The sequence below is a fragment of the Nocardioides zeicaulis genome, assembly GCF_042432345.1.
GTDB lineage: Bacteria > Actinomycetota > Actinomycetes > Propionibacteriales > Nocardioidaceae > Nocardioides > Nocardioides zeicaulis.
Genome location: NZ_JBHLXH010000002.1, coordinates 544,663 through 599,399 on the forward strand (window position 1 = coordinate 544,663; position 54,737 = coordinate 599,399).

At 73.9% G+C, this 54,737-nt stretch carries 58 protein-coding genes; 18 read left to right on the forward strand and 40 right to left on the reverse strand.

The window, feature by feature from the left end:
- Window positions 1-67: 67 nt before the first annotated feature.
- Complete coding sequence (locus tag ACFFJG_RS17220) at window positions 68-583, forward strand: hypothetical protein (RefSeq protein WP_378520006.1); 516 nt, start codon at window positions 68-70, stop codon at window positions 581-583.
- Between the two features lie 4 nt (window positions 584-587).
- Here ACFFJG_RS17220 and ACFFJG_RS17225 read toward each other — a convergent pair whose 3' ends face one another.
- The 5 genes from ACFFJG_RS17225 to ACFFJG_RS17245 all read right to left on the reverse strand — a co-directional run bounded on the left by ACFFJG_RS17225 (window position 588) and on the right by ACFFJG_RS17245 (window position 3,995).
- A complete protein-coding gene (locus ACFFJG_RS17225; RefSeq protein WP_378520007.1) occupies window positions 588-755 on the reverse strand; it encodes a hypothetical protein in 168 nt (55 codons plus the stop codon).
- Between the two features lie 113 nt (window positions 756-868).
- Window positions 869-1,063, reverse strand: coding sequence for a putative WhiB-interacting protein (locus tag ACFFJG_RS17230; RefSeq protein ID WP_121140510.1), 195 nt, complete (start codon window positions 1,061-1,063; stop codon window positions 869-871).
- A gap of 45 nt (window positions 1,064-1,108) precedes the next feature.
- Entirely contained in the window at window positions 1,109-1,450 is a 342-nt protein-coding gene (locus tag ACFFJG_RS17235) for a WhiB family transcriptional regulator (protein WP_378520008.1), read from the reverse strand.
- 119 nt (window positions 1,451-1,569) lie between these two features.
- Complete coding sequence (locus tag ACFFJG_RS17240; RefSeq protein WP_378520009.1) at window positions 1,570-1,752, reverse strand: hypothetical protein; 183 nt, start codon at window positions 1,750-1,752, stop codon at window positions 1,570-1,572.
- Between the two features lie 119 nt (window positions 1,753-1,871).
- Entirely contained in the window at window positions 1,872-3,995 is a 2,124-nt protein-coding gene (locus ACFFJG_RS17245; protein ID WP_378520010.1) for an ATP-dependent DNA helicase UvrD2, read from the reverse strand.
- Window positions 3,996-4,063: 68 nt separating this feature from the next.
- Here ACFFJG_RS17245 and ACFFJG_RS17250 point away from each other — a divergent pair, with 68 nt between their 5' ends.
- Window positions 4,064-4,315, forward strand: coding sequence for a mycoredoxin (locus ACFFJG_RS17250; protein ID WP_378520011.1), 252 nt, complete (start codon window positions 4,064-4,066; stop codon window positions 4,313-4,315).
- A 33-nt stretch (window positions 4,316-4,348) separates the two neighbouring features.
- A complete protein-coding gene (locus tag ACFFJG_RS17255; RefSeq protein ID WP_378520012.1) occupies window positions 4,349-4,813 on the forward strand; it encodes a ScoMcrA-related endonuclease in 465 nt (154 codons plus the stop codon).
- A 14-nt stretch (window positions 4,814-4,827) separates the two neighbouring features.
- Here the strand turns inward: ACFFJG_RS17255 and nudC are convergent, their stop codons facing one another.
- Window positions 4,828-5,751, reverse strand: a complete 924-nt coding sequence (gene nudC / locus ACFFJG_RS17260; RefSeq protein WP_378520013.1) for an NAD(+) diphosphatase — start codon at window positions 5,749-5,751, stop codon at window positions 4,828-4,830.
- 55 nt (window positions 5,752-5,806) lie between these two features.
- On the opposite strand from nudC, the gene deoD reads away from it, so the two are divergent.
- Window positions 5,807-6,517, forward strand: a complete 711-nt coding sequence (gene deoD / locus ACFFJG_RS17265) for a purine-nucleoside phosphorylase (protein WP_378520014.1) — start codon at window positions 5,807-5,809, stop codon at window positions 6,515-6,517.
- A gap of 388 nt (window positions 6,518-6,905) precedes the next feature.
- Here deoD and ACFFJG_RS17270 read toward each other — a convergent pair whose 3' ends face one another.
- From ACFFJG_RS17270 to ACFFJG_RS17295, 6 genes are all read right to left on the reverse strand, one after another.
- Entirely contained in the window at window positions 6,906-10,112 is a 3,207-nt protein-coding gene (locus tag ACFFJG_RS17270) for an ATP-dependent helicase (protein WP_378520015.1), read from the reverse strand.
- Entirely contained in the window at window positions 10,109-13,381 is a 3,273-nt protein-coding gene (locus ACFFJG_RS17275) for an ATP-dependent helicase (RefSeq protein ID WP_378520016.1), read from the reverse strand. Before ACFFJG_RS17275 ends, ACFFJG_RS17270 begins: the two co-directional genes overlap by 4 nt.
- Window positions 13,382-13,471: 90 nt before the next feature.
- Window positions 13,472-14,578 carry a barbiturase gene (bar, locus tag ACFFJG_RS17280; protein WP_378520017.1) on the reverse strand — a complete coding sequence of 369 codons (1,107 nt, stop codon included), beginning with the start codon at window positions 14,576-14,578 and terminating at the stop codon, window positions 13,472-13,474.
- Between the two features lie 21 nt (window positions 14,579-14,599).
- Entirely contained in the window at window positions 14,600-15,535 is a 936-nt protein-coding gene (locus tag ACFFJG_RS17285; protein WP_378520018.1) for a carbamate kinase, read from the reverse strand.
- A 91-nt stretch (window positions 15,536-15,626) separates the two neighbouring features.
- Window positions 15,627-15,896, reverse strand: coding sequence for a hypothetical protein (locus ACFFJG_RS17290; protein ID WP_378520019.1), 270 nt, complete (start codon window positions 15,894-15,896; stop codon window positions 15,627-15,629).
- Between the two features lie 230 nt (window positions 15,897-16,126).
- A complete protein-coding gene (locus tag ACFFJG_RS17295) occupies window positions 16,127-16,918 on the reverse strand; it encodes an SDR family NAD(P)-dependent oxidoreductase (RefSeq protein ID WP_378520020.1) in 792 nt (263 codons plus the stop codon).
- 98 nt (window positions 16,919-17,016) lie between these two features.
- On the opposite strand from ACFFJG_RS17295, the gene ACFFJG_RS17300 reads away from it, so the two are divergent.
- Entirely contained in the window at window positions 17,017-17,529 is a 513-nt protein-coding gene (locus ACFFJG_RS17300) for a MarR family winged helix-turn-helix transcriptional regulator (RefSeq protein WP_378520021.1), read from the forward strand.
- Here ACFFJG_RS17300 and ACFFJG_RS17305 read toward each other — a convergent pair whose 3' ends face one another.
- Window positions 17,530-17,952, reverse strand: coding sequence for a VOC family protein (locus ACFFJG_RS17305; protein ID WP_378520022.1), 423 nt, complete (start codon window positions 17,950-17,952; stop codon window positions 17,530-17,532).
- 100 nt (window positions 17,953-18,052) lie between these two features.
- On the opposite strand from ACFFJG_RS17305, the gene ACFFJG_RS17310 reads away from it, so the two are divergent.
- Complete coding sequence (locus tag ACFFJG_RS17310; protein WP_378520023.1) at window positions 18,053-19,036, forward strand: helix-turn-helix transcriptional regulator; 984 nt, start codon at window positions 18,053-18,055, stop codon at window positions 19,034-19,036.
- Here the strand turns inward: ACFFJG_RS17310 and ACFFJG_RS17315 are convergent.
- The 10 genes from ACFFJG_RS17315 to ACFFJG_RS17360 all read right to left on the reverse strand — a co-directional run bounded on the left by ACFFJG_RS17315 (window position 19,024) and on the right by ACFFJG_RS17360 (window position 32,126).
- On the reverse strand, window positions 19,024-19,503 hold the full coding sequence (locus ACFFJG_RS17315; protein ID WP_378520024.1) for a group II truncated hemoglobin: 480 nt from the start codon (window positions 19,501-19,503) through the stop codon (window positions 19,024-19,026). The two genes, ACFFJG_RS17310 and ACFFJG_RS17315, sit on opposite strands and share 13 nt — an antisense overlap.
- A gap of 9 nt (window positions 19,504-19,512) precedes the next feature.
- Entirely contained in the window at window positions 19,513-20,193 is a 681-nt protein-coding gene (locus ACFFJG_RS17320; RefSeq protein WP_378520025.1) for an SDR family oxidoreductase, read from the reverse strand.
- Window position 20,194: 1 nt separating this feature from the next.
- Entirely contained in the window at window positions 20,195-22,219 is a 2,025-nt protein-coding gene (locus ACFFJG_RS17325) for a hydantoinase B/oxoprolinase family protein (protein WP_378520026.1), read from the reverse strand.
- Entirely contained in the window at window positions 22,216-24,306 is a 2,091-nt protein-coding gene (locus ACFFJG_RS17330) for a hydantoinase/oxoprolinase family protein (RefSeq protein WP_378520027.1), read from the reverse strand. Before ACFFJG_RS17330 ends, ACFFJG_RS17325 begins: the two co-directional genes overlap by 4 nt.
- Window positions 24,307-24,770: 464 nt before the next feature.
- Window positions 24,771-26,162 (reverse strand): amidase, encoded by a 1,392-nt coding sequence (locus tag ACFFJG_RS17335; protein ID WP_378520028.1) that lies wholly within the window; start codon window positions 26,160-26,162, stop codon window positions 24,771-24,773.
- Window positions 26,159-26,800 carry an SRPBCC family protein gene (locus ACFFJG_RS17340; protein WP_378520029.1) on the reverse strand — a complete coding sequence of 214 codons (642 nt, stop codon included), beginning with the start codon at window positions 26,798-26,800 and terminating at the stop codon, window positions 26,159-26,161. The genes ACFFJG_RS17335 and ACFFJG_RS17340 overlap by 4 nt, the downstream gene beginning before the upstream one ends.
- 79 nt (window positions 26,801-26,879) lie before the next feature.
- Window positions 26,880-29,297: an aerobic carbon-monoxide dehydrogenase large subunit gene (cutA, locus tag ACFFJG_RS17345; RefSeq protein WP_378520030.1), complete on the reverse strand. Its 2,418-nt coding sequence runs from the start codon at window positions 29,295-29,297 to the stop codon at window positions 26,880-26,882.
- Window positions 29,294-29,842: a (2Fe-2S)-binding protein gene (locus ACFFJG_RS17350; RefSeq protein WP_378520031.1), complete on the reverse strand. Its 549-nt coding sequence runs from the start codon at window positions 29,840-29,842 to the stop codon at window positions 29,294-29,296. The genes cutA and ACFFJG_RS17350 overlap by 4 nt, the downstream gene beginning before the upstream one ends.
- On the reverse strand, window positions 29,839-30,705 hold the full coding sequence (locus ACFFJG_RS17355) for an FAD binding domain-containing protein (protein WP_378520032.1): 867 nt from the start codon (window positions 30,703-30,705) through the stop codon (window positions 29,839-29,841). The genes ACFFJG_RS17350 and ACFFJG_RS17355 overlap by 4 nt, the downstream gene beginning before the upstream one ends.
- Window positions 30,702-32,126, reverse strand: a complete 1,425-nt coding sequence (locus ACFFJG_RS17360) for a uracil-xanthine permease family protein (protein ID WP_378520033.1) — start codon at window positions 32,124-32,126, stop codon at window positions 30,702-30,704. Before ACFFJG_RS17360 ends, ACFFJG_RS17355 begins: the two co-directional genes overlap by 4 nt.
- Window positions 32,127-32,289: 163 nt before the next feature.
- Here ACFFJG_RS17360 and ACFFJG_RS17365 point away from each other — a divergent pair, with 163 nt between their 5' ends.
- Together ACFFJG_RS17365 and ACFFJG_RS17370 are read left to right on the forward strand one after the other, a co-directional pair.
- Complete coding sequence (locus ACFFJG_RS17365; protein WP_378520034.1) at window positions 32,290-32,832, forward strand: GNAT family N-acetyltransferase; 543 nt, start codon at window positions 32,290-32,292, stop codon at window positions 32,830-32,832.
- Window positions 32,829-33,278: a GNAT family N-acetyltransferase gene (locus ACFFJG_RS17370; protein ID WP_378520035.1), complete on the forward strand. Its 450-nt coding sequence runs from the start codon at window positions 32,829-32,831 to the stop codon at window positions 33,276-33,278. The genes ACFFJG_RS17365 and ACFFJG_RS17370 overlap by 4 nt, the downstream gene beginning before the upstream one ends.
- Window positions 33,279-33,288: 10 nt before the next feature.
- Here the strand turns inward: ACFFJG_RS17370 and ACFFJG_RS17375 are convergent, their stop codons facing one another.
- From ACFFJG_RS17375 to ACFFJG_RS17385, 3 genes are all read right to left on the reverse strand, one after another.
- Window positions 33,289-33,468, reverse strand: a complete 180-nt coding sequence (locus tag ACFFJG_RS17375; protein WP_378520036.1) for a hypothetical protein — start codon at window positions 33,466-33,468, stop codon at window positions 33,289-33,291.
- Window positions 33,469-33,540: 72 nt separating this feature from the next.
- Window positions 33,541-34,014, reverse strand: coding sequence for a hypothetical protein (locus ACFFJG_RS17380; RefSeq protein WP_378520037.1), 474 nt, complete (start codon window positions 34,012-34,014; stop codon window positions 33,541-33,543).
- 15 nt (window positions 34,015-34,029) lie between these two features.
- Complete coding sequence (locus ACFFJG_RS17385; protein ID WP_378520038.1) at window positions 34,030-35,286, reverse strand: PucR family transcriptional regulator; 1,257 nt, start codon at window positions 35,284-35,286, stop codon at window positions 34,030-34,032.
- Window positions 35,287-35,366: 80 nt separating this feature from the next.
- Here ACFFJG_RS17385 and ACFFJG_RS17390 point away from each other — a divergent pair, with 80 nt between their 5' ends.
- The 3 genes from ACFFJG_RS17390 to ACFFJG_RS17400 are packed head-to-tail and all read left to right on the forward strand — an operon-like array spanning window position 35,367 to window position 39,062.
- A complete protein-coding gene (locus tag ACFFJG_RS17390) occupies window positions 35,367-36,125 on the forward strand; it encodes an oxamate carbamoyltransferase subunit AllH family protein (protein ID WP_378520353.1) in 759 nt (252 codons plus the stop codon).
- Window positions 36,126-36,150: 25 nt separating this feature from the next.
- Entirely contained in the window at window positions 36,151-37,656 is a 1,506-nt protein-coding gene (locus ACFFJG_RS17395; protein WP_378520039.1) for an AllF/FdrA family protein, read from the forward strand.
- Window positions 37,656-39,062, forward strand: a complete 1,407-nt coding sequence (locus ACFFJG_RS17400; RefSeq protein WP_378520040.1) for a YlbE family protein — start codon at window positions 37,656-37,658, stop codon at window positions 39,060-39,062. Before ACFFJG_RS17395 ends, ACFFJG_RS17400 begins: the two co-directional genes overlap by 1 nt.
- On the opposite strand, the gene ACFFJG_RS17405 is transcribed toward ACFFJG_RS17400, so the two are convergent.
- From ACFFJG_RS17405 to moeZ, 8 genes are read right to left on the reverse strand one after another with little or no spacing between them, the layout of a single operon-like run.
- Complete coding sequence (locus ACFFJG_RS17405; protein WP_378520041.1) at window positions 39,059-39,733, reverse strand: lysophospholipid acyltransferase family protein; 675 nt, start codon at window positions 39,731-39,733, stop codon at window positions 39,059-39,061. The genes ACFFJG_RS17400 and ACFFJG_RS17405 overlap by 4 nt on opposite strands.
- A 32-nt stretch (window positions 39,734-39,765) precedes the next feature.
- On the reverse strand, window positions 39,766-40,107 hold the full coding sequence (locus ACFFJG_RS17410) for an MGMT family protein (RefSeq protein ID WP_378520042.1): 342 nt from the start codon (window positions 40,105-40,107) through the stop codon (window positions 39,766-39,768).
- Complete coding sequence (locus ACFFJG_RS17415; protein ID WP_378520043.1) at window positions 40,104-40,595, reverse strand: hypothetical protein; 492 nt, start codon at window positions 40,593-40,595, stop codon at window positions 40,104-40,106. The genes ACFFJG_RS17410 and ACFFJG_RS17415 overlap by 4 nt, the downstream gene beginning before the upstream one ends.
- Window positions 40,592-41,866: a DUF58 domain-containing protein gene (locus tag ACFFJG_RS17420; protein ID WP_378520044.1), complete on the reverse strand. Its 1,275-nt coding sequence runs from the start codon at window positions 41,864-41,866 to the stop codon at window positions 40,592-40,594. The genes ACFFJG_RS17415 and ACFFJG_RS17420 overlap by 4 nt, the downstream gene beginning before the upstream one ends.
- The gene (locus ACFFJG_RS17425; protein WP_378520045.1) at window positions 41,863-42,852 is read right to left on the reverse strand and encodes an AAA family ATPase; all 990 of its coding nucleotides are present in this window, start codon (window positions 42,850-42,852) and stop codon (window positions 41,863-41,865) included. The genes ACFFJG_RS17420 and ACFFJG_RS17425 overlap by 4 nt, the downstream gene beginning before the upstream one ends.
- On the reverse strand, window positions 42,845-43,294 hold the full coding sequence (locus ACFFJG_RS17430) for a GreA/GreB family elongation factor (RefSeq protein ID WP_378520046.1): 450 nt from the start codon (window positions 43,292-43,294) through the stop codon (window positions 42,845-42,847). The genes ACFFJG_RS17425 and ACFFJG_RS17430 overlap by 8 nt, the downstream gene beginning before the upstream one ends.
- Window positions 43,291-44,115, reverse strand: coding sequence for a DUF4129 domain-containing protein (locus tag ACFFJG_RS17435; protein ID WP_378520047.1), 825 nt, complete (start codon window positions 44,113-44,115; stop codon window positions 43,291-43,293). Before ACFFJG_RS17435 ends, ACFFJG_RS17430 begins: the two co-directional genes overlap by 4 nt.
- Window positions 44,116-44,175: 60 nt before the next feature.
- Window positions 44,176-45,381, reverse strand: coding sequence for an adenylyltransferase/sulfurtransferase MoeZ (gene moeZ / locus ACFFJG_RS17440; protein WP_378520048.1), 1,206 nt, complete (start codon window positions 45,379-45,381; stop codon window positions 44,176-44,178).
- A 215-nt stretch (window positions 45,382-45,596) separates the two neighbouring features.
- Between moeZ and ACFFJG_RS17445 the strand changes: the two genes are divergently transcribed.
- The 3 genes from ACFFJG_RS17445 to ACFFJG_RS17455 all read left to right on the forward strand — a co-directional run bounded on the left by ACFFJG_RS17445 (window position 45,597) and on the right by ACFFJG_RS17455 (window position 46,843).
- Window positions 45,597-46,184: a TetR/AcrR family transcriptional regulator gene (locus ACFFJG_RS17445; RefSeq protein ID WP_378520354.1), complete on the forward strand. Its 588-nt coding sequence runs from the start codon at window positions 45,597-45,599 to the stop codon at window positions 46,182-46,184.
- Window positions 46,185-46,263: 79 nt separating this feature from the next.
- Window positions 46,264-46,482, forward strand: coding sequence for a DUF3107 domain-containing protein (locus ACFFJG_RS17450; protein ID WP_378520049.1), 219 nt, complete (start codon window positions 46,264-46,266; stop codon window positions 46,480-46,482).
- 37 nt (window positions 46,483-46,519) lie between these two features.
- On the forward strand, window positions 46,520-46,843 hold the full coding sequence (locus ACFFJG_RS17455; RefSeq protein ID WP_378520050.1) for a GlsB/YeaQ/YmgE family stress response membrane protein: 324 nt from the start codon (window positions 46,520-46,522) through the stop codon (window positions 46,841-46,843).
- 36 nt (window positions 46,844-46,879) lie between these two features.
- On the opposite strand, the gene ACFFJG_RS17460 is transcribed toward ACFFJG_RS17455, so the two are convergent.
- A complete protein-coding gene (locus ACFFJG_RS17460; RefSeq protein ID WP_378520051.1) occupies window positions 46,880-47,569 on the reverse strand; it encodes a ferritin-like fold-containing protein in 690 nt (229 codons plus the stop codon).
- Window positions 47,570-47,674: 105 nt separating this feature from the next.
- Here ACFFJG_RS17460 and ACFFJG_RS17465 point away from each other — a divergent pair, with 105 nt between their 5' ends.
- A complete protein-coding gene (locus ACFFJG_RS17465; protein WP_378520052.1) occupies window positions 47,675-49,162 on the forward strand; it encodes a DEAD/DEAH box helicase in 1,488 nt (495 codons plus the stop codon).
- An 87-nt stretch (window positions 49,163-49,249) separates the two neighbouring features.
- On the opposite strand, the gene ACFFJG_RS17470 is transcribed toward ACFFJG_RS17465, so the two are convergent.
- Window positions 49,250-50,086, reverse strand: coding sequence for a ParA family protein (locus tag ACFFJG_RS17470; RefSeq protein WP_378520053.1), 837 nt, complete (start codon window positions 50,084-50,086; stop codon window positions 49,250-49,252).
- 60 nt (window positions 50,087-50,146) lie between these two features.
- On the opposite strand from ACFFJG_RS17470, the gene ACFFJG_RS17475 reads away from it, so the two are divergent.
- Together ACFFJG_RS17475 and ACFFJG_RS17480 are read left to right on the forward strand one after the other, a co-directional pair.
- On the forward strand, window positions 50,147-50,899 hold the full coding sequence (locus ACFFJG_RS17475; protein WP_378520054.1) for an SDR family NAD(P)-dependent oxidoreductase: 753 nt from the start codon (window positions 50,147-50,149) through the stop codon (window positions 50,897-50,899).
- Window positions 50,896-51,387: a GNAT family N-acetyltransferase gene (locus ACFFJG_RS17480; RefSeq protein ID WP_378520055.1), complete on the forward strand. Its 492-nt coding sequence runs from the start codon at window positions 50,896-50,898 to the stop codon at window positions 51,385-51,387. Before ACFFJG_RS17475 ends, ACFFJG_RS17480 begins: the two co-directional genes overlap by 4 nt.
- An 11-nt stretch (window positions 51,388-51,398) precedes the next feature.
- On the opposite strand, the gene ACFFJG_RS17485 is transcribed toward ACFFJG_RS17480, so the two are convergent.
- Window positions 51,399-52,109 carry a hypothetical protein gene (locus tag ACFFJG_RS17485; protein ID WP_378520056.1) on the reverse strand — a complete coding sequence of 237 codons (711 nt, stop codon included), beginning with the start codon at window positions 52,107-52,109 and terminating at the stop codon, window positions 51,399-51,401.
- 167 nt (window positions 52,110-52,276) lie between these two features.
- On the opposite strand from ACFFJG_RS17485, the gene ACFFJG_RS17490 reads away from it, so the two are divergent.
- Window positions 52,277-52,699, forward strand: a complete 423-nt coding sequence (locus ACFFJG_RS17490; RefSeq protein WP_378520057.1) for a hypothetical protein — start codon at window positions 52,277-52,279, stop codon at window positions 52,697-52,699.
- A gap of 55 nt (window positions 52,700-52,754) precedes the next feature.
- On the opposite strand, the gene ACFFJG_RS17495 is transcribed toward ACFFJG_RS17490, so the two are convergent.
- The 3 genes from ACFFJG_RS17495 to ACFFJG_RS17505 are packed head-to-tail and all read right to left on the reverse strand — an operon-like array spanning window position 52,755 to window position 54,692.
- The gene (locus ACFFJG_RS17495) at window positions 52,755-53,291 is read right to left on the reverse strand and encodes a P-loop NTPase family protein (protein WP_378520058.1); all 537 of its coding nucleotides are present in this window, start codon (window positions 53,289-53,291) and stop codon (window positions 52,755-52,757) included.
- A complete protein-coding gene (locus ACFFJG_RS17500; RefSeq protein ID WP_378520059.1) occupies window positions 53,288-54,121 on the reverse strand; it encodes a PHP domain-containing protein in 834 nt (277 codons plus the stop codon). The genes ACFFJG_RS17495 and ACFFJG_RS17500 overlap by 4 nt, the downstream gene beginning before the upstream one ends.
- 1 nt (window position 54,122) lies before the next feature.
- Window positions 54,123-54,692: a histidine phosphatase family protein gene (locus ACFFJG_RS17505; protein WP_378520060.1), complete on the reverse strand. Its 570-nt coding sequence runs from the start codon at window positions 54,690-54,692 to the stop codon at window positions 54,123-54,125.
- Window positions 54,693-54,737: the final 45 nt, after the last annotated feature.

The following is a 54,737-nucleotide window of genomic DNA, read 5'->3' on the forward strand; positions in this document are numbered from 1 at the left end:
CCTCGCGCCCGCACGGCAGCCTGTGGAGCACGGCCCACGCGCGTCGCACCGGTGGCAGCGTGTCGCCATGGTCGCGACACCAGCCCCGGCACACCTCTCCTCCCCCGCCCGGGTGCAGCTCGACTGCCCGCCCCCGTGGCGCGCCACGGTCGTCGAGGCCCTGCGGGTCGCGGGCCTGGTGGTCGCCGCCGGGGCGCCGGTCGGCGTGGCCGTGACCCCCGGCCGCCTGGTCTCCGCGGTCGTCGACGGCTGGACGGTCGACTCGTTGCCCCACCTGCTCGTCGCGGTGTGGCCGTGGGCGGTGGACGTCGGGCCCTGGGTGGCTCCCGGTGTCGGTCCGTGCGCGCGGTGCGTCGCGGCCGGCGTCCTGGACGACGGTCGTGCGCCGGTGGCCACGACACCACCCGCCGCGCAGCTGGCGATCGCCGCCGGCCTGACCGCCCGCGACGTCGCGGCGTGGCGCTCGGGCACGACGCCCGACACCTGGGTGACCTCGTGGCGCGTCAACGACCACCCGGTGCCGTCCGGGCGCCGCTGGCCCCGCCACCCCTACTGCGGGTGCGCGTGGTTCGACACCGCCTGAGGTCTCACCACCACTCGCTGTCGAGCTTGCTCTCCATCGCGCGCAGGTGGGTGCGCGAGCACGTGTCGCAGAAGGAGCGGCGGCGCCCGTTCTCGACCGCCGTCGTCCAGGTCAGGGTCTCGGCCTCGGACGCCTGGGTGCCGCAGAAGTCGCAGGTGATGACCTCGCTCATGACCCGAGGCTAGCCCCGGACGCGGCACGAGCCGGTACGACGCCACCGTGGCGTCGTACCGGCTCGTGCGTGTCTCACCCGCGATCAGGGCGAGGGCCGTGGGGCCGATCCGCTCAGATCGCGCGGGCCAGTGCGAGACGCGCCTGCTGCGCGGCCTGCTCGGCCTTGCGGCTCATGCGGCGGGCGAGGGCCAGGTGGTGCCCCCGTCGCAGCTCGTGCGCCTCTCCCAGGCGCGCGGACATTTGCGCGCGTGCGAGTTCTTCATGCATGAGATTCATGTCGTTGCTTCCATTTCGGTAGGTCTTCATGGGTGTTTCCTGTGGTTCCTCGGAGGGATGGGTGCTGGTGGTCGCCTACGCGGCGGCCTCGGACTTGCGGGGCCGGCCTCGCGGCCGCTTGCGCGGGATCACCACGCCCTGGAGGAAGAGCTCGCCTCCCCAGACCCCCCACGGCTCGCGCCGTTCGAGGGCGCCGTCGAGGCAGAGCGCCTGCACGGGGCAACCGATGCAGAGGGCCTTGGCCTGCTCGACGTCCGCGGGGGACTCGGCAAACCACAGCTCTGCGTCGTTGACGCGGCAGGGCAGCAGCTCCTCGAGGACTCCGGCGGCTGCGTCGTGCAGGGCACCGAGCGGGGCCTGGGGCTCCGTCGACGTCCTGGCGTCGGCAGCACGGCGGTCGAGAACGCTGATGGTCATGTGTTTTCACCTCCTCCTCGGTGACCTGATCGCGGGTGCGTGATGCTGGACAAACAGAAAGGCCGTGGATCCCGGGTTCGGGTTCCACGGCCTGGAGGCAGTCGGTGAAGGTGCGTGACCTATGTCGACGGACTCCAGGCGGAGGGACCCGGGAAGACGTCCTTGATGCGGACGATGGCGGCGTCGTCCTGGACAGCCACCACGCCGGCGCCGAAGGCGCGGTCGTGCGCGCAGGGGCGGCCGAGGGTGGACATGCCGAAGGACGGCGTCCAAGCCGTCATCGTCTTCGTGTAGTTCTCCATCAGGGCCACCTCCTTCGGGGCGTCGAGCGCAGATCGTTGTCAGCGATCCCAGTGCGCGTGGGTTGGTGTCGAGAACGCTAGACCCTGCACGACGTCAGGGGCAAACGATTTTGTGGGTATTACCGGAAAAGTTTTTCCGAGGTCTCGTCCGGGACCGCCGAGACCTCCTCGCCGGCCACCAGGGCGAGCACGTCGTCGCCGTACTTGGCGATCTTGCCGGGGCCCACGCCGCTGATGGCGCGCAGCCCCTTCTCGTCCTTCGGCACGTGCTCGGCGATGAGCTGGAGGGTGGCGTCGGTGAAGACGACGAAGGCCGGGACGCTGTCGGCCGAGGCGCGCTCGAGGCGCCAGGCGCGCAGCCGCTCGAAGAGCGCCTCGTCGTAGGAGGCCGGGCAGTCGGCGCAGCGGCCCGTCTTCTTCTCCGCCGGCGTCGACAGGGTGCCGCCGCACTCGCGGCAGTGCAGGGCGGCGCGGTTGCGGCGGGTGCGCTCGCGGCGCTGGGTGGACACCCCGGGCGTCCCGTCGAGCAGGCCGGACAGGAACGGCGAGGGGCCGCGGGTGGCGCGACCGCCCGGCTCGCGGGCCACGGCCCACGACACGGCCAGCTCGTCGCGGGCCCGGGTCATCGCGACGTAGAGCAGCCGGCGCTCCTCCTCGACCTCGGCAGGCGTCTGCGCCTGCGAGATCGGCATCATCTTCTCGTGCATGCCGGCCACGAAGACGGCGTCCCACTCGAGTCCCTTGGCCGAGTGGATGGTGGCGAGGGTGACGGCGTCGGCCACGGGGGCGTGCTGCTCCCCCGCCCGGCGGTCGAGGTCGTCGACGAAGGCACCGAGGTCGGCGTCGGGTCGCTCGCGCCCGAAGTCGGCGGCGAGGTCGACGAGCGCCTGCAGGGACTCCCAGCGGTTGCGCACCTCGCCCCGGCCCTCCGGCGGCTGGGTGGAGTGGCCCATCTGCGAGAGCACCGCGACCACGGCGTCGGCGACCGGCCCGGCGCCCTCGCCCGAGCGGGCCGCGCCCCGGACCAGGGTGATCGCCTGGCGCACCTCGGCGCGGTCGAAGAACCGGGCCGCGCCGCGGACGACGTAGGGCAGGCCGCGTGCGGCGAGCGCCTCCTCGAAGCGCTCGGACTGGGCGTTGATGCGCAGCAGGACCGCCATCCGGCTGGCCGGGACGCCCTGGGCGCGCAGCGCTGCCACGCGCTCGGCGACCGCGTCGGCCTCCGCCACCTCGTCACTGGCCTCGCGGTAGGTGATGCGGGCACCGGCCGGGCGCTGGGCGACGAGGTCGACGCCCTTGCTGGGCGTGCCGGCCAGGAGGGTGTTGGCGGCGGCCACGACCTCGGGGGTCGAGCGGTAGTTGCGCACCAGCTCGACGCTGGTGGCGCTGGGGAACGCCTGGGTGAACTCGCGCAGGTAGCGGGCGTCGGCACCCGCGAACGAGTAGATCGTCTGGGCCGGGTCGCCCACCACGCAGAGCTCGTCGCGTCCGCCCAGCCACAGGTCGAGCAGGGCGTGCTGCAGCGGGGAGACGTCCTGGAACTCGTCGACCACGAACCACTTGTACTGCCGGCGCACCTGCGCGGCGACGGCCTCGTTGTCGGCCAGCAGCCCGGCGCCGAACAGCAGGACGTCCTCCATGTCCATCCGGCCCTGGCCGCGCTTGACCTCCTCGTAGGCGTCGAAGGCCCGCGCCACGACCTCCGGGTCGAGGCCGGAGACCGTGCGTCCGCGAGCGCGCGCGACGGCGGCGTAGGAGTCGGGGCCGACGTTGGAGACCTTGGCCCACTCCACCTCACTGGCCAGGTCGCGCAGCGTCGCCTGGTCGACCCCGAGGCGCTGGCGCCGTGCGGCGAGCGCCAGCATCGACAGCTTGGACTCGGTGAGCTCGGGCAGCTCGCGCTGGTGCACCCGGGGCCAGAAGAACCGCAGCTGACGCAGCGCGGCAGCGTGGAAGGTGCGGGCCTGGACGCCGGGAGCGCCGAGGCGACGCAGCCGCTCGCGCATCTCGCCGGCCGCACGCGTGGTGAACGACAGGGCGAGCACCTCGGTCGGGGCGTAGACCCCCGTCGCGACACCGTGGGCGATGCGGTGGGTCACCGCGCGGGTCTTCCCGGTGCCGGCGCCGGCGAGGACGCGGACCGGTCCGCGCAGCGCCTCGGCGACCTGCCGCTGCTCGGGGTCGAGCGCGTCGAGCAACGTCTGCTCCTGCCGGGTGGGGGTGATCGGGCCTGGTGGAGCCACCCTAGACGCCGGCTCCGACAGCCCTCCCGGCCGGGAATGCCGCAGGGCCGGCCGTCGTTGTGCCGGACATGTCCGAGAGCCAGTTCACGATGTTCAGCACGCCCTGGTGTGGCTACTGCCACCGTCTCAAGAGCCAGCTCGACCGCGAGGGGATCGCGTTCGACATGGTCGACATCGAGCAGCAGCCGGAGGCCGCGCTCACCGTCGAGCAGGCCAACGGCGGCAACCAGACCGTCCCGACGCTGCTCTTCAGCGACGGCAGCACGCTGACCAACCCGTCCGTCGCGCAGGTCAAGGAGAAGCTGGCCGCCCTGGCGTGAGCCGGACCGCCGGCCGGGAGATAGCCTGAAGCCGTGTCACTGCTGAACTCGATCGACCGCGACCACGTCCTCACTGCGCTGGACACGTGGGACGCAGCCGGCGGTGCCAACTACATGCTGGTGCGCGGCGGCGTCTCGACCCACGTGCTGCTGCACCACGGCAAGGAGTACGACGCCGCCGCGATCGCGGGCATCGCCCACGGGCTGGCGACCGGTCGTACGCTCACGCCGGCCGACATCCCCGGTGGGTCGGCCGGCGCCAGCAAGGCGCTGACCCGGCTGGGCTTCCAGGTGCGCGACGACTCGCCCCCGAGCACCCGCGTGCCTGGCACCCGGACCCGCACGCCGCGCGCGACCACCGGCACCACCCGGGCCGCGTCGTCGACGCCGCGCGCCACGCGGCCCGCCCGGGTCGCGGCCTCGGACCGGCCCGACAAGCTGTGCCCGACCTGCTTCATCGCGCTGCCGGCAACCGGCATCTGCGACCAGTGCGACTGAGCTGACCTCGCGGCTCACTCCCAGCCGGGGCCGGTGAGCGGTCGACCGAACCAGGTCTCGATCAGCGACGACGAGATCGACACGTTGCGCGGGACCACGATCTCGCCGGACCGGGCGGCTGCCTCGAGCTGCGCGCGCGTCCACCAGCGCGCCTCCTCGATCTCCGCGCCGTCGACGTCGATGTCGGTGGTGGTCGACCGGCCGGTGAAGCCGAGCATGAGGCTCGCCGGCAGCGGCCAGGGCTGGCTGCCGAAGTAGCGCACCTCCCCCACGCGGACGCCGACCTCCTCGTGGACCTCGCGGCGGACCGTGTCCTCGAGGGTCTCCCCCGGCTCGCAGAAGCCGGCGAGCGTCGACCAGCGTCCCTGCGGCCATGCGGCGTTGCGGCCCAGCAGGATCGCCTCGTCGTCGCCGTCGCCGTGGGTGATCGCCATGATCACCGCGGGGTCGGTGCGGGGGAACTGCGCGCGGTCGCACGAGGTGCAGCGCATCTCGTGCCCGGCGGCGCGGCTGACCAGGTCGCCCCCGCAGCGCGGGCAGAAGCGGGTGGCGTGGTGCCACTCGGCGAGGCCGATGGCGTGCATGAGGAGCGGGGCCTGGGCGAGGTCGTCGTCGCTCAGCACGCCCAGCACCGACCGCAGCGGCACCCACTCCTCGGGCTCGCCCGGGGCGTCGTCGGGAGCCACGAGGACGGCGAGGTGGACCACGCCGTCCTGCTCGCCCAGCAGGATCGTGTCGCCGTCCGGGGCCTCCGCCGGCGGGACCCAGGCGATCGCGCCGTCGACCGGCCGCAGGCGGTTGCCCGCCACCACCAGGACGCGCGTCGCGGGGTCCGTCGTACGCGCCGAGAGCCACGCGTCGTCCGTACGGCGCAGGCCGAGCCGGTTGTGCGCGTGGGCGGACAGGGCGACGTGCGGGAGCGTGCGTTCGGCAGACACCCGGTCAGGCTAGCCAACGGCCCGTGGAGGCTCGGGAGTCCCTAGGCTGGGCGTCGTGAGCACGCACATCGGCGCCCAGCCCGGCGACATCGCCCCCACCGTCCTGCTGCCCGGCGACCCCCTGCGGGCCCGCTGGATCGCCGAGACCTTCCTCGACGACGCCCGCTGCTACAGCGAGGTCCGCGGGATGTACGGCTACACCGGCACCTGGCAGGGCCACCCCGTGTCCGTGCAGGGCTCCGGCATGGGCCAGCCGTCGATGTCGATCTACGTCAACGAGCTCTTCACCGACTACGACGTGCAGTCGATCGTGCGGGTCGGGTCGTGCGGCGCGGTGACCGAGGACGTGGCCGTGCGCGACGTCATCATCGCCTCCGGCGCCTGCACCGACTCCTCGATGAACCGGATCGCCTTCCACGGCCTCGACTACGCCCCGGTCGCCGACTTCGGCCTCCTGCGCGGAGCGGTCGAGGCGGCCGAGCGGCGCGAGGGCGGGTCGCCGTTCCACGTCGGCCTGATCTTCTCCAGCGACTCTTTCTACGCCGCCCGCCCCGAGCTGCTCGGCGAGATGGTGAAGTACGGCGTCCTCGCCGTCGAGATGGAGGCCAGCGCGCTCTACACCCTCGCCGCCAAGCACGGACGCCGGGCACTGGCGATCTGCACGGTCTCCGACCACATCGTCACCGGCGAGGAGACCACCTCCCAGGAGCGCGAGCAGACCTTCGGCGAGATGGTCGAGATCGCGCTCACCGCTGCGCTCGGCTGAGCCGCCGTGCGCCTCGGGCCCGGGCGGTGAGTCACGCACGTTCTGCGGGCCCAGGACCTTGCGCCACTCACCGCTCGGCCCGGCAGCGGTGCGTGAGGCGGCTTCCGACGTCCCGGAACCCCCCTCACCCACCGCCCGTGCTGCCGGAGGTGGCTGAGCCACGTTCCGACGGTCTGGAATCCCCCTCACCCACCGCCCGGGCGGCCGGCGGTGGCTGAGCCACGTTCCCGCCGTCCGAAACGTGGCTGGGGCACCGCTTCGCCCGGCAGCGGTGAGCCAGGCACGTTCTGCGGCCCCGGACCTTGCGTCACTCACCGCCCAGCGGGGCGTGAGGCGGCTTCGATAGGCTCGGTCCCCTCACTCACCGCTGAGGCCGGGGTGGTGAGCCTCAGACGTCGAGGAGGCGTTCGAGCTCGGCGCGGCCGGGGAGGTCGGGCGGCTCGACGGTGGTGCTGGAGCGGACGTAGTGGAAGACCGCGCGGACCTGCTCGAGCGGCGTGCCGGTGAGCTCGGACCAGGCGAGGCGGTAGAGGGCGAGCTGGAGCGGGTCGGACGACTCGTGGTGGCCGGTCTTCCAGTCGACGACGAGGTAGCCGCCGTCAGGCTCGGCATAGACCGCGTCGATGCGACCACGCACGACCTGGCCGGCGAGGACGAGCGCGAACGGCGCCTCGACGGCGTGCGGCATCCGGTCCGCGAACGGGCCGTCCTCGAAGCGCTTGACGACCTCGCCCAGGTCGGCCTCGTCGTCGATGCCGGCGTCGGCGCGCCCCGGGAGCTCGTCGGGCTCGATCAGGGCCTGCTGGCCGAAGCGGTGCTCGACCCAGGCGTGGAACGCCGTGCCGAACCGCGCGGCGGGCGCGGGCGGGCGGGGCATCGGCCGGGCGAGGTCGCGCGCGAACGCGTCGGGGTCGTCGCGGAGCCGGGCGACGGAGGTGGCCGAGAGGCTGTCGGGCAGCGGCAGGTCGACGACGGTGGCCCGCTCGGCGCGCGCCTCGGTGAGGAGCTGGACGAGGTCCTCGTCCCACTCCGCGACGCGGGCGGCCTCCACCATGTCGAGGTCGTGGTCGGGAGCGGTGCGGTCGATGCTGCGCACCAGGTCGGCCGCGGCCAGCCGGCGGCGGGCCTCCTCCCCCGGGCCGGGCACCGGCCAGGGGCGCGACGGGTCGACGTCGTCGTTGGGGTTGGGGGTGCCGCGCTCGGGCTTCTCCAGCCAGCGCGTGACCGGCTCGCCCCACTCCTCGAGCTGCTCGCGGACCACGCGCTGGTAGTCGGAGGGGCCGAAGGCCGACGAGCGCTGCCCCCAGACGTAGGACGTGACGGCGAGGTGGTGGGCGGCGCGGGTGTAGGCGACGTAGCCCAGGCGCAGCTCCTCCTCGGCGTCGTGCGCCTTGGTGGCGGCCCGGTAGGCGTCGAGGGCGGCCTTGTCGTGGCCCGCGAGCTGCGGCTGGTCGGCGCGGTCGCCCCGCAGCGGCGCGGGCAGCACCGCCGGCGAGGAGGTCCAGAGGGTGCGGGAGCGGTTGCTGGGGAAGCGGGTCTCGCCCACGCCGACGCAGAAGACCGACGACCACTCCAGGCCCTTGGCCCGGTGGACGGTGAGGAGCTTGACCGAGTCGGCGGCCGTCGGGGTCGCGACGTCGAGGCCGTTGCCCTGGTCGTCCTCGGCGGTGAGGTAGGCCAGCAGGGCCGGCAGCGTGACGTCGCCGTCGACGGACTGGAACTCCGCCACCGCCTTCACGAACAGGTCGAGGTTGTCGCGGCGGGCGGCGGCCGCGGGTGAGGTGGCCGAGGCGAGCTCGACGTCGACCCCGGTGGTGTCGATGATCCGGCGGACCACGTCGAGGAGCGGGTCGCCCACGTGGGCGCGGGTCCGGCGCAGCTCGGAGGCGAGCATCGCGAAGCGGTCGAGGGCCTCGGCGGAGAACGGCGCCTCGCCGGGCTGCTCGACCGCGTCGCTGAGCGCGGGCAGCTCGGAGGCGTCGACGCCGTCGGCGATCTGGAGCAGCTGGTCGGCGATCGTCTCCGCCTCGGCCCGTCCGCGCACGCCGGCGATCTCGGCCGCGCGCAGCGCCAGCAGGCGCAGGTCGCGCGGTCCGATCGCCCAGCGGGGACCGGTGAGGAGGGTGAGCATCGAGGCGTTGGCGGTGACGTCGTGGAGCAGCGTCAGGGTGGCCACCACCTCGGCCACCTCCGGCAGCCGGACCAGGCCGGACAGACCGACGATCTCAACGGGGATGCCGGCCGAGGTGAGGGCGTCGTAGACCTCCTCGCCCTGGGCGTTGTCGCGGCTCAGCACCCCGATGTCGGACCAGCCCTTGCCCGTGTCGTGGGCCGCCCGGACCGCTCCGACCAGCCAGCCCAGCTCGTCGGAGGCGCGCTCGAAGACGTGGGTCTCGACCCGGCCCTCCCCCGCGACCTCTGCCGGTCGCAGGCGGGCGACCTTGTCGCCGTAGGCCGCCAGCAGCGGCGCGGCGAGGCGGTTGGCCACCTCGAGGATCCGTCGGTCCGACCGCCGGTTGACCGTGAGCGGGAGACGCCCGGACTCGCCGTCGGCGGCCGGGAAGGTGTCGGCGAAGTTGAGGATGTTGGACACCGACGCGCCGCGCCAGCCGTAGATCGCCTGGTTGGGGTCGCCGACCGCCATCACGGGGTGGCCCAGGCCGTGGTCGACGTCGGGGCCGGAGAACAGCCGGGCCAGCATGGTGGCCTGCGCGACCGAGGTGTCCTGGTACTCGTCGAGCAGCACCACCTTGAAGCGGGTGCGCTCGATCTCGCCCACCTCGGGCTGGTCGTCGACGAGGCGGGCGGCGAGGGCGATCTGGTCGCCGAAGTCCATCAGCCCCAGGTCGGCCTTGAGGCGGCGGTAGCCCGCGACGAGCTGGAGCAGCTCGGCGCGGCGGTCGATCGCGTTGATCGCCTTGGCCGGCGGCTCCAGGTAGGTCTTGCGCGCCTTGCCGGCCTGCTCCTCGGCGAGCGCCCGCGCGAACCCGCGGCGCGCCTCGGCGTCGACGCGGCGGACGTCGTCCTCGTCGACGAGGTGCTCGCTCATCGCGCCGTCGAGCGCGAGGAGGTTCTGGATGGCGGTGGCGGGGTGGTCGGTGAGGAGCTCGATGTGACCGGTGAACCGCTCGATGACGCGCGCGCCGAGCTGGTAGCGGGAGGCGTCGGAGACGACGCGGGTGTCGGGCTCGTGGCCGATCCGCAGGCCGTGGTCGGTCAGCAACGAGGCGGCGTAGGCGTGGTAGGTGGCGACGGTGGGCTCGAGGACGTCCTCGCCCTCGACCACCACGGAGCGGTCGAGCAGGCCGGCGGCACCGAGGGCCGCCGAGACCCGCTGGCGCAGCTCGGCTGCGGCCTTGGTCGTGAAGGTCAGGCCCAGCACCTCCTCGGGACGCACCCGGCCGGTCGCCACCAGCCAGACCACGCGCTGGGCCATCAGCGTCGTCTTGCCGCTGCCCGCGCCCGCGACCACCACGGTGGGGCGCAGCGGCGCCGTGATGGCGGCCCACTGCTCGTCGCTCGGCGCGTGGCCGCCCATCAGCGCCTGGAGGTCCTGCGGGGTGTCGAGCCGCAGCGGCTCGCGTGGGACGGTCACTGGACGGTCACGCTCCCTGCGCCCTTGGCCGGGCAGATGGCCACGAACGGGCAGTCGCGGCAGTGGGGCCCGGCGGTGGCCGGGAAGGTCTCGGTGCGCACCAGCTCGGCCGCGCGGGCCAGGCCGGCACGCAGGGCGGCGCGCTCGGCCCCGTCGTCGGAGTGGGGCGGCTGCGCCTGCACCTTGGCCGTGGCGGAGTCGTCGTCGATGCCGAGCTGGACGAGCTCGGCGCCGCCCGACGACATCACGCGGCCGGCCTCGGCGTCGAGCGCGCCGGCGTCGACGGCGTACTGGTAGAGGGCGAGCTGGAGGTTGCCGGCGACGGCGGGGCCGGTCGGCGCGCTGCGGGCGCTCTTGAAGTCGACCACCACCACCCGGCCGTCGTCGTCGACCTCGAGGCGGTCGGCGTAGCCGGTGAGGGTGACCGGCGCGCCCTCGACCTCCACCACTGCCTGGAACCGGGTCTCGGCACCCAGCACCTCGCGCGGGTTGTCGAGGTGCCAGCGCACGAAGCGGCCGACGGCCTTGCGGATGCGGGCGAGCTCGCGCTGCCGCGACCACGGGGTGCGGAACGACAGCCGCTCCCAGACCGCCTCGACCTCGGCCATGAGCGGCTCGACCTCGGCGGGCAGCTCGCCCCGCGCGACGCGCTCGGCCAGCGCGTGGAGGACCTGGCCGAGGTTGGCCGACTGGTGCACGGCCGAGACGCCCCCGGCCTCGCGCTCGAAGAACCACTGCGCCGGGCACAGCAGGATCGAGTCGAGCATGCTGGCCGAGACCGGCACCGGGCGCTCGGGGTCGCGGATCGGCTGGACCGACCGGGTGGAGCTGCGGGTGCCCCACCAGGTGGAGGGGTCGGCCGACGGCACCAGCGGGCGGCCGTCGACCTCCTCGGCGGCGAGCGCGGCGAGGCGGCGCGCGGCAGCGTCGCGGAGCGCGGGCGAGGTGTCGGGGTCGGCGACGGTGCGGCGCAGCTCGGCCACCAGCCCGCCCAGCGACAGCGGGCGCGGTGGCCGGCCGTCGCGGTGCTCGATGGTGACCCCGAGCTCCTCCAGGAAGCGGGAGGGCTGCTCGCCGTCGTCGTCGGCGGAGCGGACGGCGGTGACGACCAGCCGGCGCCGGGCGCGGGTGCAGGCGACGTAGAAGAGGCGGCGCTCCTCCATCAGCAGGGCCCGCGAGGTGATCGGCGGGACCAGGTCGGGGTGGCCGGCGGCGTCGACCCCGATGCGGTCGGCGCCGAGGAGGGTCGCGCGGCGCCGCAGGTCGGGCCACCCCTCCTGCTGGACGTGGGCGACGACGACGAGGTCCCACTCGAGGCCCTTGGAGCGGTGGGCGGTGAGCAGGCGGACGGCGGAGCCGCGCACGCCGCGCTCGGCGAGGGTGTCGGCGGGCAGCTGCTGGGCGACGAGGCTGGCGAAGAACGCGCCGACGCCGATCTTGTCGCGCTGGTCGACCGCGCGGGCGGCGAGCTCGAAGAGCGCGACGACGGCGTCGAGGTCGCGGTGGGCGCGGCGCGCCCCCGGCCCGCCGAGGTCGACCTGGCGGCGCAGCCGGCGCGGCCAGGACGTGGTGGACCACAGGTGCCACAGGACGTCCTCGACGCCGGCCCGCTCGTCCAGCATCTGCGCCCCCCTGCGGAGCAGGGCGGCCAGGGCGGCGGCGCGGTCGACGTCGGGGCCCTCGAGCCCGTCGAGGAAGCCGGGCTCGACCAGCGCGAGGCGCAGCAGCTCACGCGAGGTGCGGCGCTCGCCGTCGTGCGGGTGCTGCTTGTCGCGCGTCCGCAGGCGGCGCACCAGCGCGCGCACGTCGGAGGCGTCGAGGCCGCCGAGGGGCGAGAGCAGCAGCGACTCGACGCGCCCGGGGTCGAGGAAGTCGGGCGAGTCGGGGTCGTGGTTGTCGAGGTTGACCACCGCGCGCAGGGCGTCGAGCAGGGGCACGACCGCCGGGTCGTGGACCAGCGGGAGGTCGTCGGAGGCGACCTCGACGGGCACGCCGGCGGCCGCGAGCGCCCGGCGCAGCGGGGGGATGCTGGCGCGGCCGGAGCGGACCAGGACGGCCATCCGCTCCCACGCGATGCCGTCCTCGAGGTGGGCGCGGCGCAGCAGGTCGGCCAGCCGCTCCGCCTCGGCCCGCTCGGTGTCGTAGGTGTGCACCTCGACGCGCCCGTCGCCCTGCGGACCGGGCACCGCCTCCGGGGCGAGGAAGGCCTCGCGTGCCTCGGCGTCGATGCTCCCGGTGAGGGTCAGCCGCCCCGCCACCCGGCCCGCCGCTAGCAGGATGCGCGGACCGAACCGCCTCGTGCGCTGCAGCACGACCACGGGCGCCGGACGACCCTCGCGGGTCGGGAAGGCGGCCGGGAAGTCGAGGATGCCCCGCACGTCGGCGCCGCGGAAGCCGTAGATCGACTGGTGGGGGTCGCCGACGACGGTGAGGTCGCGCCCGTCACCGGCGAGGGCGCGCAGCAGGGCGACCTGCCCGGGGTCGGTGTCCTGGTACTCGTCGACGAAGACGTGGCTCCAGCGCGCCCGCAGCTCGTCGCGGTGGGCCTCGGCCTCGATGACCGCGCGGCGGATGAGGTCGGAGTAGTCGGTGGCGCCGAGGTTGTCGAGGACGGTGAGGTACTGCTCGAGGAAGAGCCCCGCGGCGATGAGCTCAGGCAGGTCGTGCTCGATCCCGAGCGCCCGCAGGCCGGCGGGGTCGAGCCCCTTCTCGCGGGCGCGGGCCAGCACCGCCTGCACCTCGCGGACGAACCCGCGGGTGCCGACCGCCCGGCGCAGCTGCTCGGGCCACACGATCGACTCCGGGTTGTCGCGCAGCAGCTCGCGCAGGACGACGTCGGCCTCGGGCGCGGAGAGCAGCCGGATGGCGCCCTCGTAGAGCTCGGCGGGCGCGTAGGCGCGGACCAGCGCGTAGGCGAACGAGTGGAACGTCGAGCACGAGGCGGCCGACGTCGTGCGCGCCACACGGGCGGTCACCCGGTCGCGCAGCTGCTCGGCGGCCTTGCGCGAGAAGGTCAGCGCGAGCACCGAGTCGGGCGAGGCGCCGCGGTGCTCGATGCGGTCGACGATGGCCTCGACGAGGGTGGTCGTCTTGCCGGTGCCGGGGCCGGCGAGCACGAGCAGCGGGCCGCCGGGGTGGTCGACCACGCGCTGCTGGTGGGGGTCGAGCTCGGGCACGACGACCTCGCGCTCGGGCGCGACGAGCCGGTAGCGCACGGCGGCCGGGTCGGGCCGGTCGGTGCGCTCCGGGGAGGCGGTCGAGGTGCTCACGCAGGACACCCCATCACGCGGGACCGACATCGTGCTGCCGGCCCCGCGGACGGGGTGTCGTGAGGTGCTGCGTGACGTGCGGTCCGGACCTCAGCCGAGGTCGACGATCGCGGCGACCGGACCGCCGCCCTCGGGGCCCTGGTGGGCGGCCGAGACCGAGACGAAGACGGCCGGGTCGCCGGTGACGGCCGCGGTGACACCGCCGACGCACGACTTGATCTGGCGGTGCCAGTGCACGTCGGAGTCGTCGAGCATCGCGTTGCGTCGGCCCCGGACCATGCCGTCCTGGCTCGCCTCGCACTTGAGGAAGACGTTGACGAGCTTGCCGTCGAGGTCGCTGGTGCGGGGACGCTCGGGCAGGTCGAGGCCGGCGGAGCGGATGGCCTCCCAGATGCCGTCGGCGTCGAGCGCGTCCTCCATCACCGAGTGGCCGATGCGGTAGCGACCGCCGACGCCCTTGGCGTTGCCGACCACGACGATCTGGGCCTGGTCGAGCTCGACGCCCGAGGAGCACGAGGCCACCGAGGAGTAGAGCTCACGGTTGTGCATGACGTCCTCGTCGGTGGGCATCTCGATCTCGCCGAGGGCGACCGCGATGCCGAGGCCGGTGACGCCGTTGGAGAGGTCCATCGACTCGTGGGTGTGCTCGGTCCACACCGACTTGCCGCGCGACTTGGCGTCGCGGATGGTGTGGATCGTCAGCAGCGGGGTCTTGGTCTGCACGTAGTGCACGTCGGCGGGGTCGGTGATGCCCGCGCGCTCCATGGCGACCTTCACGCCCGCGGCGACCTTCTCGATCATCGCGACGTAGCCGATCTCCTCGGGCAGGATCGGCTCGCTCATCGCGAAGCCGGCGGTGAGGCGCATCTCCTCGCGCGACGGGTCGTCCTCGGGGACGTCGGTGGTGGCGAAGATGGTGGCGTGGGGGCTGATCACGCCGTCGGTCCCGCCGGACCACACGATCGGCACGCCCTTGACCTGCTCGGGGTCGGCGCCCTTGGCGACGAGCGCCTCGCGGAAGGCGCGGTCGGCGATGATGCGGGTGTAGTCGTTGACGCCGCCGTTGCCCTCGGTCTTGCCGATGATCGCGAAGACGCGGTCGGCGGCGATCACGCCCTCGTCGATCAGCTTCGTCAGCTCGGAGGCGTCGGCCACGGAGTGGATGGGGACCTTGCGGACCTCGATGGCGGAGGGCATGGGTGCTTCCTTTCGTTGCGGTCAGTTCGGGGTGACGACGGTGCCGGCGTCGCCGGCGACCGCTGCGGTGATCTGGTCGAGGCTGGTGATGATGCCTCGCTTGCCGGTCTGCTCGACGAAGCGGCAGACGGCGTCGACCTTCGGGCCCATCGACCCGGAGGCGAAGTGGCCCTCGGCGGCGTACGCCCGCATCTCGTCGAGCGTGACGGTGCCGACGTCCTCGGCCTCGGGGGTGCCCCAACGGATCACGGCGTGGGGCACGTCGGTGGCGATGACCAGGGCGTCGGCCCCGGTGGTGCGGGCCAGCAGCGCGGCGCCGAGGTCCTTGTCGATGACCGCCTCGACGCCGTGCAGGGAGCCGTCGGGACGGCGTACGACGGGGATGCCGCCGCCGCCGTTGGCGACCACGACGAAGCCCGCCTCGATCAGCGCGAGGGCGGCCGGGGCGTCGAGGATTTCCAGCGGCTCGGGCGAGGCGACGACGCGGCGCCACCCCTTCTCGCCGCGGTCCTCCCAGGTCTCGCCGTGCTCGACCAGCAGGCGGGCCTCGGCCTCGGGCAGGTGGCGGCCGATCGGCTTGGTCGGGGTGGTGAAGCCGGGGTCGTCGCCGTCGACCAGCGTGCGGGTCACCAGGGCGGCGCAGCGGCGCTCCACGCCCCGGCGGGCCAGCTCGTCGTCGAGGGCGTCCATCAGGACGAAGCCGAGGGTGCCCTGCGTCTGCGCCCCGCACCAGTCGAGCGGGACGGGCGGGACGACGGCGGCGGCGAGCTCGTTCTTGACCAGGAGGTTGCCCACCTGGGGCCCGTTGCCGTGGGTCACCACGACCTCGTGGTCGTGCTCGATCAGGCCGGCGACGGCGGCCATGGCGACCTGCGCCGCAGCGATCTGGTCCTCGGGCCGGGCACGGCCGTCGGCGTTCGTCATGGCGTTTCCGCCGAGTGCGAGCAGGACCCTCATGCCGCAACCGTAGTGGCGCCGCTCACAGCGTCCCCACGGCAGATTCGGCCAACGACGGCGCCGTTCGCTGGCACATGTTGTGGTGCGTCCGTCAGCACTCCTCGGCCAGGATCGCCATGGTCGCCTCGACCAGCTCGGGGGACATCTCCCGGTCCTCACGCAGGATCTGCGGCATCGACCCCGGCACTCTCCGCATGCCGACGCACATCGTGTCGCGGGTCTGCTGGTCCACCGAGACCCAGGCCTGCCGCGCGATCTCGTCCGGACCGGGCTCCGCACGTCCCCCACCGAGCCACTGGGCTGCCCCGACCGCGAGCACGAGCAGACCACCAGCGACGCCCCATCCTGCCCGCGGTCCCATCCCGCCCCCGCCTCTCGTCCGGTGTCACGCGACCTCCGCCGCCTCCAGCCGGGCCACCGTAGCGGCGGCGCCAGCTCCGCGCAGGGGATCGGCAGGTCCGCCGCGGTCGCGACCTGCCGATCGTCGTGAGACGGACCACGACGACGTGGAGGATCCGAGTCACCCGGTGGCTCGGATCCTCCGCGATCGCGACGGGACACCCGGACGGCCAGGGATCGCGCCCGCCGGGGTCACAGGGTCGTCGTCAGGACGCCCCCGTCGGCGCGGAGGGCGGCGCCGTTGGTGGCGGAGGCGAGCGGGCTGGCGAGGTAGGCGACGAGGGAGGCGATCTCGCGCGGCTCGAGGAAGCGCTGCACCAGCGAGGTGGTGCGGCCCTGCGCGATGACGCGCCTGAGCTCCTCGGCCGGGATCCCCTGCGCCTCGGCGATGGAGCCCACTGCCCGCGCGACGCCGTCCGACCACGTCGGCCCGCCGAGGACGGTGTTGACGGTGACGCCGGTGCCGCGGGTCATCTTCGCCAGTCCGTTGGCCAGCGCGGCGCTCGCCGCCTTGGTGGCGCCGTAGTGGGTCATGTCGGCCGGCACGTCGACGCCCGACTCGCTGCTGACGAACACCACGCGTCCCCACCCCCGGTCGAGCATGCCGGGCAGGGCGTGCCGCGAGAGGCGCACGCCGCTCATCAGGTTGACGTCGAGGTAGCGCTGCCAGTCGGCATCGGAGATGTCGCCGAACGCGGCCACCTCGAAGACACCCACGTTGTTGACCAGGACGTCCACCTCACCGAGCTGCGCGGCCAGGTCGTGCACCTGCTCGGCGTGCGCGAAGTCCGCCGCGATGCCGGTGACGTCCGCGCCCGGCACCGCTGCTCGCAGGCCCTCGACCGCGGCGTCGACCCCGGTCTGCGTGCGGCCGTTGAGCACGACGGCGGCGCCCTCCTCGGCTAGCAACCGGGCCACCGCGTTCCCGATGCCCTGCGTCGAGCCGCTCACGAACGCGCGCCTGCCTGTCAGACCGAGGTCCATCTCGTCCTCCTCCTGGTCGTGGTCGACCGTTTCACTTGCTCAGGCAAGTCACGCTACGCGCTGATCACTTGCCTGGGCAACTCGCGTACGCTGCGGGCATGGCCGATCCGCGCGACCCCGACCCCGAGGCCCCCGACCCGGCGCTGTCGGGCGAGGACCTCGAGACGTGGGCCGCGCTCGCGACGGTGCTGGAGTGGCTCCCGCCGGCCCTCGACGCGCAGCTGCAGCGCGACGCGCAGCTCACGCACTTCGAGTACGGCGTCCTCTACGCGCTCGACGCCGCGCCCGACGGCACCCTGCGGATGAGCGCGCTCGCCGACTACGCCAACAGCACCCTCTCTCGCCTCTCGCGCGCGGCCACGCGGCTGGAGTCGCGCGGCTGGCTCCGGCGCACGCCCGACCCGACCGACGGCCGCTACACCCTGGCCGTCCTGACCGACGCCGGGCGCGACAAGGTCGCGCAGGCCACGCCCGGGCACGCCCGGCTGGTCCACCACCTCGTGCTCGACCGGCTGACGAGGGCACAGCGACAGCAGCTGCGCACCGTCAGCCAGCGGATCGCGCGGGCCGTGCGCGAGGAGGGCGGCTGGACGCCGCCCGAGCCGGGGTAGTCAGGCGGGGTGGGCCACCGCGACGTCGAGCACCCAGGTGACCCCGAAGCGGTCGCGCAGCATGCCGTAGAGCGGCGCCCAGCCCGACGGGCCGAGGTCCTGCACCACGGTCGCGCCCTCGGACAGCCCGGCCCACGCTGCCGTGATCTCGTCGGCGTCGTCGCCGCGCAGCGAGACGAAGAACGGGATGGTGCCGGCCTCGTGGGGCATCGCGCCCGGGACGTCGTTCGCCATCACGCGGGCGCCGCTGGGCGCCACGACCTGGCCCCACATGACCTGGTCGGCCTCGGCGGGATCCTGCACGGCGTGGGCGTCGGCGTAGGTGACGACGACGAGCTCGCCGCCGAGGGCCTCGGCGTAGAAGGCGAGCGCCTCTCCGGCCGTGCCGCGGAAGTTGAGGTGGGGGGTGGTCTCGATGCTCATGGTTCCTCTTCTCGTGGTGGCCGGTGGGTCCCGGCCGATGACCCCACCCTGTCGTCAGAAGAGGACCGATCCTGTCCGCCTCTGGAGCAGAATGGGGGACGTGTCCGAACCCGCCGCCGGTCCCACGGGACGGCTCCTCGCCCTGCTGTCGCTGCTGCAGGCCCGACGGCAGTGGCCCGGCGCCGTCCTGGCCGACCGGCTCGAGGTCACCGAAAGGACCGTGCGACGTGACGTCGACCGCCTGCGGGCCCTCGGCTACCGCGTCACGGCCGCGAAGGGCCCCGACGGCGGCTACCGGCTGGAGGCGGGCAGCGCGCTGCCACCGCTGCTCTTCGACGAGGAGCAGGCGGTGGCCCTCGCGGTGGCGCTGCGCCTCGCGGCCGACCTCGACGACGGCGTCGCCGAGGGTGCGGCCCGGGCGCTGGCGACGGTGCGGCAGGTCCTGCCGAGCCGGGTCCGGCACCGCGTCGACGCCGTCGAGGTCACCGGGCTCGATCGGGGACCGCGCGTCGATCCCGTGGCGCTGGTGGCGGTGAGCGAGGCGATCCGCCGCTGCGAGGTGCTGCGCTTCGACTACGGCGACGCCGTAGATCAGATCGGCGGGCCGGCCCGTCGCACCGAGCCGCTGCACCTGGTCCGGCGCCGCTCGCGCTGGTACGTGGTCGGCTGGGACCTCGACCGCGAGGACTGGCGCACCTACCGGCTCGACCGGATGGGCCTGCGCACCCCGCACGGCCCGCGCTTCACCCCCCGCGCCCTCCCGGCGCCGGACGTCGCCACCTTCGTCGCCGCGCGCTTCAAGGGCTCCGCCGACCAGGACGCCTGGCCGTGCCGGGGGTCCGCGGTCCTGCACTCCCCCGCCGCCGCGGTCGCGCCGTTCGTCGGCGACGGCGAGGTCGAGCCGCTCACCGACGCGACCTGCCGGGTCACGCTCGGCTCCTGGTCATGGCCGGCGCTGGCTGCCTCCCTGGCGCGCTTCGACACCGACCTCGAGCAGGTCGAGCCGCCCGCCCTGGCGACGGCGTGCCGGCTGGTCGGCAAGCGGCTCGGCGCGGCCGGGTCAAGCGCGGCTCAGCCGACGTAGGGCGGGGCCACGCCCCAGCCCCAGCGCGGGGTCGGCGCGTGGGCGGGCGGGGTGGCGCCGCGGCGGGAGTTCTCCACGGCCAGGCGGGTGCCCCACTCGAGGTAGCCGATGATCGCTGCGCGGAACTCCGGGTCGGCCGGGAGCGCGGCGTCGTCGGCCGCCAGGCTCATGGTCGCCGCGAACCGGTGCCGCTGCGCGGGGGTGATGTCGAGGCCGAGGTGGTGGCGCAGCATCGCCTCGTAGCCGCCGTGCTGCTCGGTGTAGGTCTCCGGACCGCCCAGCACCTCGGCCCACCAGTCGGCCACGTGGGCGCGGTGGCGCGTGGAGACCCCGCCGGGGAAGAACCCGCTCAGTGCCTCGTCGGCCTCGACCCGGTCGTAGAAGCAGTCGATCATCCGGCGCAGCGGCTCGAGGCCGCCCGCCCACTCGTACAGCGTCGGCAACCCGGGTTCGTCCACGCCAGCCATGCACCCACGCTAGGCGCGGCCGAGCAGCGCCGCCAGCACCCTCGTCCCGACCGGGAGCCCGTGGTCGTCGTAGTAGGCGAACATCGCCGAGAGCCACGGGTGGGTGCCCGGGTCCGGCACCTGCCGTACCTCCACGCCCGCCTCCGACGCCAGCTCGCGGACGGTGGCGACGCGGGTCGCGAGCTCGTAGGTCGCCCCCTCGTGACCGGGCTCGGTCAGCACCACCGCCGCGGCCCGGCCGAGGTCCGCGAGGTCGAGGAAGCCGAAGGGCACGTCGGGCGAGTACGGCAGGTCGAGGGGGCCAGCGAGGTCGAGGTTCTGCAGGTACGCACCGGGCTGGAGGATCGTCCACGTCATTCCGGACCGGCGGACCAGGTCCTCGCAGGCCGCCTTGCCGAGGTGGTGCGGCATCGCCGGGACGTAGGGCGAGGCGACCGAGTGGTAGACCACCCGCCCGACCCCGGCCGCACGCAGCGCGGACAACGCCGAGGCGACGTGCGCCGGCTCGTCGGGGTGCAGGTTCGGCGCGATGACGTAGGCCGCGTCGCAGCGGCCCACGGCTCCCGCCAGGTCGGGTTGGTCGGCCCGGCCCAGCGGCAGCGCGTCGACGCCCCGGTCGGCGAGGGCCGAGCACACGGCGCGGCCGGTCTTGCCGTGGCCGCCGAGCACCGCGACGCGCTGGGCCCCCACGTCAGACCCGGTCGACCTCGGCGGACGTCGCACCGCCGGCGAGGGCGGCGTAGCCGGGACCCCGGTCGAAGAACGCGTCGTCGTCCTTGCTCCACGCCGCGCGGCCGGCGCGCTCCGACTGCGTCGCCGCGGCGTCGAAGCCGAGGTCGTCGCCGTCGCGCGAACCGGTCAGCACCACCCCGTAGTCGCGCAGCGCCGCCTCGGCAGAGACCTTGCCCCACACCACGTCTCGCACGACGAGCTCGGGGTCGCGGGCCAGCGGGTCGCCCCAGCCACCGCCGCCGGTCGTGCGGATCCGCACCACCTGGCCGGCCCTGACCACCTCGTCGTCGGCGAGGGCGTCGACCTCGCGCTCCTCCGGGCCGCCCGGGTCGATGACGACCTGGAACGGCGCCCCGGCCTTGCCGCCGCGCACGCCCCAGCAGGCCAGGATCGAGCGGTCGGCGATGGACATGAAGTGGGCGTCCTTGAGCATCCGGATGTGCTTCTCGTAGCCCAGCCCGCCGCGGAACTCGCCCGCACCGCCGGAGTCGACCGCGAGGCCGAGCCGCTCGACGATGAACGGGAAGCGCGACTCGGTGAACTCGGTCGGCAGGTTCCGCGAGTCGGGCACGACGTGGATGGTGTCCTCGCCGTCGGCGTAGTAGCGCCCGCCCGAGCCGCCGCCGAGCACCTCGCGCATGAGGTAGTCGTTGCCCTCGAGGTCCTTGCCGTAGACGCCGGTGTAGCGGATCGTCTCCTGGTCGGCCGGCATCTTCCCGTCCACCGCCTTGGCGACCACGCCGGCCAGGACGCCGAGCAGGCGCAGGATGACGAACGTGCGGGCGTTGGTCGGGCCGGGGTGGATCGGCGTGAGGAGCGTGCCCTTCTCCGGGAAGCGCATCTCGATCAGCGGCACGATGCCCTCGTTGACGTCGAGCTCGGCCATCCGCTCCGGGGTGTCCGCGAGGTTGCGCAGGATCGGTGCGAGCCACTTTTTGAGGAAGTTGCCGCCGACGTAGTCGCCGCAGTGGTTGATCGGGCCCTTCGCCTGGGCGCTGGTGCCGGTGAAGTCGATGATCAGCCGCGGTCCGGCGGGACGGCCGTTCTCCGGGTCGGCGGGAGCGTCGCTGACCTTGGTCAGGGTGATCCGCTGGGTGTGCAGCTGCGGCTCGTCGACGCCGTCGTGCTCGGCGTAGTCCTCCCAGACGTAGGTGCCGTCGGGGATCTTCGAGAGGATCTCGCGGCGGTACGTCTCGGTGGTGGCGTCGAGGATCGCGTCGAACGACGTCTCGATCGCCTGGCGGCCGTAGCGGTCGAACAGCTCGCTGAGCCGGCGCGCGCCCATCAGGCACGCCGAGCACTCGGCGTCGAGGTCGGCGGCGAGGCTGTCGGGCATCCGGGAGTTGCGCGTCATGATCCGCAGCGCCGCCTTGTTGGGCACGCCGGCGTCCCACAGCTTGATCGGCGGGACCGCGAGGCCCTCCTCGTAGACGGTCGTCGCGCCGCTGGGCATCGAGCCCGGGCAGGCGCCGCCGATGTCGTCGTGGTGGCCGAAGGCCTGCACGAACGCCACGACCTCGCCCTCGTGGAACACCGGGACGGTGACGCACAGGTCGGGCAGGTGGCCGATGCCGCCCTCCGACTCGTAGACGTCGTTGTGGAAGAACACGTCGCCCTCGCGCATCTCCTCCAGCGGGAAGTCGCGCACGATCGGGTGCACGAGCGCGCTGTAGGAGCGACCGGTGAGCTTGCGCAGCTGGCGGTCGTGGATGCCGGCGCGGAAGTCGTGGGCGTCGCGGATCATCGGGCTGCGCGAGGTGCGCCCGATGGCGGTCTCGACCTCCATCTCGACGCTGGCGAGGGTGCCCTGGACGATCTCGACGAGGATCGGGTCGACGCTGGAGCCCTCCGGCGTGAGGCGCCCGCCGTGGGAGTACGCCGTCGGCAGCCCGGCCGGGTTGACCGGCCTGGCCGTGACGTAGGCGGGGTCGACGGGGCGGGTGCTGACGTCGGTGCTCGCAGTCGTGCTCGCAGTCGTGCTCATCGGCCCGACTCCTTCCGGATGACGAGGTTGGCCCAGTCGTCGACCACGACCTCGAAGCCGGGGTGGACCGGGATGGTGGAGCCGAACTCCTCGACGATGGCGGGACCGCTGAAGCCGTCCCCCGCGCCGAGGTCGCCGCGCCACACCACGGGGGTGTCGACGTAGCCCTGCGCGGCATCGAAGCAGACCGGGCGGCGCCCGCGCACCGCGCGCTCCTCGACGGTGCCGGCGGCCTTGTCGAGGGTCGGGATCTCCGGGCGGGTGATCGGGCCGATGCCGGTCACGCGGAGGTTGACCCACTCGACCTGCTGCGTGGGGTCGCCGCGGAAGTTGTAGCCGTAGAGCTGACGGTGCTCGGCGTGGAAGGTCTCCGCGACCTGCGCGACGTAGGCCTCGTCGACGACGCCCTCGGGTGCCGCGACGCGGACCTCGAAGGCCTGGCCGACGTAGCGCACGTCGATGGTGCGCTGGAAGCGGTGCTCGTCGGCGGCGAAGCCCTCCTTGGCCAGGGCGTCGCGGGCCCTGGCGGTGAGGTCGTCGAGGATCGCCTGGACGGCGCCGTGGTCGAGCGCCGACTCCTTGGCGACGTGGGTCTGGACGTAGTCGTTCTTCACGTCGACGGTGAGCAGCCCGAAGGCGCTGACGTTGCCCGGGTTGGGCGGGACGACGACGCCGGCGAGGTCGAGGATGTCGACCAGGCGGCAGGCCAGCAGCGAGCCGGACCCGCCGAAGGTGGTCAGCATGAAGTCGCGCACGTCGAGGCCGCGCTTGACGCTCACCTGGCGCAACGCGTTGGCCTGGTTCCAGGCCGAGATCTCCAGGATGCCGGTCGCGCAGGTCTCGAAGTCGACGCCCAGCTCGGTCGCGAGCTCCTCGATGCCGGCCCGGGCCGCGTCGGTGTCGAGCGGGATCTCCCCGCCGAGCAGGTGGGGAGGGATCCGGCCCAGCGTGACGTGGGCGTCGGTGATCGTGGGCTGGGTGCCGCCCTTGCCGTAGCAGAGCGGGCCCGGGTCGGCGCCCGCGGAGTGCGGGCCGACCTTGAGGGTGCCCTCGGGCGAGAGCCAGGCGATCGAGCCACCGCCGGCGCCGACCGTGACCACGTCGATCATCGGGATCTTGCTGGGGTAGGCACCGACGGTCCCCTCGGTGGTGAGGGTCGGCTCGCCGTCGAGGACCACGGAGACGTCGGTCGAGGTGCCGCCGCCGTCGCAGGTGAGGATCTTCGGGAAGCCGGCGACCTTGGCGATGAGCGCGGCGCCCAGGGCGCCGGCGGCCGGGCCGGAGAGCACGGTGGTGATCGGCTGGTGCACGACCTCGTCCGCCGACAGCACGCCGCCGTTGGACTTCATCACGTAGAACGGGATCTCCTTGCCGCCGGTGAACCCGTCCAGGCGCTCGGAGATGTTGGTGACGTAGCGGCTGACGTTGGGCTTGACCGCCGCGTCGACCAGCGTGGTCATCGAGCGCTCGTACTCGCGGTACTCGCGCAGCACCTCGCTCGAGATCGAGACCACGGCCTCCGGGTGCTCACGGCGCAGGATCTCGCGCATCCGCAGCTCGTGCTCGTCGTTGGCGTACGCGTGGAGCAGGCACACCGCCAGCGTCGTGATCCCGCGGTCGCGGAACCAGCGGGCGGCTGCGACCGCGGACTCCTCGTCGAAGGGCCGGACCTCGGCGCCGGTGAAGTCGAGGCGGCCGCCGACCGTGCGGACCCGGTCGGCCGGGACGATGCGGTCGGGCTTGACCCAGAAGTAGGAGTTGCCGTAGCCGTCGGGCACGGACTGCCGGGCGATCTCGAGCATGAACTCGTAGCCCTCGGTGGTGATGAAGCCGAGCGCCTCCACCTTGCCCTCGAGGAGCTTGTTGGTCGCGACCGTGGTGCCGTGGGAGACCGCGGTGATGTCGTCGCCGGAGGCGCCGACGATCCCGAGGATCTTCTCGATGCCGGCGATGAACCCGTCGGCCGGGTTGCCGGGCGTGCTGGGGGTCTTGGTCGTGACCAGCTCCCCCGAGTCCTCGTCGAAGGCGACCACGTCGGTGAAGGTGCCACCCGTGTCGATGCCGATCCTGATGCGCCGGTTGCTCATGGGGTCGATTCAACTCAAGCGGAATGGCGAGGACCACGGCAGGGATTGCCGACGGATCGTCGGTTCTCCGGCAACTCCTGCCGACAAAGGTGAAGGGCCCCTGCCGGTATGAGCGGCAAGGGCCCTTCGGTGTGACCGCTCATGTGATGCTCGCGGTCGGCAGCTCCCTGGTGCAGGTCCTCAGCCACCCCATCACCGGGTGCCTGCGACACCTCCCCGGCGAACCGGTTCCGCGTCGTGGTGGACCGTCCTTCCGGAGCCGTCCCGCTGCTCCGTGAGGAGCGGCGTAGGGAGAGTTCTACGCCTGCGTCGAGCGCCACCACAAGGGGTCGAGACCCCCTCGTCGGACATACCGCGGGTTCCGGCGCGTCGTGCACAGGACGACGCCCGTCGTCCCCAGCGGCGACCCGATGTCCACACGTCCATCCACAGGTGTGTGCACAGCCTGGTCCAGACCGGGGCGGTCAGGCGAGCAGATCCTCCACGGCCGCGGCGACCTCGAGCAGCCGGCGGTCGGCGCCGTGGCGCGCGACGAGCTGCACGCCGACCGGCAGCCCGTCGGGCGTGGTGCCGGCGGGGACGGAGATCGCCGGGCACCCGGTGACGGAGATGAAGTACGCCGAGCGCATCCACGCGAGGTAGTCGGGCATCTCCTCGCCGTTGATCGTCGCCGGGAACTCCTGGTCGACGGGGAACGGCGGCACCTGCGAGGTCGGCAGGAGCAGCACGTCGTGGTCGCCGAAGAACAGCCGCATCGTCTCCGACAGCGCGGTGCGCTGGGCGTACCCCCGGGCGACGTCGGCGCCGGTGAGCGGCTCGCCCGCGCGGATGTTGGCCTCCAGCGAGGGCTTGAACGACGTCGGGTGCTCGGCGAGCAGCCGTCCGAGCTTGGCCTGGAAGTGCCAGGCGCGCAGCGTGCGGAACGTGTCGTCGGCCAGCGACAGGTCGGGGTGGGCGTCCGCCACCGCGGCGCCCGCGTCGGACAGCCGCGCGGCGGTCGCCCGTACGACGTCGGCGACGGCGTGGTCGACGGCGAACGCGCCACCGAGGTCGACCGACGCCGCGACCCGCAGCCCGGCGAGCGGGGCGGGCGCCAGCGGCGGGGCGAACGACGTGCCGGGGTCGCCGAGCGCGTGGGGCGCGCGCGGGTCGGGACCCGCGAGGACGGAGAGGAGCAGGGCGAGGTCACCGACGTTGCGCGCCATCGGCCCGCCGACCGACGTGGTCTCCCACTGGTTGTAGAGCGGCCACTCCGGCACCCGCCCCAGCGAGGGCCGCATCCCGACCACGCCGCAGAACGACGCCGGGTTGCGCAGCGACCCACCCATGTCGGAGCCGTCGGCCAGCGGCACCATGCCGGACGCGAGCGCGCAGGCCGCTCCCCCGCTGGACCCGCCCGCGGAGCGCGAGGGGTCGACCGGGTTGCGGGTGACGCCGAAGACGGTGTTGAAGGTGTGGGAGCCGGCGGCGAACTCCGGCACGTTGGTCTTGCCGACGAAGACCGCGCCGGCGTGGCGCACGCGCTCGACGAGCAGCTCGTCGTGGTCGGCGACGTGGTCGCGGAAGACCGTGGACCCGAACGTGTGCGGCCACCCCTCGAGGGCGTGGGTGTCCTTCACCGCGAACGGCAGGCCGTGCAGCGGGCCGGTCTCCTCGCCGGAGGCCTGCGCCTGGTCGGCCACGGCGGCCGCGGCGCGGGCGCGCTCCTCGTCGAGGGACACGATGGCGTTGAGCTCGGGGTTGCGCTCGGCGATCCGGTCGAGGTGCAGCTCGAGCAGCTCGGCCGGCGAGATCTCCCCCGCCCGGACGGCCGCGGCCTGGTCGCGGGCGGTGGAGTCGACGGTGACGTCGGTCATCGACGGCGACCGAGCAGGCCGCCCACGACGGCACCGAGCAGCACGAGGCCGGCACCGACGGCGATGCCGGTGAGGAAGTCCTGCTGCGAGCCGACCGGCGACGAGGCCTTCGCCGGGGCGGTGAACACCGCGCCGGTGGGGGCCGGCGCACCCGGCTCGACGGTGGCGCCGGCCGGAGCGGTGACGGTCGCGGCGACCGGACCGCCGGCGATCGCCGAGTCCACGTTGCCGAAGAACTCCGCAGCCATCCGGCGCGAGACGCTGGTGAGCATCCGCTGGCCGACGCCGCCGATCATCCCGCCCACCGTCGCGTCGGCGTCGTAGGAGACGCGCGTGGTGTCACCCTCGGGCGTGAAGCGGACGTTGACCGTCGCGCCGATCGTGCCGGGCGCACCTGCCCCGTCGAGCTTCATCACCAGCGACTCGTGCTCGTGCAGGTCGCCGAGCTGGCACGAGCCGGCGTAGGTGCCCTTGATGGAGGCGACACCTGCGGTGACCGTCATGGCGTACGCGTTGTCGCCGGTCGCCTCGAGCTTCTCGCAACCGGGGATGGTGCGCACGAGGACGGCCGGGTCGAGCAGCGCGTCCCAGGCCTGGTCGACAGGGGCGTTCAGGACGTTCTCTCCGGTGAACTTCATCGGGGTCTCCTCAGACGGTGGCTGGGTAGCTAGGGACGTTCTGGTGGGCGGAAACGGGTTTCGGCCTACGGAATCGTCCCTAGCTACCGGCGGTGGGGGCAGCAGTGCGGGTGGGGGTCTCGGCGTGCTCGAGGCGCAGCTCGAACAGCTCGGACGGCGAGATGGGCATGGCGGTGATCGGGAAGCCCTCCGCGTCCTCGATCGCGGCGGCGAAGACGGCGGCGGACGGGATCACGCCCGCCTCGCCGGCGCCCTTGATGCCGAGCGGGTTGAGCGGCGAGGGCGTCTCGAGGTGGTCGATGTCGATCGACGTCGGCACCTCGGTGACGTAGGGCATGAGGAAGTCCATGAACGAGGCGTTGAGCAGCTGCCCCGACTCGTCGTAGGCCATCCGCTCGTAGAGCGCACCGCCGACCCCCTGCGCGACGCCGCCGTGGATCTGGCCCTCGACGATCATCGGGTTGATCAGGTGGCCGCAGTCGTGGACGACCGCGTACTTGAGGATGGTGATCTCGGCGGTGTCGGGGTCGGTCTCCACGATCACGGCGTGCATGCCGTTGGCGAAGGTCGAGCGCGGCGGGGAGTAGAAGTCCTTGCCCTCCAGGCCCGGCTCGTCGTCCTCGGCGACCGGCGGCTTGCCGGGGTCGCCGACCGAGAACTGGGTGGCGGCCTTGGACGCCTCGTCGAAGGCGTAGCGCAGCGGGTTGGACAGGACGGCGACGGTGCCGAGGTCGATGCTGGCCCCGGTGCCCTTGACCGACACCACGCCGTCGACGATCTCGAGGTCGGACTCGTCGGCCTCGAGCGCCTCCGCGGCGATGCGCAGCGCCTTCTCCTTCGCGCGCAGCGCGGCGAGGTGGATCGCCGAGCCGCTCATCACCGCCGCACGGGAGGCGAAGGTGCCGACCGCGTAGGGCATCTTGCGGGTGTCGCCGGTGGTGATCTCGACGTCCTCGAACCGCACGCCGAGGGTGTCGGCGACGACCTGCGCGAACGCCGTCTGGTGGCCCTGGCCCTGGGTGGTGAGGCCGGTGGCGACCTTGACCTTGCCGGAGGTCTCGATGTGGACGTGGGCGCCCTCGTAGGGACCGACGCCGGTGCCCTCGACGTAGCAGGCCAGGCCGATGCCGACCTTGCGGCCCTGGGCGGCCATCTCGGCGCGGAAGTCCTCGAACTCGTCCCAGCCGACGAGCTCCTTGAGCTTGGCGAGCGAGGCCGGGTAGTCGCCGGAGTCGTAGGTCAGCTCGCGGCCGTCCTGGAAGACCAGCCCGTGCTCGTAGGGGAACTCGTCGGGCTGGATGAAGTTGGCGGCCCGCACCTCGGTGCGGTCCTTGCCGAGGTACGCCGCGATCGCGTCCATCGTCCGCTCCATCACGAAGCAGCCCTGCGGGCGGCCGGCGCCGCGGTAGGGCGTCACGATCACGGTGTTGGTGTAGAGCGACTCGAAGACCACGCGGTAGTTCTGCGGCTTGTAGGGCCCGAGCAGCTGGGTCGAGGTGATGATCGGGACGATCAGGCCGTACGGCGTGTAGGCCCCGTGGTCGTGCCAGAACTCGACGTTGAGGCCGAGCAGCCGGCCCTCGTCGTCGAAGCCGACGTCGACGACGTGCTGCTGGGCGCGCTCGTGGGCCGAGGAGATGAAGTGCTCGCGCCGGTCCTCGGTGAACTTCACCGGACGGCCGAGCGTCCTTGCCGCCAGCGGCACCAGCAGCTCCTCGGGCCACGGGTGCACGACCTTGACGCCGAAGCCGCCGCCGACGTCGGGGGTGATCACGTCGACCTGCGCGAGGTCGAGGCCGAGCTTGGCCGCCACGCACCCGCGGACGCCGGTGGAGGTCTGGGTCGACGACCAGACCGTGAGCCGGCTGGTGTCGGGGTCCCAGCGCGCTACGGTGCCGCGACCCTCCATCGGCGTGCAGGCCGAGCGCTCGATGTCGAGGTCGAGGTGCAGGGTGTGCGGGGCGGCGGCGATCGCGGCGCGGGCGTCGCCGTTCTCCTGCTCCATCCGGGCGCCGACGTTGTCGGGCACGTCGTCGTGGACGGTGCGCTCGGCGGCGCGGGCCGCGGCGATGCCGACGACGGGCGGGAGCTGCTCGTAGTCGACGCGGATCCGCGACACCGCGTCCTCCGCGACGTAGCGGTCGACGGCGACGACGAGGGCGATCGCCTCGCCGACGTAGTTCACCTCGTCCTTCGCCAGGGCGTACTGGGTGCGGCCGTGGGTCAGCGCCGGGTGCGGGATCAGCAGCGGCAGCGGCTCGGCCATCGGGCCCTCGAGGTCGTCCCAGGTCCACACGGCGACGACGCCCTCGACGTCGAGCACGTCGGCCACGTCGATGTCGAGGATCCGGGCGTGGGCGTGGGGCGAGCGCAGCACGGCGGCGTGGAGCAGCCGCGGGTCGTCGTGCAGCAGGTCGTCGACGTAGCGGCCCTGGCCGCGCAGGAAGCGCTGGTCCTCCACCCGCGGGACCTTGGCGCCGAAGAGCTTGGTGGTCATGCCGACTCCCCCTCGCGCTCGGCGGTGGTCCCGGCCTGGATCTCGGCCTGGATCTCGGCGGCACGGAGCACCGACTTCACGATGTTCTGGTAGCCGGTGCAGCGGCACAGGTTGCCGGCGACCATCTCGCGGGCCTCGTCCTCGGTGGGGTCGGGGTTCTCGCGCAGGCCGGCCGTGATGGTGGTGAGGAAGCCGGGGGTGCAGAAGCCGCACTGCAGGCCGTGGCAGTCGGAGAACGCCTGCTGCACCGGCGAGAGCCGGCCCTGCTCGGTGCCGTCGGCCTCGGTGAGGCCCTCGACGGTCGTGATCTCGGAGTCCACGGCCGAGACCGCGAACATCAGGCACGAGCGCACCGGCACGCCGTCGACGAGGACGGTGCACGCGCCGCACACGCCGTGCTCGCAGCCGACGTGGGTGCCGGTGAGGCCGCAGTCGTGGCGCAGGGCGTCAGACAGCAGGCGCCGCGCGGGCACCCGGACCTCGTGGGCGGCCCCGTTGACGTGCAGGCGCACGTCGTGCACCTGCTCCGTGGTCTCGCTGGTCATGCGGGGGTCACCTCTCCTGCCCGGGTGCGGGCGTGGTCGGTCGCGGCCGCCAGGACGCGCGGCGCGAGCACCTTGACCAGGTGCGCGCGGTAGGCGGCGGTCGCGTGGATGTCGTCGGCCGGCTCGAGCTCGGCCAGGGCCTTTGCGGCCGGGTCGTCGAGGGCGTCGGTGACGTCGACGACGGTGGGCACGTCGCTGACCGAGACGAAGCCCATGCGGGCGCTGGTGACGCGGTCGCCGTCGAGCTGGACGAGGGCGGCGACCCCGACCAGGGCGTAGTCGCCGTGGCGGCGCGCGATCTCCTGGAACGCCACGCCACCACCGGCGGGCAGGGCCGGGAAGAACGCCTCGACGGCGATCTCGTCGTGGGCCAGTGTCGACTCGAGCGGCCCGAGGAACAGGTCGCCGGCCGGAATCGTACGACGGCCGCGGACCGACGCGACGTCGACCGAGCCGCCCAGGAGCCGGAGCACCATGGGCATCTCGGCGGCGGCGTCGGCGTGGACGATCGAGCCGACGGTCGTGCCGCGGTTGCGGATCGTGGGGTGGGCCACGTGCGAGAGCGCCAGGGCGAGCAGCGGCTGGACCTCGGCGGCGTCGCGGTCGGCGAGCACGTGGGCGTGGCGGGCGAGGGCCCCGACCCGGACCCCGGCCCCGTCCCCCTCGCGGGAGGTGGAGACGTGGCCGAGGTCCGGCAGGGCGTTGATGTCGACGAGCATCGACGGTGCAGCCAGGCGCATGGAGAGCAGCGGGACCAGGGACTGACCGCCGGCCAGCACCTTCGCCCCCGGCTCCTCCGCGAGGGCCGCGAGGGCTTCCTCGAGACCGGTCGGTCGCAGGTAGGCGAAGGGTGCGGGCTTCATCGGTGGGTGGTGCCTCCAGAGGCAGCGTCGTCGACGCCGCCGTCGTAGTCGGGGTGGCTCAGGTTGCGGGTGACGGCGCCGGAGCCGTGGCCACCGCGGCCCTTGACCATGTGGAAGAAGACGATGACCAGGATCGTGCCGAGGGCGATGCCGCCGAGCTCGAAGTCGTCGCCGAAGGTGAGGGTGACGCCGCCGATGCCGGCGATGAGGCCCGCCGCGAGGCCGACCATGTTGACCGGGTTGCCGAAGTCGATGCCGTTCTCCACCCAGATCTTCGCGCCCACCAGACCGATCATCCCGTAGAGGACAACCGTGATGCCGCCGAGGACGCCACCGGGGGTGGCGTTGACGATCGCGCCGAACTTCGGGCACAGGCCGAGCAGGATCGCGACGGCCGCGGCGACGTAGTAGGCGGCGGTGGAGTAGACGCGGGTGGCGCCCATGACGCCGATGTTCTCGGCGTACGTCGTGGTGGGCGAGCCGCCGAACGCGCTGGCGAACGCGGTGGCGATGCCGTCGGCACCGATGGCGCGGCCCATGTAGGGGTCGAGGTTCTCGCCGGTCATCTCCGCGACGGCCTTGACGTGACCGGTGTTCTCCGCGACGAGCGCGATGACGCCGGGGAGGACGAGCAGGATCGCGGTGAGCGAGAACGACGGGGCGTGCACGACCGAGACGCCGTCAGCGAGGGTGCCGCTGGGCAGGCCGATCCAGTCGGCCGCCTGGACGCCGGCCCACGAGACGCGGTCGTGCTCGGTGGCCTCGGTGGCACCGCCCAGGACGGAGGTGATCGGACCGAGGACGAGGTCGGCCAGGAACGAGAGCACGTAGCCGAAGATCAGCGCGAGGAAGACCGCGATGCGCGACCAGAAGCCGGGCAGCGCGACCGAGGCGAAGACCATGAACGCCGCGGTGAGCAGGGCGATCCACTGGTCCTGGGGCCAGTAGACGCCCGCCACGACCGGCGCCAGGTTGAAGCCGATGAGCATGACGACGGCACCCGTGACGGCCGGCGGGAGCAGGCGGTGGATCAGCTGGGCGCCGGCGAAGTGCACCAGCACGCCCACGGCGGCGAGCACGAGGCCGCCGACCAGGATCGCGCCGGTGACGTAGGAGGAGTCGTTGTCGGTGTCGAGCAGGCGGATCGCGGCGACGGAGGCCACGAACGACGCGCTCGTGCCGAGGTAGCTCGGGACCCGGTTCTGCACGATCAGCAGGAACAGGATCGTGCAGAGACCCGAGAACATGATCGCCAGGTTGGCGTCCAGGCCCATCACGAGGGGGAACACGAAGGTGGCGCCGAACATGGCGACCACGTGCTGGGCGCCGAGCCCGATCGTCTTGCCCCACGGGAGGCGCTGGTGCGGGAGCACCGCCTCGCCGGGAGCGGGATCGACCACGTCCCACTTGAACATCGACATGCAGGCCTCCAGATTTCGCAGCTGATCAGCAGGGGGTGTGTGCCCGAGATGCCTCAAACTAGTGCGCCACATCACACACCCTCACTGGCGACATCCGCCGAAGGAACGCCGGAGTCCATGGCAAGTTCTCGGGCGGTTCGCGCCGCTGGCTAGCCTCACGTGCATGGGCCTCCCTCTCACGGTCGCCGACTGGCCGCCCGCGCCGATCCGCACCGAGCGCCTGCTGCTGCGGCCCCCGGAGGCCCGTGACCGGCCCGCGTTCGTCGACCTGGGCTGCGACCCGGTCGTCAACCGGTTCACCGGCGGGGGGCGTGAGCGCGCGACGCTGGAGCGCGAGATGCCCGCCGTGCCGGCCGACCGGCCGGGCCAGCTCGTCGTGGAGCACGAGGGGCGGCTGGTCGGCTGGTTCGGCGTCTCCCGCCACGACCCCGCGCGCCCGGGACGTGTGCTGCCCGACGGCGGCGAGCTCGAGCTGAGCTGGGTCACGCCGGTCGCGGCCTGGGGCCACGGCTGGGCCACCGAGGCCGGCCGTGCGGTGCTGGCCTGGGTCGACGCCCGCTTCGACGAGCCCGTCGTCGTCTGCACCCAGGTCGCCAACACCGCCTCCCGCCGCCTCGCCGCGCGTCTCGGGTTCACCGAGGCCGGCCGGTTCGAGGAGCACGGCGCGCTGCAGTGGTTCGGCGTACGTCACCCGGGCACGCCGTGACCACCCTTCGCCGCGCCCACGCCGATGACGTGGCCGCGGTCGAACGGGTCGCGCTCGCGGCCTACACGCCCTACCTGCCCCGCATGGACGGCCAGCGCCCCGGCCCCCTCGACGCCGACTACGCGCGAGCCGTCGCGGACGACGAGACGTGGGTGGCGCTGGAGGGCGACGAGGTCGTCGGCTACCTCGTCCTGGTGCCCGAGGGCACGACGCTGCTGCTCGACAACGTCGCCGTGCTGCCGTCGCACCACGGACGGGGCGTCGGTCGTGCGCTGCTCGCGCTGGCCGAGGAGCGCGCCGACGCGCACGGCTGCTCCCGCGTGCGGCTCTACACCCACGCCTCGATGGTCGAGAACCAGCGGCTCTACGAGCACCTCGGCTACGTCGAGACCCACCGCGCCACCGACGCCGGGCTCGCCCGCGTGTTCTACGCCAAGGACGTCTGAGGCTTCGGCCCTACCGCCCGTCGCGGCGCCGGCGGTCGCGCTCGGCGAGCAGCGCACCGCCGGCCACGAAGCCCATCGCGACCAGGCCGAGCCAGGCGCCGGCGCGGGACGGGTCGTCGACCGCGAGCCAGAGCTGGCCGGCGGCGACCACGGCGCAGGCGCCGAGCACGAGCTTCGTCCCGGTCGCCATGCGCACACCCTCGCCGGTCGGCAACGTGGGCACCCGTCCAGCGCAGCGGCGTACCCCGCACTGGGGAGCAGGTCACTCCTCGGGGTAGGCGTAGACCGCCTCCGGCGCGCCCGTGGCCTCCAGGCACGCTGCCACCGCGGCCCCGAGCTGCGGGTCGTCGAAGGTGGAGAAGTCGGTGGTGGCGGAGTAGTAGCCGCCCCCACCGCGGAACCGCTCACCCACCTTCGCCGGCGGCGCGTCGGCGAACGGCTCGGCGGTGAACACCACCGCTCGCGCGTCCGCGTCCCAGGTGGCACCGAAGGGCCACCAGACCGGTCGGCCCGCGATGAGCAGGCAGCCGTCGACGAGCGTGAGCCGGCCTGCCACCAGCGCCTGTGGGTAGGCGCTCGCCTGCTCGGTCGTGGCGATGACCGGCGGGACCGGGCTGGCCGGGGACGCCTCGGCGCCCTGCGACCCGCCGTCGCGGTCAGGGACGGTGGAGACGACCGCCGCGAGCAGCGACGCGAGGGCGACGCCTGCGCCCAGCCGCGCGGACGTGTGGAGCACGCGACGCTCCACCCCTCACTCCACGATCTCGAGCGCCCGCAGCGCGACGGCGACGTCGAGGCGGAGGTGGGGGTCGGTGGCGACCGGGCCGAGGATCCGCTGCAGCTTGCCGACGCGGTAGCGCATCGTGTTGTAGTGGAAGAACTGCGCCCGCGCGGCCTCGGCCACGTTGAAGTTGGTGTCGAGCAGCACCTGGAGGGTCTCGCGCAGGTCGCCGGCCTCGGGGGTGCGCTCGGCGAGCGGGCCGAGGACGTCGGCCGCGAACGCGGAGAGCTCGGCGCCGTCGGGCACCAGCGCCAGCAGCCGGTGGAGGCCGAGCTGGTCGAAGCGCGTCACCGAGCCGCCGCCGTGCACCCGGCGGCCGATCTCCACCGAGCGCTGCGCCTGCCGGAACGCCTCGGGGAGCTCGGAGGAGTCGCGCGCGACGCGGCTGACGCCGGCGGAGAACGCGATCCGGCCGCCGCCGCGATCGCCGCGCACGCCCTCGATCATCCGGTCGACGGCCGCGTGCCACGCCGCGGGCCCGGCCTCCGGGTCGACCGGGACGAGCGTGACGACCTCGCGGCTGAAGGCGACCGAGGCGATCGTCGGGTCGGCGCTGGTCGCGACCTGGCGCCAGGCCTGGGCGAACCGGTCGTGCCACGCGCGTCGGTCGTCGGACGCGCCCTGGGCGGCCAGGCCCTCGGGGTCGAGCACCGCGACCACCACGACGGCCGGACGGTCGAGGTGCCAGCCGAAGGCCTGCGCGTGCTCGGCGACGTAGTCCTCCTCGCCGGCCCGTCCCAGGAACACGTCGCGGAGGAAGTCGCCCTGGTACTTGTTCTCGACCGCCGTGATCGCCTCGACGCGCGTCACCAGCAGCGCCGCCACGATCGCGGCCCGCTCGAGGGCGTGGACGTCGGACTCGTGGATGGTCCCGTCGGTGCGCAGCGCGACCAGGCGCGCCAGGTCGACGCCCGCCGCGACGACCCGCCGCACGAGCGCCTGCCCCCCGCCCACGGCCGTGCCGTCGGGGTCGATCCGCTCGACGCGGAGCCGGCCGGTGGGGTCGAGCAGGCCGGCGGCGGCCAGCGCGTCGCGGTCGCCCTCGTCGAGGTGGGCCGCGCGCTCGCGCCCGTCGGTGGAGGTGAACGCCACGCCGCAGCCCAGAGCGTCGCCGACCGCCTCCGCGATCGCGGCGAGGTCGCCGCCCTCCAGCACGATGTGCGTCAGCGCGGTGTGCAGCGCGTCCGCCCGCTCGAGCGCGGCGACCGCCTCGGGGTCGCTTATCAAGTCTTGGCCCACTTGCCGTCCTTCGTTGTCAGGAACTCACATTCGCGAGTGTGCCACGAGCCGTTAGCGTCTGCACGGTGATGTTCGCCGGGCCGCTCTCCCCCCTGCCGGTGGCAGCGCCCTCCCGCGTCCTGGTCCGCCTCTCCGCCGCCGCCGACGGCCCGCTGCCGGTGGTGCACGCCAGCGCCAGCGCGGTCTACGTCGACCTCGGCGGCTGGTGCCTCGGGCTGGTGTCCGCGACCGCGAGCCGGGTGCCGTGCGCGATGTGGTCCACGGTGGACGACCTCACCACGCTCCTCCCGTCCGCCGGCCCGCTCACCGCCCGCGTCGACGACGGCTGCCTCGTGGTCGCCGGTCGGGCGCTGCGCGTCTCCCGCGTGGTCGACACCCGACTGCCGTCGGTGGCCGTCCCTCGCCCCTGCCCCGAGGAGGCCCTGCACGTCGTGGCCGCCGCCGGGCTCGACCTCCCGGCGGGCGGCCGGCTCACCCCGGCCCACGTCGACCGGCTGCTCGGGCGCGGCCCCGGCCTCACCCCGCTCGGCGACGACGTGCTGGCCGGCTGGCTCGCCGTCCGCGTCGCGGCCGGCCGGCCCGACGTCGCCGTCGCTGGCGCGGTGAAGCAGCGCCGGGCCGTCACCACGCTGCTGTCCGCGACGCTCCTCGACTGCGCCCTGCACGGCGAGGCGCTGCCGCAGCTCGCCGACTGGCTCGTCTCCCCTACCGACGCCACGGCCGCCGCCCTGCTCGGCGTGGGCGCGACCTCCGGGGCCGGCCTGCTCGCAGGCGCCGCGCTCGCCCTCGCCTCCCTGACCGACCGCGACACCCCCACCGCCGCCTGAGACCGGGCAGCACGAAGGAGCACCGATGAAGGACCACGTCGAGCTGAGGAGCGGCGCGTACGCCGACTCCGTCACCCTGCTGCAGGTCAGCCGGGCCGTCCAGGCCGCGCCGGGCGTGGTGGCCGCGCAGGTCGCGATGGCCACCGGCCTCAACCTCGAGGTGCTCACCGGCATGGGCTTCGACGTGCCGGACTCCTCGCCCAACGACATGGTCGTCGCGCTGCGCCTCGACGACGACGCCGACGTCGCGGCTGCGCTCGCCGCCGTCGACGCCGCGCTCGTGCCCGCCCGACCCGCCTCCGGCGCCAGCGAGGTCGCGCCGCCGCGCACGACCGGCTCGGCGCTGCGGCGCACCGGCTCCGGCGCCGTCGCCCTCGTCTCCGTCCCGGGCGCGAGCGCCACCGTGGAGGCGATGGACGCCGTCGAGGCCGGCCACGACGTGATGGTCTTCAGCGACAACGTCCCGGTGGCCGAGGAGGTGGCGCTCAAGACCTACGCCACCTCGCGTGGCGCCCTGGTGATGGGGCCCGACTGCGGCACGGCCGTGATCGACGGCATCGGGCTCGGCTTCGCCAACACCACGCGCCCGGGCCGCATCGGCATCGTGGCCGCCTCCGGCACCGGCTGCCAGCAGCTGCTCGCCCTGCTCCACCACGCGGGCGCCGAGCTCGACGGGGTCGGCGTGCGCCACGCGCTGGGCGTGGGCGGCCGCGACCTGTCGGCCGCGGTCGGCGGGCTGTCCACCCGCGGGGCGCTGGCCCGCCTCGACGCCGACGCCGACGTCGACCTGGTCGTCGTCGTCTCCAAGCCCCCCGCGCCGGAGGTCGCGGCCTCGCTCGCGACCTACGCCGGCGGGCTCGGCACGCCCGTCGAGCTGGGCCTGCTCGGCCGCGGCCAGCGCGACCTGACGACGGTCGCCGAGGCGGTCCTCGCCCGGCTCGGACACGCCGCCCCCACCTGGCCGGTCGCCGGCGAGCACAACACCGGCGCCGCCACCGGCCCGCTGCTGCGCGGGCTCTTCGTCGGCGGGACCCTCTGCGACGAGTCGATGCTGATGGCCACCGAGGTGCTCGGCCCGGTCCGCAGCAACATCCCGCTGTCCGACGACCTCGGCCTCGACTCCACCGACCCCGGCGACCTGCTGACCGACAGCCACACGATGATCGACTTCGGCGACGACGCCCTCACCCAGGGGCGCGCCCACCCGATGATCGACCCGACCCTGCGCAACGAGCAGCTGGCCCGCGCCGCCGCCGACCCGCAGACGGGCGTGATCCTGCTCGACCTGGTGCTCGGCCACGGCGCCGAGCCCGATCCGGCGGCGATGCTCGCCCCGGCGATCTCGGCCGCCCGCGCGGACCGACCGGTCCCGGTGGTGGTGAGCCTGGTCGGCACCGACCTCGACCCGCAGGGACTCGACGCCCAGCGCGACGCCCTCGTCGCCGCCGGCGCCGAGGTGCACCTGTCCAACGCCGCGGCCACCCGCCGTGCGCTCGACCTGCTGAGCCAGCTGGAAGGGAAGGCCTCCTGATGAGCACCCCCACCGTCGTCACCGTCGGCGCCGACATGTTCGCCGAGGCGGTCGAGGGCCAGGCCGTCGACGTCGAGCGCGTCGACTGGCGCCCGCCGATGCCGGGCACCGAGGCCGACCTCGCCGCCGTCGCCACCGACCCCCGCCGACCCGAGGCCAACCGCCGCGCCGTCGAGGCGATGCTCGGGGTCACCGCCCACCTCGTCGACGTCGCACCCGCCTCCGAGGTGCTCGGCCTCGAGCGCGGACAGTTCCTGCACGCCGGTCCGCCGATCGCGTGGGAGCAGGCGTCCGGACCGCTGCGGGGCGCCCTTATGGGCGGCGCCGCGCTCGAGGGCCTGGTCGACGACCCGGAGGACGCCGTCGCGCTCTTCGAGTCCGGGAGCAACGTCAGCCTCGAGCCGTGCCACCACCGCAGCGCCGTGGGCCCGATGGCCGGCGTGGTCACGCCGTCGATGTGGATGTGGGTCCTGGAGGACCGCGCCACCGGGCGCCGGACGTACTGCTCGCTCAACGAGGGCCTCGGCAAGGTGCTGCGCTACGGCGCCTACAGCGACGAGGTGCTCACCCGCCTGCGCTGGATGGGCGACGTGCTGGGGCCGCTGCTCCAGGCGGCCGTCCGCGGCACCGCCGAGGCCACCGACGTCACCGGCATCCTCACGCAGATGCTCCAGATGGGCGACGAGGCGCACAACCGCAACCGCGCCGGCACCCTCATGCTGCTGCGCGACCTCTCCCCCGCGATGGTGCTCAGCCAGGAGAAGGGCGGCTTCGAGGGCAAGGACGTCGCCGAGGTGCTGCGCTTCGTCGGCGGCAACGACCACTTCTTCCTCAACCTCGCCATGCCCGCCTGCAAGCTCGCGCTCGATGCCGCTCGCGACGTCCCGGGCTCGACGATGGTGGTGGCGATGGCGCGCAACGGCACCGAGTTCGGCATCCAGGTCTCCGGCACCGGCGACCAGTGGTTCACCGGGCCGGCGCAGGTCGCCGAGGGCCTGTTCCTCGGCGACTACGGCCCCGAGGACGCCAACCCCGACATCGGCGACTCCGCCATCACCGAGACCGCCGGCATCGGCGGCTTCGCGATGGCCACGGCGCCCGCGATCGTCCGGCTCGTCGGCGGCTCGGTCCCCGACGCGCTGGCCACCACCCGCCGGATGCACGAGATCACCCTCGCGGCGAACCCGCGCTGGTCCGTGCCGGTCCTGGAGTTCCAGGGCACGCCCACCGGCATCGACGTCAGCAAGGTCTGCCGCACCGGCGTCCTGCCCCAGATCAACACCGGCATGGCGGGCGCCGTCGCCGGCGTCGGCCAGGTCGGCGCCGGGCTGGTCACCCCGCCAGCCGAGATCTTCCCGCAGGCGCTGGCCGCGCTCGCCGACGCCGCCCGGGCGGCCAACGGCTAGGCGCCCGCGGGCCGCTCGTTGTAGACGCCCGCGGGCTCCTGCCCCGACAGCGCGCCGATCGCCGCCATGATCCGGTCGGTCAGCTCGCGGCGCGCGCGGCCGCTGGGCACGTCGTCGTACTCGCCGGCGACCGTGATCGGCTCGCCGAACCGCACGGTCACGTCGACGCGGCCCAGGCGCGGCCGGCTGGTCCCGACGGGCTGGATGTCCTCGGTGCCGCTGAGGCCGACCGGGACGACCGGTGCCCCGGAGGTCAGGGCCAGGTGGGCGACGCCGGTGCGGCCGCGGTAGAGCCGGCCGTCGCGCGAGCGGGTGCCCTCGGGGTAGATCCCGAACGCCTCGCCCCGGCCGAGCACGTCGAGCGCGGTGTCGAGGCTGGCGATGGCCGCACGGGTGTCGTCGCGGTCGACCGGCAGCATGCCGAGCCCCTCGAACCACGCCCGCGACAGCGCGCCCTTGACCCCGGTGCCGGTGAAGTAGTCGGACTTGGCGAGGAAGACGACCTTGCGCGGCACGACCACCGGGATGACGACGCTGTCGAAGAACGACAGGTGGTTGCTCGCCACGATGACCGGGCCCGTGGTCGGCACGTGGTGCAGGCCCTCGACGCGTGGGCGCCACACGGCACGGGCCAGCGGGGGGATGACGCCGTGCGCGACCGTGTAGAGCATGCGCCGATCCTGCCACTCCCCACGGGCGGGGGTCAGGGAGCGTCCGTCGCGCGGAGCGTCGGCGCCACGAAGGCCGAGCGCAGCTCGACCGCACCGCTCGCGCGCAGCGGCGTGCCCTCCTCGAGGTAGGCCTGGCGCGCCTCCTCGCCGTGCGAGGGCGGCAGCGAGCCGTCGGCGCGCACCACCCGCCACCACGCCACCGCCGCGCCGTGGGTGGCCATCACGTTGCCGACCAGCCGCGGTCCGCCCCGGCCGACCTGCCGGCCCACGACGTCGGCGATCGCACCGTAGGTGGTGACCCGCCCGCGCGGCACGGACTCCGCGCACTGCAGCACCAGCTCGACGTAGAGCTCGCGCTCCTCCTCGGTCGTCACGACACCTCCGCCTGGGTCAGCCGCGCGGCGGCGAGCAGCGCCACGACCGTCAGGCCGGCGGCCGTGAGCCACAGCCACCCGGGTGCCGCGGCGGCTGACAGGCCGCGCAGGGCGGCGTACGCCACCGGCACCGGCACGAGGGCGAGCAGCCCGCGCCCGGCCCACAGCCGCGCCAGGTGCGGGTCGACGGGCAGGGAGGCGGGGCCGTGGGCAAGCACGACCGCGCAGACGTGGGCCGCGAGCAGCAGCACCGCGACGACCGGCACCCGCCAGTCGAGCACGCCGTGCGCGCTCCACCAGCCGGCTACCAGCACCAGCGCCACCACGCCCGCGGGGTGGTCGGGGGCCCTCGTCCAGAGCACCCCGCAGACCGCCACGCCGAGCAGCACGAACCAGTGCGGCACCTCCGGCAGCGCCAGGGCCATCGCCGAGCACGGCAGCACCAGTAGCAGCGCGTGCAGGACGAGGGTGGTGCGAGGCGCGGTCACCGGGCCCGCACCTTCGGCACCCGCGCCCGGCGGGCCAGCTGCCTGAGCACCGTGTCGAGGGTGCCCGGGCCGTGCCACGGGACCACCGGGCACCCGAGGGCGGCCAGCATCCGCAGCCGGTCGTCGCGCTCGATCCTCTGCATCCGCGCGGCGAGACCGGGCAGCGAGAGCGGGTCGGCGTCGTCGGGCCGCTCCCCCAGGGTGTCGATGACGACGACCGAGGTGCCGCCGCGCAGCAGGCTCGCGGTCGCGGTCACCAGGGGCGTGAAGAGCATCGGCGAGAGCACGTGCACCACGCTCCCGGCGCCAGCGCCGAGGTCGAGCCGCTCCGGCGGGGTGCTGCGCACCTCGGCGCGCACCCGGGCGAGCGTGCCCTGCAGCCGCTGGAGGTGGCGCGGGCCTGCGCCGAGCGGCACCCGCACGGCGTCGGAGGCCAGCACCAGCAGCCCGACCCGGTCGCCGGTGCGGACGTGGTGGTCGGCCAGCGCGCTGGCGGCGCGGACGGTGAGGTCGAGCGAGCTGGCCGCGCCGTCGACGCCGCCGGAGACCCCGATGTCGCGCAGCGCGTCGACGACCAGCCACACGCCGGCGTCCTGCTCGGCGCGGGTGGTCACCACGTGCAGCGCGCCGGTGCGCAGCGACACCGGCCAGGTGATCCGCTTGAGACGGTCGCCGGTCGTGAAGGGGCGGATGCCCTCGAAGTCGGTGCCGCTGCCGATGCGCCGCGACCGGTGCCGGCCGACGAGGCCGTCGGGCTGGGGCACCTCGGCATGGCTGTCGTACGGCGCCGCCTGCGGGAGCACCACCATCCCCTGCTCGGGCAGGTCGACCGGGCCGAGGCGCCACCCGCCCCACGCGCCCGTGAGCGCGACCCGCTCGGCCCCCAGGGCACGGCGCCCCCACCGGCGCGGGCTGACCTCCAGCACGGGCAGGCCGTCGGCCACGAGCGACCCGACCGCGCCGTGCGCGGGGCGGGCCGCGACGTGCGGCGCCCGGCCGGCGACACGCACCACGTGCTCGACGCCGTCGGTGTCGTCGACCACGAGCCGTGAGGTGGTGCCCTGGCCCTCGTGGAGCCGCAGGTGGTCCAGGCGCGCCCGGACCTCAGGGACACGCCGCGGCCGGTGCAGCAGCCCCATCGCCGCCAGCAGCACGAACGGCGCGGCGAGCACGACCAGCACCTGCTGGCCCAGGAGCACCCCGCCCGCGGTGCCGCCGAGCCCGAGCAGGCAGGCCCGGACCAGCCCCGCGGTGGGCCGCCAGGTGGTCACGCGGGCGACCCCGCCCGGTGCTCCAGGGTGCGCGGAGCCTCCACGGAGGTGAGCACGGCGTCGACCACGCGCGCGCCCGACGCCTGCGTCATCCACAGGTCGGGCTTGACGGTGATGCGGTGGGCGAGCACCGCCCGGGCGACCACCTTGACGTCCTCCGGCACGACGTAGTCGCGACCCCGCAGCGCCGCCCACGCGCGAGCGGTCAGCACGAGGCCGAGGCTGCCCCGCGGCGAGGCGCCGGTGAGCACGTCGGGGTGGCGGCGCGTGGCCGCGACGAGCTCCACGCAGTAGCGCCCGACCGACTCGTCGACGCCCACCTGCTCCACCGCGGCCTGCATCGCGGCCAGCCCGGCCGAGTCGGTCACCTGCGCCACGTCGACCTCCTCGCGTCGGCGCTCGACGCGGCGCCGCACGACGTCGTACTCCTCGTCCGCCGTGGGGTAGCCGAAGCCGACCCGCATCAGGAAGCGGTCGAGCTGGGCCTCGGGCAGCGGGTAGGTGCCCTCGTACTCGACCGGGTTGGCGGTGGCGAGGACGTGGAAGGGGCTGGGCAGGCGGTGGGTCTGGCCCTCGACGGTGACCTGTCCCTCCTGCATCGCCTCCAGCAGCGCGGCCTGCGTCTTGGGGGGCGTGCGGTTGATCTCGTCGGCCAGCAGGAGCCCCGCGAACACCGGGCCCGGGCGGAAGTCGAACTCGGCGCGCCGCTGGTCGTAGACGTAGGAGCCGGTGAGGTCGGCCGGGAGCAGGTCGGGGGTGAACTGCGCGCGGGAGAACTCCAGGCCGAGGGCGGAGGCGAACGAGCGCGCGGCGAGGGTCTTGCCGAGCCCCGGGAAGTCCTCGAGCAGCACGTGCCCCTTGGCCAGCACCGCGGCCAGCACCAGGGCGAGCGACTCGCGCTTGCCCACCACGGCACGCCCGACCTCGTCGAGCACCTGCTCGGCGAAGGGCGCCACGTCGGTCGGGGTGGCGGCGGCTTCAGTCACGGGAGTCCTCGATTCGGGTCAGGATGCGGTCGATCTCCGCCGGCGAGAGCCGGCGGACGGGGTCGAGCTCGTCGCGCAGCGCGTCGGCGAGGTCGGGGTCGCGGGCGCGGGCCAGCGCGACGAGACGCTCGCGCAGCGCCTCGCTGGGCTGGCGTGCCTGCTGGTGGCCAGTGAGGACGCGCAGGTCGCTGCTCGCCTCGTCGGAGCGGTCGGCGCGCGGGCCGAGGCTGCTGCGCCAGGCGGTCACCGGCACGTCGATGGTGTCGACGAGGAGCCAGGCCGAGGCCAGCGCGATCAGCGACCACAGGGCGTACGGCACCGGCTGCGGCTCGAAGTCGAGCAGCACCGCCGCGCCGAACCCGAGGAGCGACAGCACCGCGCCACCGAGCAGCCGGTTGCGCCACCGCGCGGAGACCCGCACCCATCCCGCGAGCCGCCTCACGGGTCGACCTCGGAGCCGGCGCGCGCCCGTAGCGCCAGGCTCCGCCGGACGTCGGCGAGCGCGGCCAGCGCAGCGTCGCGGTGGTCCTCGGTGATCGGGTGCTCGGAGAAGCGGGCCTCGCGGTAGAGCGTCGCGAGCCGCTGGACGGCTCCCGCGTCGGCCTCGACGAGGTCGAGCACGCGCAGGGCGTACTCCGAGGACGTCTCCCAGTCGCGGCGAGGGGTGCCGGCGCGCCCTCCCTGCACCTCGAAGCGCGCCCACGCCGCCACGATCGCGTTGCGCGGCTCGCCGTCGTGCAGCACTGCGTCCTGCTCGGTCGCGTCGGCCACGATCGCCGCCGCCAGCCGGGCCGGCTCGTCGAGGACGTCGAAGTCGGGCTCGTCGGGCTCCGGCTCCCGGTCGAGGCGCCGGCGCACGACCTCGCGCAGCCGCAGCAGCGCCCAGGCCACGCCGGCCAGCAGCGCGAGCAGCAGGAGCGCCTCCATCGTCCACACCAGGACCTTGGCCCACAGCGGCACGTCGCTCTGCGTGACGATGTCCCGGGCGTCCTCCAGCGAGGTGTCCGGCGGGTCGCAGTAGTCCCGCTGGGCGGCGTCGTCGGGCACGACCGCGGCGACCGTGCCGTCGGCGGCGGTCCGCACCGGCAGCGGGATGCACGAGGTGACGGGCGTGGTCAGCGTCGCCGGCCGCGGCCCGGGGCCGGTGAAGGCCCGGTCGGGCCCGATGAGCGTCGCCCACGCGACGAGCACGACGAAGACGCTCGTGGCAGCCACCGCCAGCGCGGCGCGCACGCCCGCCGTGGGCTCCCCGAACGCACGCATGGCGCGAACCCTAGGCGAAGGGTCCGCGCCGTGCGAGGGGCGATCGGGGTCGGTCGGTGGTCAGTAGGCCGGCTGGCTCGGGTCGATCTGGCTGACCCAGGCCACCACGCCGCCGCCCACGTGGACGGCGTCGTTGAAGCCGGCGCCCTTGAGCACCGCGAGCACCTCGGCCGAGCGCACGCCCGACTTGCAGTGCAGGACGATCGGCTTGTCGGAGGGCAGGTCGCCCAGCGCGTTGCCGTTGAGGAACTCGCCCTTCGGGATCAGCACCGAGCCCGGGATCCGGTTGATCTCGTACTCGTTGGGCTCGCGGACGTCGATCAGCGTGAAGTCGCGCTCGCCGTTGTCGCGCTCCTTGAGCATGTGCTCGAGCTGGGTGACCGAGATCGTCGAGCCGGCGGCGGCCTCGGCCGCCTCGTCGGAGACCGCTCCGCAGAAGGCGTCGTAGTCGATCAGGCCGGTGACGGTGGCGTTCTCGCCGCACAGCGCGCAGCTCGGGTCCTTGCGCACCTTGAGCTTGCGCCACTCCAGCTCGAGGGCGTCGTAGATGACGAGCTTGCCGATGGCCGGGTCGCCGATGCCGGTGAGCAGCTTGATCGCCTCGTTGACCTGGATCGAGCCGATGCTGGCGCACAGGACGCCGAGCACGCCGCCCTCGGCGCAGCTGGGGACCATGCCCGGCGGCGGGGGCTCGGGGTAGAGGCAGCGGTAGCACGGCGCCTCGTCGGACAGCGACGGCGCGAAGACCGACGCCTGGCCGTCGAAGCGGTAGATCGAGCCCCAGACGTAGGGGATCCCGAGGAAGTACGCGGCGTCGTTGACCATGTAGCGCGTCGCGAAGTTGTCGGTGCCGTCGACGATCAGGTCGTAGCCCTCGAACACGCCCATGACGTTGTCGTTGTCGAGCCGCTCGCCGTGCACGACGACCTCGACATAGGGGTTGACCTCGGCGATGGACTCCTTCGCCGAGAGCGCCTTGGGCCGGCCGATGTCGGACATGCCGTGGATGATCTGGCGCTGGAGGTTCGACTCGTCGACCTCGTCGAACTCGGCGATGCCGATCGTGCCCACGCCGGCGGCGGCGAGGTAGAGCAGCGCGGGCGAGCCGAGGCCACCGGCGCCGATGACGAGCACCTTGGCGTTCTTCAGCCGCTTCTGCCCCGTCATGCCCACGTCGGGGATGATGAGGTGGCGGCTGTAGCGACGGACCTCGTCGGTGGTCAGCTCGGCGGCCGGCTCGACGAGTGCGGGGAACTGCACGGACATCTCCTTGGGCTCGGGTGTGGGTGCAACAGCGCTGCCCCCACTCCTGTTCCCTGCCATGGTCCCCGCGCGGTGGTGACACGCCGGACGGCGTCCCGCGATGCGGACTCAGGCGCGGAGGCCGCGACGGTTAGGCTCGGCCCGACCGCACTACCCAGGAGTACGACGTGACTGCAGGCCCGCTCGACACAGGCTCCCCGCGACCCCGCGGCGGCCGCATGCCGCGACGCGAGCGCCGCGCCCAGCTGCTCGAGTCGGCCCTGGAGGTCTTCGTCGCGCAGGGCTACCACGCCGCCGCGATGGACGACATCGCCGACCGCGCCGGGGTCTCCAAGCCCGTGCTCTACCAGCACTTCCCCGGCAAGCTCGACCTCTACGTCGCGCTGCTCGACGCCTCGTGCGACACGATCATCGACAACTGCCGCGCCGCCCTGGCCTCGACCACCGACAACCGCGACCGCGTCGCGGCGACGATGAAGGTCTTCTACAGCTACGTCGCCTCCGAGGAGGGCGCCTTCCGCCTGGTCTTCGAGTCCGACCTCACCAGCGAGCCCGAGGTCCGCGCCCGCGTCGACCGCGTCACCGTCGAGTGCGCCTCGATGATCGCCGACGTCATCCGCACCGACACCGGCCTGCCCGACGAGCCGTCGGAGCTGCTCGCGGTCTCGCTGGTGGGAATGGCGCAGGTGTCCGCGCGGTTCTGGCTCGCGGGCGGTGGCGAGATCACCCAGGACGACGCCGCCTCGCTCGTGGCGGGCCTGGCGTGGCGCGGCATCCGGGGGTACCCGATGACCGACGACCACTGACCCGGCACGATCGGTACCAGCAGCACCCGCACCACCCCCGAGAACCACCCCAGCAGGACGACGAGCAAGGAGCATCACCGTGGAGGTCAAGATCGGCGTGCAGAACGCCCAGCGCGAGCTGGTGCTCGACACCGACATCACGCCCGAGGACGTCGAGGCCCGCCTCACCGAGGCCCTGGCCGGCAACGGCGTGCTGCGCCTGACCGACACCAAGGGTCGCTCCGTGGTCGTCCCGGCAGCCTCCGTGGCCTACCTCGAGATCGGCTCGCCCAACACCAGCACGGTCGGCTTCCGCTGACCACCACCTGCCTCCCGACCTCGACCGGGCACCTGCCGTGGGCCTGATCTGGACCGTCGTGGTGACGCTGCTGGTCGGCTTCGTCATCGGCTTCCTCGGCAAGGCGGTCGCGCCGGGCTCGCGCGACAACATCCCGCTGTGGCTGACCGTCGTGTGCGGCGTCCTCGGCGCGTTCGTCGGCAGCTGGCTGTACTACCTCGTCTTCGGTGTCGCACCCGACAACCCGGGTGGCGACATGAACGACACCAGCAGGGGTCCCGACTGGTGGCGTCACGCCTGGCAGGTCGGCGTCGCGGCGGTGCTGGTCGTCGTCGCGGCGACCGTCACCGGTCGCCGTGACCGCGCCGGTCGCGACGCCTGAGCCGGCGCCGGACCGGCCCGACCGAGCCGGCCGGGATCAGGGCTCGAGGCCGAGCTGCGCCATCCGGTCGGCGTGCAGCTCGGTGAGGCGGGTGAACATCCGCCCGAGGGCCGCGAGGTCGAGCCCGGGTCGGTCCACCCCTCCGGCGAGCAGCGCGGTCAGCGAGTCGCGGTCACCGGCGACGCGCTGGGCCTGGGTGAGCGCCTCGCCCATGAGGCGTCGACCCCACAGCGCGAGCCGGCCACCGAGGCGGTGGTCCTCCGCGATGCCCGCGCGGACCCGCTCGACGATGAAGGCGGTCTGCCCGGAGTCCTCCAGCGAGGCGATGATGACCTCGCGGGTGTCGGCGTCGAGGTAGGCCGCGATCTCGCGGTAGAAGTCGGCGGCGAGGCCGTCGCCGACGTAGGCCTTGATCAGGCCCTCGTAGTAGTCCGAGGGCGCGGTGTGGGCGTGGAAGCTGTCGAAGCTCTGCCGGAAGACCTGCATCGCCTCCGCGGGGTCGGCGCCGAGCTCCTCGAGGCGGTGCACCAGCTTCTGGAGGTGGCCGAACTCGGCGGTCGCCATCGCGCCGATCGCGATCTTGTCGTCGATGCCGGGCGCGAGCTTGGCGTCCTCGACGAGCCGCTCGAACGCCGAGAGCTCGCCGTAGGCGATCGCCCCCAGCAGGTCGACGGCGGCCAGGCGGTAGTCCTCGTCGGACGATGCGTCCTCGGCCGATGCGCTCATGCGCGCAGCCTAGCGATAGCATCGACGTGACCGAGCCGCCGACGCACCCGCCGGTGGCCGCCTGTATGTGCGCGGTCGACGTGCCTTTCCGGAGTGCCCGACCGCATGCGTGGGACAACCGACTCTTCCGAAAGCGACACCGTGACCACCACCTTCCGCGACCTGGGCGTGCTGCCCGAGATCTGCGACGCGCTGGAGCGCGCCGGCATCACCACCCCCTTCGCCATCCAGGAGATGACCCTCTCGGTCGCCCTGATGGGCACCGACCTGATCGGTCAGGCCCGCACGGGCACCGGCAAGACCCTGGCCTTCGGCATCCCGGTGCTGCAGCGCTCGGTCGCCCCGACCGACCCGGCCTACGCCGACATGCCGCAGGGCAAGCCGCAGGCCCTCATCGTCGCCCCGACCCGCGAGCTCGCGCTCCAGGTCTCCAGCGACCTGTCGCTGGCCAGCAAGGACATGGGCCTGCGCGTCCTCACCGTCTACGGCGGCGTCGGCTACGAGCCGCAGCTCGAGGCCCTCGAGTCGGGCGTCGACATCGTCGTCGGCACCCCCGGTCGCCTCATCGACCTGGCCAACCGCCGCTCGCTCGACCTGTCGCACGTGCACGCGCTCGTCCTCGACGAGGCCGACGAGATGCTCGACCTCGGCTTCCTGCCCGACGTCATCACCCTCATCTCCAAGACGCCCGAGACCCGCCAGACGATGCTGTTCTCGGCCACGATGCCCGCCGCGATCGTCTCGCTGGCCCGCGTCCACATGCGCCACCCGATGAACATCCGCGCCGAGTCGTCCTACGAGAACGCGACCGTCCCGGCCACCGCGCAGTTCATCTACCAGGCCCACGACCTCGACAAGACCGAGATCATCGGCAAGGTCCTCCAGGCCGAGGACGCCGACAAGATGATCGTCTTCACCCGCACCAAGCGGCAGGCCCAGCGCGTCGCCGAGGACCTCGAGGAGCGCGGCTTCAAGGCCTCGCCCCTCCACGGCGACATGGCCCAGGTCGCGCGTGAGAAGGCGCTCGCGAAGTTCCGCGAGGACAAGATCCAGGTCCTCGTCTGCACCGACGTCGCCGCCCGCGGCATCGACGTGCGCGGGGTGTCCCACGTGGTCAACTACACCTGCCCCGAGGACGACAAGACCTACGTGCACCGCATCGGCCGCACCGGCCGCGCCGGCGCCTCGGGCACCGCGATCACCTTCGTGGACTGGGCCGACCTGCACCGCTGGAAGATGATCAACAAGGCGCTCGACCTGCCGTTCGACTCGCCCCAGGAGACCTACTCCACCTCCCCGCACCTCTTCCACGACCAGGGGATCCCCGAGGGCACCAAGGGTCGCGTCGTCGACCCCGCCCCGGTGGAGAAGAAGGAGCGCGCACCGCGCGAGGGCTCGCGGGACGGCTCGCGCGACCGCCGCCGCTCCGGCGGTCAGGGCGGCCAGGGCGGCCAGGGCGGTCAGGGCGGCGGCCAGGCTGCCTCCTCCGGCGAGACGTCGGGCGACGCCCCGCGCCGCCGCAACCGCAGCCGTCGCCGCACCCGCGGCGGACAGCCGGCCGGCGGCGCCCTCGCCGCCGGCAGCACCGACTGACCCGCACCGACTGACCCGCACCCGCGCGGCTCACCACGCAGCACGAGGCCCCCACGCTCCGGCGTGGGGGCCTCGCTGCGTCCGTGGTTACTTCTTGGCCGTTTTCTTCGGGGTGCGGGCCTTGGGGCGTGCGGCGCGCTCGACGAGGTTGGCCGCCACCTCCCGGTAGGCCTGGGCGCCCTTGTTGCTGCGGCTGGTGGCCAGGATCGAGCGGCCCGCGGCGGGCGCCTCGGCGAACTTGATCGTCTTCGGGATCGGCGGCTCGACGACCTCGAGCCCGTAGGTCTCGCTGATCGTCTCGAGCACCGTGCGGGCGTGGTTGGTGCGGCCGTCGTAGAGCGTCGGGAGCACGCCCCACACCTCCAGGCCGCGGTTGGTGAAGCGGCGTACGTCGTGGACGGTGTCGAGCAGCTGGCCCACGCCGCGGTGTGACAGCGTCTCGCACTGCAGCGGCACCAGCACGCCGTCGGCGGCGGTGAGCGCGGCGACGGTCAGCACCCCCAGCGACGGCGGGCAGTCGAGCAGGACCCAGTCGTGGGGACCCTCCTCGGAGTCGGCGAGGTCCTCGGCGAGCTGCTCGATCGCGCCCTTGACGACGTGCTCGCGCCCGGTGCGGGTGAGCAGGTCGGCCTCGGCGCGGGCGAGCTCGATCGTGGCGGGCAGCAGGTCCACGCCGTCCTCGGTCTCGATGACGACCTCGAGGGGGTCCACGCCCTGGGTGAGGACGTGGTGCACCGAGACCTCGACGTCCTCGGGGTCGATGCCCAGCGAGAAGGTCAGGCACGCCTGCGGGTCGAGGTCGACCAGCAGCACCCGGTGGCCGAGCTCGGCCAGCGCGGCGCCGATGGAGGCGACGGACGTCGTCTTGGCGACGCCGCCCTTCTGGTTGGCGACGGCCAGCGTCACGGGCTTCTTCGTGCTCATCGTCAGCCATTGTGCCGGACCGGGTCGCACCCGGCCCCGGTGTCCTGAAATGCTGGAGGCATGAGCACCTCCCTCGTCACCGGCGCGACCGCCGGCATCGGCCTCGAGTACGCCCACCAGCTCGCCGCCCGCGGCGACGACCTCGTCCTGGTCGCGCGCGACGCCGCGCGGCTCGAGACGGTCGCCGAGGACCTGCGCCGTGCCCACCAGGTCGACGTCGAGGTCCTGGTCGCCGACCTGACCGACCGCGACCAGCTCGCCACCGTCGAGGCCCGGCTCGCCGACCGCGTCCACCCCGTCGACCTGCTGGTCAACAACGCCGGCTTCGGGCTCAAGCAGCGCTTCCTCGACAACTCGGCCGACGACGAGACGCGGATGCTCGAGGTGCTGGTGACGGCCGTGCTGCGGCTGAGCCACGCCGCCCTCGGCGCGATGGCCGAGCGCGGCCACGGCGGCATCATCAACGTCTCCAGCGTGGCCGCCTTCCTCCCCCGCGGCTCCTACTCCGCGGCGAAGGCGTGGGTCAACAGCTTCAGCGAGTGGGCCCACCTGGAGTACGGCTCGCGAGGGGTGAAGGTGATGGCGCTGTGCCCCGGCTTCACCAAGACCGAGTTCCACGAGCGGATGCAGGTCAGGCGCGGCGACGGCTTCATGTGGCTCGAGCCGGAGTTCCTGGTCCGCCGGTCGCTGGAGGACTTCGAGAAGGGCCGGGCGTACTCGATCCCGGGCGCGCAGTACAAGACCATCATCGCGCTCACCCGCGCGATCCCGAACCGGGTGCTGCGGCTCACCCAGGGCATGGGCCGCCGGTGACGGTGCGCCTCGCCCCACCGCGGGTCGAGGACGCCGGGGCGCTCGCCGACCTCCACCTCGACGTCTGGGAGGAGGCCTACGCCGGCCTCGTGCCGGAGTCCGTCCTGGTCGAGCGCCGCGCCCGCCGCGACGAGCGCGAGGCGGGCTGGGCGGGCATCATCGCCCGCGGGTCGAGCGACACCCTGCTCGCCTGGTCCGCCGACGGCGCGCTGGTCGGCTTCTCCAGCACCGGTCCCGGGCGCGACGACCCGGCCGAGGGCCTGCCGCCGCTGGAGCTGATGGCGCTCTACGTCCGCGCGTCGGTCTACGGCACCGGTGTCGGGCACGCGCTCCTGACGGCTGCGATCGGCGACTCCGACGCCTACCTCTGGGTCCTCGACGGCAACGTGCGCGCCACCGGCTTCTACGAGCGCCACGGGTTCGTCCTCGATGGCGTGACCAAGCCCGAGGACGTCGGGCTCGAGCGCCGGATGGTGCGCCGCTCCTGACGGTCCCCGGCTCAGCGTGACGGTGCTCGCACCAGGCGCACGCCGGTCGCCAGCAGCCACACCAGCCAGACGGCGTAGCCGGGCATCCCGACGAGCAGGAGCGGTGAGCCGTCCGCGATCGCGAGGCTGGCCGTGCCGGCCAGCACGAGCAGCGCGGCGCCGGCCAGGGCGAGCGGGCGCAGCCACGACGGCGCGAGCCCGGCGGCGTGCGCGGCGACCGCGGCACCGGCCAGGGTGGCGCCGAGGGCCGGCATCGCCAGGGCGAAGGCCGCCGCGTGCAGCTGCCAGACCATCTCGAGCACCGGGCTCGGGGCGCGGAGCCCGTCGGCGGCGAGGACCACGCCGTCCCACAGCACGGCGTAGAGCACGAGGACGGCGGCCGTGACGGAGCCGGCGACCAGTGCGAGACGCGACCCCTCCACCCCCGCTCCTCCACGACGCAGGACGAGGCCGTGCAGGCCGACGACGAGCACGAGGAGCAGCGGCACGTTGAGTGCCTCCAGCCCGACCGCGACCGCGACCACGGCGCGGTGCTCGGTGTGGAAGGCGAGGACCTCCGACATCGGCGAGGCGTAGGAGGGCGAGCCCGTCACGATCACGACGACGTTCTGGACCGCCACCGACAGCCCCAGGGCGAGCGCCGTCGCGCCCACGACACGCTCGGGGCTCCGCGGACGGTGCGTGCTGGCGAGCACCTCGGGACTGGCGGCGGTCGGGCTCATGGGGTCTCCTGGTCAGGCGGCGTCGGACCCCCACGCTCCCCGAGCAGGGCCGTCAGGCGCCTCGTCCGGCAGGCCCGCTCTCCTCGGCCGTTCGGCCGAGTGCCGCATGTTCGGTACGCGCGCCGGCATCCGCGTGCGGGCGGCGTGAGACGCGCGAGGCTGACCTCGTGCGGATCCTGCGGATGACGGTCTCGCTCGGCGTGGCTGCTGCCCTGGTGGTCGCCGTCGTGGCGACCGCCGTCGTCGTCACGCACCGCCCGAGCGAGCGGGCGTACCTGCGCTACGTGCACACCTACGGCGACTTCGGAGGTCCGGACGACCCCGGCGTCACCTTCGCGACCCGCCGCGAGCTCCTCGCCGGCGGTGCCCGCGCGTGCTCCTGGGTCCGTGACCAGCCTCCCGCCCTGTGGCGCGACGAGCCGGGGCTGCGGGTCAACGATCTGTACTCCCGCTACCGGCGCGAGACGTTCGGCGGGGACCGAGCCCTGCCCGCGGCGGTGCTGCCCGGCGCGTTCGCCTACCTCTGCCCGCTCAGCACCTACCTCCGCAGGCCGCACCTGGCCTTCCTCAGGGACGACGAGGGCGACTGAAGGGGCCTGGCGGTCGAGTGACGGGTCCTCGCGTGGCGTGCCTCGCGCTGACCCCTCAGCCGAGCGACGCGATCCAGGCCTCGAGCTGGCGCGGGTGGCGGAAGAGCAGGACCTGTGGCCCGTCGGGCGAGGCGGCCCACGCGCGCATCCGGTCGCGCTTGCGGGCGAAGGACTGGAAGTGCCAGCGGATGATCGAGGAGCGGTCGACGACCTTGCGGAAGCTCTCGACGTTGCCGTTGCAGCGCGGCTCCTGGGTGATCGCACCCGAGACCGTCCGCCGGACCAGACGGCCCAGCGAGAGCCAGCGGGGGTAGTCGAGGCCGACGACCAGGTCCACCCGCGGGAGCACGAGGTCGAGCCACGCGCCGTACGCCGAGTCGAGGAGCCACCGCTCCCCCGCGACCACCTCGCCGATCAGCTCGCGCTGCACGGAGTCCTCGACCGGCACCCAGCCGGGCAGCCACGTGAGCTCGTCGACGAGGGTCACCGGGTGGCCGGTGCGCGCGCCGATCGCGAGGGCGGCCGTGCTCTTGCCGCTGCCGGTCACGCCGTAGAGGAGGACACGGTCCGGCAGGGTCTCCGGCAGCGTCATCGACCGGCGAGGGAGAGCAGGCGCTCGTACTGGTCGGGCGCGGTGGTGTTGACGCCGAGGTCGTGGTCGACCTTGCCGAGCCCGTGGTGGTCGCTGCTGCCGGTCACGACGAGGTCGAGGTCGGCGGCGATCGCGCGCAGCCTCCGACGCGTGTCGGGTCCGTGGTCCTGGTGGTCGACCTCGATGCCGGCGAGACCGAGCTCCTTCAGCGAGGCGAACACGTCCTCGTCCAGGACGCTCGCGCCGCCGCGGCCCCACGGGTGGGCGATGACCGGCACGCCGCCCGCCGCCACGACCAGCGGCACGACGTCCTCGAGCTCGGCGGCGTAGCGGTTGCGGTAGCCGGGACGGCCGGGGTTCAGCAGCTCCTCGAAGGCCTGCGTGCGGTCGGCGACGACGCCCATGCGCACCAGCGCGTCGGCGACGTGCGGACGGCCTGCGGCCACCGAGCCGCCGGACTCGCGGCGCACGTCGTCCTCGGTGATGTCGATCCCGTGCTCGCGCAGCGCGGCGACCATCGCGGGCGTGCGCTCGGTGCGGCCGGCGAGGATGCGGTCGAGGGCGGCGGCGAGCGGCGGGTACGTCGGGTCGGGCAGGTAGGCCAGCAGGTGCACGCCACGGTGCTCGAAGTGGGTGCTGATCTCCAGGCCGGGCACGAGGGTGATGCCGACCTCGTCGGCCGCTGCGCGCGCCTCGTCCCAGCCGGAGGTGGCGTCGTGGTCGGTCAGCGCGACGACGTCGAGACCGGCCCGCGCCGCCTCGCGCACCAGCTCGGCCGGCGGGTCGGTGCCGTCGCTGGCCGAGGAGTGGGTGTGGAGGTCGATGCGCACGTCAGCTGTTCCACCGCAGCAGGACCGGAGTCTCGCGCTCGAAGCCGAGCACCGACACGGTCGAGGTGTCGAGACGGAAGAACCGCCCCTCCATGGCCGTCTGCTCGAGCCATCGGGCGGTGAGCACGCGCAGCGAGTGGCCGTGCGCGAAGACGAGGGTGCGCTCGTGCTCGCGGGCGCGGGCGACCACCCGGTCGAGGCGGGCGGCGACCTGGTCGGCGGTCTCGCCGCCGGGCGTCGGGTGGGTGAAGACGGTCCAGTCGGGCACCGTGCGGCGGATCTCGTCGGTGGTCACGCCCTCGTAGTCGCCGTAGGCCCACTCGGCGAGGTCCTCGTCGAGCTCGGGCTCGGCGAAGCCGGCCAGCTCGGCGGTGCGCCGCGCGCGCTGGCGCGGGCTGCTCAGCACGAGGTCGAACGAGACCTCGGCCAGCCGCGGGGCGAGCGCGCGGGCGGCGGCCTCCCCCTCCTCGGTCAGCGGGAGGTCCGTCGTCGAGGTGTGCCGACCGTCGCGGCTCCACTCGGTCTCGCCGTGCCGGACCACCCAGAGCTCAGGACCCGACGCCGATGCCATGTCCGCGAGTCTGCCACGCGCCGGGCCCGGGCCTGCCACCATGCT

Bases quoted from the DNA above. Each gene is read 5' to 3' on its own strand.
- ACFFJG_RS17220 (WP_378520006.1), top strand. From the start codon at position 68: ATGGTCGCGACACCAGCCCCGGCACACCTCTCCTCCCCCGCCCGGGTG.
- ACFFJG_RS17225 (WP_378520007.1), bottom strand. From the start codon at position 755: ATGAGCGAGGTCATCACCTGCGACTTCTGCGGCACCCAGGCGTCCGAG.
- ACFFJG_RS17230 (WP_121140510.1), bottom strand. From the start codon at position 1,063: ATGAAGACCTACCGAAATGGAAGCAACGACATGAATCTCATGCATGAA.
- ACFFJG_RS17235 (WP_378520008.1), bottom strand. From the start codon at position 1,450: ATGACCATCAGCGTTCTCGACCGCCGTGCTGCCGACGCCAGGACGTCG.
- ACFFJG_RS17240 (WP_378520009.1), bottom strand. From the start codon at position 1,752: ATGGAGAACTACACGAAGACGATGACGGCTTGGACGCCGTCCTTCGGC.
- ACFFJG_RS17250 (WP_378520011.1), top strand. From the start codon at position 4,064: ATGTCCGAGAGCCAGTTCACGATGTTCAGCACGCCCTGGTGTGGCTAC.
- bar (WP_378520017.1), bottom strand. From the start codon at position 14,578: ATGCCCTCCGCCATCGAGGTCCGCAAGGTCCCCATCCACTCCGTGGCC.
- ACFFJG_RS17285 (WP_378520018.1), bottom strand. From the start codon at position 15,535: ATGAGGGTCCTGCTCGCACTCGGCGGAAACGCCATGACGAACGCCGAC.
- ACFFJG_RS17290 (WP_378520019.1), bottom strand. From the start codon at position 15,896: ATGGGACCGCGGGCAGGATGGGGCGTCGCTGGTGGTCTGCTCGTGCTC.
- ACFFJG_RS17295 (WP_378520020.1), bottom strand. From the start codon at position 16,918: ATGGACCTCGGTCTGACAGGCAGGCGCGCGTTCGTGAGCGGCTCGACG.
- ACFFJG_RS17300 (WP_378520021.1), top strand. From the start codon at position 17,017: ATGGCCGATCCGCGCGACCCCGACCCCGAGGCCCCCGACCCGGCGCTG.
- ACFFJG_RS17305 (WP_378520022.1), bottom strand. From the start codon at position 17,952: ATGAGCATCGAGACCACCCCCCACCTCAACTTCCGCGGCACGGCCGGA.
- ACFFJG_RS17315 (WP_378520024.1), bottom strand. From the start codon at position 19,503: ATGGCTGGCGTGGACGAACCCGGGTTGCCGACGCTGTACGAGTGGGCG.
- ACFFJG_RS17325 (WP_378520026.1), bottom strand. From the start codon at position 22,219: ATGAGCACGACTGCGAGCACGACTGCGAGCACCGACGTCAGCACCCGC.
- ACFFJG_RS17330 (WP_378520027.1), bottom strand. From the start codon at position 24,306: ATGAGCAACCGGCGCATCAGGATCGGCATCGACACGGGTGGCACCTTC.
- ACFFJG_RS17335 (WP_378520028.1), bottom strand. From the start codon at position 26,162: ATGACCGACGTCACCGTCGACTCCACCGCCCGCGACCAGGCCGCGGCC.
- ACFFJG_RS17340 (WP_378520029.1), bottom strand. From the start codon at position 26,800: ATGAAGTTCACCGGAGAGAACGTCCTGAACGCCCCTGTCGACCAGGCC.
- cutA (WP_378520030.1), bottom strand. From the start codon at position 29,297: ATGACCACCAAGCTCTTCGGCGCCAAGGTCCCGCGGGTGGAGGACCAG.
- ACFFJG_RS17350 (WP_378520031.1), bottom strand. From the start codon at position 29,842: ATGACCAGCGAGACCACGGAGCAGGTGCACGACGTGCGCCTGCACGTC.
- ACFFJG_RS17355 (WP_378520032.1), bottom strand. From the start codon at position 30,705: ATGAAGCCCGCACCCTTCGCCTACCTGCGACCGACCGGTCTCGAGGAA.
- ACFFJG_RS17360 (WP_378520033.1), bottom strand. From the start codon at position 32,126: ATGTCGATGTTCAAGTGGGACGTGGTCGATCCCGCTCCCGGCGAGGCG.
- ACFFJG_RS17365 (WP_378520034.1), top strand. From the start codon at position 32,290: ATGGGCCTCCCTCTCACGGTCGCCGACTGGCCGCCCGCGCCGATCCGC.
- ACFFJG_RS17375 (WP_378520036.1), bottom strand. From the start codon at position 33,468: ATGGCGACCGGGACGAAGCTCGTGCTCGGCGCCTGCGCCGTGGTCGCC.
- ACFFJG_RS17390 (WP_378520353.1), top strand. From the start codon at position 35,367: ATGTTCGCCGGGCCGCTCTCCCCCCTGCCGGTGGCAGCGCCCTCCCGC.
- ACFFJG_RS17395 (WP_378520039.1), top strand. From the start codon at position 36,151: ATGAAGGACCACGTCGAGCTGAGGAGCGGCGCGTACGCCGACTCCGTC.
- ACFFJG_RS17400 (WP_378520040.1), top strand. From the start codon at position 37,656: ATGAGCACCCCCACCGTCGTCACCGTCGGCGCCGACATGTTCGCCGAG.
- ACFFJG_RS17405 (WP_378520041.1), bottom strand. From the start codon at position 39,733: ATGCTCTACACGGTCGCGCACGGCGTCATCCCCCCGCTGGCCCGTGCC.
- ACFFJG_RS17435 (WP_378520047.1), bottom strand. From the start codon at position 44,115: ATGCGTGCGTTCGGGGAGCCCACGGCGGGCGTGCGCGCCGCGCTGGCG.
- moeZ (WP_378520048.1), bottom strand. From the start codon at position 45,381: ATGTCCGTGCAGTTCCCCGCACTCGTCGAGCCGGCCGCCGAGCTGACC.
- ACFFJG_RS17445 (WP_378520354.1), top strand. From the start codon at position 45,597: ATGCCGCGACGCGAGCGCCGCGCCCAGCTGCTCGAGTCGGCCCTGGAG.
- ACFFJG_RS17460 (WP_378520051.1), bottom strand. From the start codon at position 47,569: ATGAGCGCATCGGCCGAGGACGCATCGTCCGACGAGGACTACCGCCTG.
- ACFFJG_RS17465 (WP_378520052.1), top strand. From the start codon at position 47,675: ATGCGTGGGACAACCGACTCTTCCGAAAGCGACACCGTGACCACCACC.
- ACFFJG_RS17470 (WP_378520053.1), bottom strand. From the start codon at position 50,086: ATGAGCACGAAGAAGCCCGTGACGCTGGCCGTCGCCAACCAGAAGGGC.
- ACFFJG_RS17475 (WP_378520054.1), top strand. From the start codon at position 50,147: ATGAGCACCTCCCTCGTCACCGGCGCGACCGCCGGCATCGGCCTCGAG.
- ACFFJG_RS17485 (WP_378520056.1), bottom strand. From the start codon at position 52,109: ATGAGCCCGACCGCCGCCAGTCCCGAGGTGCTCGCCAGCACGCACCGT.
- ACFFJG_RS17495 (WP_378520058.1), bottom strand. From the start codon at position 53,291: ATGACGCTGCCGGAGACCCTGCCGGACCGTGTCCTCCTCTACGGCGTG.
- ACFFJG_RS17505 (WP_378520060.1), bottom strand. From the start codon at position 54,692: ATGGCATCGGCGTCGGGTCCTGAGCTCTGGGTGGTCCGGCACGGCGAG.